At 34.6% G+C, this 57,671-nt stretch carries 60 protein-coding genes (2 of these 60 cut by a window edge); 7 read left to right on the top strand and 53 right to left on the bottom strand.

Annotated elements, in window-relative coordinates; genetic code table 11:
* The 13 genes from AC3IS6_RS01640 to AC3IS6_RS01700 form a co-directional block, all read right to left on the bottom strand.
* Positions 1-1,110, bottom strand: the 5' portion of a protein-coding gene (locus AC3IS6_RS01640) for a nucleotide sugar dehydrogenase (RefSeq protein ID WP_489163092.1). The gene continues 183 nt to the left of window position 1, outside the view; the window shows 1,110 of its 1,293 coding nt (coding positions 1-1,110); it begins with the start codon at positions 1,108-1,110; its stop codon lies off the left edge, out of view.
* Between the two features lie 508 nt (positions 1,111-1,618).
* Entirely contained in the window at positions 1,619-2,692 is a 1,074-nt protein-coding gene (locus AC3IS6_RS01645; protein ID WP_489163094.1) for a Wzz/FepE/Etk N-terminal domain-containing protein, read from the bottom strand.
* 54 nt (positions 2,693-2,746) lie between these two features.
* Positions 2,747-5,251 (bottom strand): SLBB domain-containing protein, encoded by a 2,505-nt coding sequence (locus tag AC3IS6_RS01650; RefSeq protein WP_489163095.1) that lies wholly within the window; start codon positions 5,249-5,251, stop codon positions 2,747-2,749.
* 46 nt (positions 5,252-5,297) lie between these two features.
* Complete coding sequence (gene rfbB, locus AC3IS6_RS01655) at positions 5,298-6,344, bottom strand: dTDP-glucose 4,6-dehydratase (protein ID WP_489163097.1); 1,047 nt, start codon at positions 6,342-6,344, stop codon at positions 5,298-5,300.
* Between the two features lie 12 nt (positions 6,345-6,356).
* Positions 6,357-7,364 carry a mannose-1-phosphate guanylyltransferase gene (locus AC3IS6_RS01660; protein WP_489163098.1) on the bottom strand — a complete coding sequence of 336 codons (1,008 nt, stop codon included), beginning with the start codon at positions 7,362-7,364 and terminating at the stop codon, positions 6,357-6,359.
* A 26-nt stretch (positions 7,365-7,390) separates the two neighbouring features.
* Entirely contained in the window at positions 7,391-8,695 is a 1,305-nt protein-coding gene (locus AC3IS6_RS01665) for a nucleotide sugar dehydrogenase (RefSeq protein WP_489163099.1), read from the bottom strand.
* A 275-nt stretch (positions 8,696-8,970) separates the two neighbouring features.
* Complete coding sequence (locus AC3IS6_RS01670) at positions 8,971-9,435, bottom strand: UpxY family transcription antiterminator (protein WP_489163101.1); 465 nt, start codon at positions 9,433-9,435, stop codon at positions 8,971-8,973.
* An 82-nt stretch (positions 9,436-9,517) separates the two neighbouring features.
* A complete protein-coding gene (locus AC3IS6_RS01675; RefSeq protein ID WP_489163103.1) occupies positions 9,518-10,909 on the bottom strand; it encodes a UDP-glucose 6-dehydrogenase in 1,392 nt (463 codons plus the stop codon).
* 29 nt (positions 10,910-10,938) lie between these two features.
* Complete coding sequence (locus AC3IS6_RS01680; RefSeq protein ID WP_489163105.1) at positions 10,939-11,922, bottom strand: SDR family oxidoreductase; 984 nt, start codon at positions 11,920-11,922, stop codon at positions 10,939-10,941.
* Between the two features lie 10 nt (positions 11,923-11,932).
* Positions 11,933-14,374, bottom strand: a complete 2,442-nt coding sequence (locus tag AC3IS6_RS01685; protein WP_489163106.1) for an exopolysaccharide transport family protein — start codon at positions 14,372-14,374, stop codon at positions 11,933-11,935.
* 15 nt (positions 14,375-14,389) lie between these two features.
* The gene (locus AC3IS6_RS01690; protein WP_489163108.1) at positions 14,390-15,184 is read right to left on the bottom strand and encodes a polysaccharide biosynthesis/export family protein; all 795 of its coding nucleotides are present in this window, start codon (positions 15,182-15,184) and stop codon (positions 14,390-14,392) included.
* 70 nt (positions 15,185-15,254) lie between these two features.
* Complete coding sequence (gene recR, locus AC3IS6_RS01695; protein WP_489163110.1) at positions 15,255-15,875, bottom strand: recombination mediator RecR; 621 nt, start codon at positions 15,873-15,875, stop codon at positions 15,255-15,257.
* Positions 15,876-15,961: 86 nt separating this feature from the next.
* Positions 15,962-16,327 carry a CoA-binding protein gene (locus AC3IS6_RS01700; protein ID WP_489163111.1) on the bottom strand — a complete coding sequence of 122 codons (366 nt, stop codon included), beginning with the start codon at positions 16,325-16,327 and terminating at the stop codon, positions 15,962-15,964.
* A 153-nt stretch (positions 16,328-16,480) separates the two neighbouring features.
* On the opposite strand from AC3IS6_RS01700, the gene AC3IS6_RS01705 reads away from it, so the two are divergent.
* Positions 16,481-17,110, top strand: a complete 630-nt coding sequence (locus tag AC3IS6_RS01705; protein WP_173967247.1) for a MarC family protein — start codon at positions 16,481-16,483, stop codon at positions 17,108-17,110.
* A gap of 77 nt (positions 17,111-17,187) precedes the next feature.
* Here the strand turns inward: AC3IS6_RS01705 and ctlX are convergent, their stop codons facing one another.
* The 40 genes from ctlX to rpsL all read right to left on the bottom strand — a co-directional run bounded on the left by ctlX (position 17,188) and on the right by rpsL (position 43,177).
* A complete protein-coding gene (ctlX, locus tag AC3IS6_RS01710; protein ID WP_489163113.1) occupies positions 17,188-18,123 on the bottom strand; it encodes a citrulline utilization hydrolase CtlX in 936 nt (311 codons plus the stop codon).
* 70 nt (positions 18,124-18,193) lie between these two features.
* The gene (locus AC3IS6_RS01715) at positions 18,194-19,108 is read right to left on the bottom strand and encodes a dimethylarginine dimethylaminohydrolase family protein (protein WP_489163115.1); all 915 of its coding nucleotides are present in this window, start codon (positions 19,106-19,108) and stop codon (positions 18,194-18,196) included.
* Between the two features lie 64 nt (positions 19,109-19,172).
* Positions 19,173-20,450, bottom strand: a complete 1,278-nt coding sequence (locus AC3IS6_RS01720) for a citrate synthase (protein WP_173967244.1) — start codon at positions 20,448-20,450, stop codon at positions 19,173-19,175.
* 155 nt (positions 20,451-20,605) lie between these two features.
* Positions 20,606-21,898 (bottom strand): phosphopyruvate hydratase, encoded by a 1,293-nt coding sequence (eno, locus tag AC3IS6_RS01725; protein WP_173967243.1) that lies wholly within the window; start codon positions 21,896-21,898, stop codon positions 20,606-20,608.
* A gap of 102 nt (positions 21,899-22,000) precedes the next feature.
* Positions 22,001-23,119: a glutamine-hydrolyzing carbamoyl-phosphate synthase small subunit gene (carA, locus tag AC3IS6_RS01730; protein WP_489163118.1), complete on the bottom strand. Its 1,119-nt coding sequence runs from the start codon at positions 23,117-23,119 to the stop codon at positions 22,001-22,003.
* Positions 23,120-23,372: 253 nt separating this feature from the next.
* Positions 23,373-23,861, bottom strand: a complete 489-nt coding sequence (gene rplQ, locus AC3IS6_RS01735; protein WP_017495007.1) for a 50S ribosomal protein L17 — start codon at positions 23,859-23,861, stop codon at positions 23,373-23,375.
* A gap of 36 nt (positions 23,862-23,897) precedes the next feature.
* Entirely contained in the window at positions 23,898-24,890 is a 993-nt protein-coding gene (locus tag AC3IS6_RS01740; protein ID WP_026109818.1) for a DNA-directed RNA polymerase subunit alpha, read from the bottom strand.
* Positions 24,891-24,911: 21 nt separating this feature from the next.
* Positions 24,912-25,517, bottom strand: a complete 606-nt coding sequence (gene rpsD, locus AC3IS6_RS01745) for a 30S ribosomal protein S4 (RefSeq protein WP_026982953.1) — start codon at positions 25,515-25,517, stop codon at positions 24,912-24,914.
* Positions 25,518-25,611: 94 nt separating this feature from the next.
* Positions 25,612-25,995, bottom strand: coding sequence for a 30S ribosomal protein S11 (rpsK, locus tag AC3IS6_RS01750; RefSeq protein WP_007803677.1), 384 nt, complete (start codon positions 25,993-25,995; stop codon positions 25,612-25,614).
* An 8-nt stretch (positions 25,996-26,003) separates the two neighbouring features.
* On the bottom strand, positions 26,004-26,378 hold the full coding sequence (gene rpsM, locus AC3IS6_RS01755; RefSeq protein WP_031456033.1) for a 30S ribosomal protein S13: 375 nt from the start codon (positions 26,376-26,378) through the stop codon (positions 26,004-26,006).
* A 2-nt stretch (positions 26,379-26,380) separates the two neighbouring features.
* On the bottom strand, positions 26,381-26,497 hold the full coding sequence (gene ykgO / locus AC3IS6_RS01760; RefSeq protein ID WP_002987490.1) for a type B 50S ribosomal protein L36: 117 nt from the start codon (positions 26,495-26,497) through the stop codon (positions 26,381-26,383).
* Between the two features lie 12 nt (positions 26,498-26,509).
* A complete protein-coding gene (gene infA, locus AC3IS6_RS01765) occupies positions 26,510-26,725 on the bottom strand; it encodes a translation initiation factor IF-1 (RefSeq protein ID WP_007136545.1) in 216 nt (71 codons plus the stop codon).
* A 7-nt stretch (positions 26,726-26,732) separates the two neighbouring features.
* Positions 26,733-28,079: a preprotein translocase subunit SecY gene (gene secY / locus AC3IS6_RS01770; RefSeq protein ID WP_017495008.1), complete on the bottom strand. Its 1,347-nt coding sequence runs from the start codon at positions 28,077-28,079 to the stop codon at positions 26,733-26,735.
* A 13-nt stretch (positions 28,080-28,092) separates the two neighbouring features.
* Positions 28,093-28,545 carry a 50S ribosomal protein L15 gene (gene rplO / locus AC3IS6_RS01775; RefSeq protein ID WP_017495009.1) on the bottom strand — a complete coding sequence of 151 codons (453 nt, stop codon included), beginning with the start codon at positions 28,543-28,545 and terminating at the stop codon, positions 28,093-28,095.
* An 11-nt stretch (positions 28,546-28,556) separates the two neighbouring features.
* Entirely contained in the window at positions 28,557-28,739 is a 183-nt protein-coding gene (gene rpmD / locus AC3IS6_RS01780; protein ID WP_017495010.1) for a 50S ribosomal protein L30, read from the bottom strand.
* Positions 28,740-28,751: 12 nt separating this feature from the next.
* A complete protein-coding gene (gene rpsE, locus AC3IS6_RS01785) occupies positions 28,752-29,276 on the bottom strand; it encodes a 30S ribosomal protein S5 (RefSeq protein WP_085950926.1) in 525 nt (174 codons plus the stop codon).
* 3 nt (positions 29,277-29,279) lie between these two features.
* Positions 29,280-29,630, bottom strand: a complete 351-nt coding sequence (rplR, locus tag AC3IS6_RS01790) for a 50S ribosomal protein L18 (protein ID WP_072960630.1) — start codon at positions 29,628-29,630, stop codon at positions 29,280-29,282.
* A gap of 11 nt (positions 29,631-29,641) precedes the next feature.
* On the bottom strand, positions 29,642-30,184 hold the full coding sequence (gene rplF, locus AC3IS6_RS01795) for a 50S ribosomal protein L6 (protein ID WP_173967239.1): 543 nt from the start codon (positions 30,182-30,184) through the stop codon (positions 29,642-29,644).
* Between the two features lie 18 nt (positions 30,185-30,202).
* Complete coding sequence (gene rpsH / locus AC3IS6_RS01800) at positions 30,203-30,601, bottom strand: 30S ribosomal protein S8 (protein WP_017495014.1); 399 nt, start codon at positions 30,599-30,601, stop codon at positions 30,203-30,205.
* 104 nt (positions 30,602-30,705) lie between these two features.
* Entirely contained in the window at positions 30,706-30,975 is a 270-nt protein-coding gene (rpsN, locus tag AC3IS6_RS01805; protein ID WP_031456037.1) for a 30S ribosomal protein S14, read from the bottom strand.
* 3 nt (positions 30,976-30,978) lie between these two features.
* Positions 30,979-31,530 carry a 50S ribosomal protein L5 gene (gene rplE, locus AC3IS6_RS01810; protein ID WP_017495015.1) on the bottom strand — a complete coding sequence of 184 codons (552 nt, stop codon included), beginning with the start codon at positions 31,528-31,530 and terminating at the stop codon, positions 30,979-30,981.
* Between the two features lie 2 nt (positions 31,531-31,532).
* Positions 31,533-31,847: a 50S ribosomal protein L24 gene (rplX, locus tag AC3IS6_RS01815; RefSeq protein WP_007803650.1), complete on the bottom strand. Its 315-nt coding sequence runs from the start codon at positions 31,845-31,847 to the stop codon at positions 31,533-31,535.
* An 11-nt stretch (positions 31,848-31,858) separates the two neighbouring features.
* Complete coding sequence (gene rplN, locus AC3IS6_RS01820; protein WP_007803649.1) at positions 31,859-32,227, bottom strand: 50S ribosomal protein L14; 369 nt, start codon at positions 32,225-32,227, stop codon at positions 31,859-31,861.
* Between the two features lie 2 nt (positions 32,228-32,229).
* The gene (gene rpsQ / locus AC3IS6_RS01825; protein WP_007803646.1) at positions 32,230-32,490 is read right to left on the bottom strand and encodes a 30S ribosomal protein S17; all 261 of its coding nucleotides are present in this window, start codon (positions 32,488-32,490) and stop codon (positions 32,230-32,232) included.
* 17 nt (positions 32,491-32,507) lie between these two features.
* Positions 32,508-32,699: a 50S ribosomal protein L29 gene (gene rpmC / locus AC3IS6_RS01830; protein WP_007803639.1), complete on the bottom strand. Its 192-nt coding sequence runs from the start codon at positions 32,697-32,699 to the stop codon at positions 32,508-32,510.
* Positions 32,700-32,712: 13 nt separating this feature from the next.
* Complete coding sequence (rplP, locus tag AC3IS6_RS01835; protein ID WP_007803637.1) at positions 32,713-33,138, bottom strand: 50S ribosomal protein L16; 426 nt, start codon at positions 33,136-33,138, stop codon at positions 32,713-32,715.
* Between the two features lie 19 nt (positions 33,139-33,157).
* Positions 33,158-33,919 carry a 30S ribosomal protein S3 gene (rpsC, locus tag AC3IS6_RS01840; RefSeq protein ID WP_007803635.1) on the bottom strand — a complete coding sequence of 254 codons (762 nt, stop codon included), beginning with the start codon at positions 33,917-33,919 and terminating at the stop codon, positions 33,158-33,160.
* 5 nt (positions 33,920-33,924) lie between these two features.
* Positions 33,925-34,338, bottom strand: a complete 414-nt coding sequence (gene rplV, locus AC3IS6_RS01845; protein ID WP_007803631.1) for a 50S ribosomal protein L22 — start codon at positions 34,336-34,338, stop codon at positions 33,925-33,927.
* Between the two features lie 6 nt (positions 34,339-34,344).
* Positions 34,345-34,623 carry a 30S ribosomal protein S19 gene (gene rpsS, locus AC3IS6_RS01850; protein ID WP_012022488.1) on the bottom strand — a complete coding sequence of 93 codons (279 nt, stop codon included), beginning with the start codon at positions 34,621-34,623 and terminating at the stop codon, positions 34,345-34,347.
* 6 nt (positions 34,624-34,629) lie between these two features.
* A complete protein-coding gene (gene rplB, locus AC3IS6_RS01855) occupies positions 34,630-35,454 on the bottom strand; it encodes a 50S ribosomal protein L2 (RefSeq protein ID WP_173967238.1) in 825 nt (274 codons plus the stop codon).
* Positions 35,455-35,463: 9 nt separating this feature from the next.
* Positions 35,464-35,754 carry a 50S ribosomal protein L23 gene (gene rplW, locus AC3IS6_RS01860; protein WP_017495018.1) on the bottom strand — a complete coding sequence of 97 codons (291 nt, stop codon included), beginning with the start codon at positions 35,752-35,754 and terminating at the stop codon, positions 35,464-35,466.
* Positions 35,755-35,761: 7 nt separating this feature from the next.
* The gene (gene rplD / locus AC3IS6_RS01865) at positions 35,762-36,391 is read right to left on the bottom strand and encodes a 50S ribosomal protein L4 (RefSeq protein WP_065450855.1); all 630 of its coding nucleotides are present in this window, start codon (positions 36,389-36,391) and stop codon (positions 35,762-35,764) included.
* On the bottom strand, positions 36,391-37,008 hold the full coding sequence (rplC, locus tag AC3IS6_RS01870; RefSeq protein WP_007803612.1) for a 50S ribosomal protein L3: 618 nt from the start codon (positions 37,006-37,008) through the stop codon (positions 36,391-36,393). Before rplC ends, rplD begins: the two co-directional genes overlap by 1 nt.
* Positions 37,009-37,456: 448 nt before the next feature.
* Positions 37,457-37,753 carry a hypothetical protein gene (locus AC3IS6_RS01875; RefSeq protein WP_489163128.1) on the bottom strand — a complete coding sequence of 99 codons (297 nt, stop codon included), beginning with the start codon at positions 37,751-37,753 and terminating at the stop codon, positions 37,457-37,459.
* A 124-nt stretch (positions 37,754-37,877) separates the two neighbouring features.
* On the bottom strand, positions 37,878-38,738 hold the full coding sequence (locus AC3IS6_RS01880; RefSeq protein ID WP_489163130.1) for a hypothetical protein: 861 nt from the start codon (positions 38,736-38,738) through the stop codon (positions 37,878-37,880).
* Positions 38,739-38,979: 241 nt separating this feature from the next.
* Positions 38,980-39,393 carry a helix-turn-helix domain-containing protein gene (locus AC3IS6_RS01885; RefSeq protein WP_489163132.1) on the bottom strand — a complete coding sequence of 138 codons (414 nt, stop codon included), beginning with the start codon at positions 39,391-39,393 and terminating at the stop codon, positions 38,980-38,982.
* A 415-nt stretch (positions 39,394-39,808) separates the two neighbouring features.
* The gene (rpsJ, locus tag AC3IS6_RS01890; protein WP_007803605.1) at positions 39,809-40,114 is read right to left on the bottom strand and encodes a 30S ribosomal protein S10; all 306 of its coding nucleotides are present in this window, start codon (positions 40,112-40,114) and stop codon (positions 39,809-39,811) included.
* Between the two features lie 11 nt (positions 40,115-40,125).
* Entirely contained in the window at positions 40,126-42,282 is a 2,157-nt protein-coding gene (fusA, locus tag AC3IS6_RS01895) for an elongation factor G (RefSeq protein WP_489163134.1), read from the bottom strand.
* 10 nt (positions 42,283-42,292) lie between these two features.
* Complete coding sequence (gene rpsG, locus AC3IS6_RS01900) at positions 42,293-42,769, bottom strand: 30S ribosomal protein S7 (RefSeq protein WP_007803600.1); 477 nt, start codon at positions 42,767-42,769, stop codon at positions 42,293-42,295.
* 24 nt (positions 42,770-42,793) lie between these two features.
* Positions 42,794-43,177, bottom strand: a complete 384-nt coding sequence (rpsL, locus tag AC3IS6_RS01905) for a 30S ribosomal protein S12 (protein ID WP_007136570.1) — start codon at positions 43,175-43,177, stop codon at positions 42,794-42,796.
* Between the two features lie 168 nt (positions 43,178-43,345).
* Here rpsL and AC3IS6_RS01910 point away from each other — a divergent pair, with 168 nt between their 5' ends.
* From AC3IS6_RS01910 to AC3IS6_RS01935, 6 genes are all read left to right on the top strand, one after another.
* Entirely contained in the window at positions 43,346-45,061 is a 1,716-nt protein-coding gene (locus AC3IS6_RS01910; RefSeq protein WP_489163137.1) for a BamA/TamA family outer membrane protein, read from the top strand.
* A gap of 275 nt (positions 45,062-45,336) precedes the next feature.
* Entirely contained in the window at positions 45,337-48,552 is a 3,216-nt protein-coding gene (locus AC3IS6_RS01915) for a SusC/RagA family TonB-linked outer membrane protein (RefSeq protein ID WP_489163139.1), read from the top strand.
* A 12-nt stretch (positions 48,553-48,564) separates the two neighbouring features.
* Positions 48,565-50,067: a SusD/RagB family nutrient-binding outer membrane lipoprotein gene (locus AC3IS6_RS01920; protein ID WP_489163141.1), complete on the top strand. Its 1,503-nt coding sequence runs from the start codon at positions 48,565-48,567 to the stop codon at positions 50,065-50,067.
* Positions 50,068-50,381: 314 nt separating this feature from the next.
* Positions 50,382-53,564, top strand: coding sequence for a SusC/RagA family TonB-linked outer membrane protein (locus AC3IS6_RS01925; protein ID WP_489163143.1), 3,183 nt, complete (start codon positions 50,382-50,384; stop codon positions 53,562-53,564).
* Between the two features lie 14 nt (positions 53,565-53,578).
* The gene (locus AC3IS6_RS01930) at positions 53,579-55,012 is read left to right on the top strand and encodes a SusD/RagB family nutrient-binding outer membrane lipoprotein (protein WP_489163145.1); all 1,434 of its coding nucleotides are present in this window, start codon (positions 53,579-53,581) and stop codon (positions 55,010-55,012) included.
* Positions 55,013-55,418: 406 nt separating this feature from the next.
* A protein-coding gene (locus tag AC3IS6_RS01935; protein WP_489163147.1) for a SusC/RagA family TonB-linked outer membrane protein crosses the window boundary here: on the top strand, positions 55,419-57,671 show its 5' portion. Its footprint extends 831 nt past the window's final position; 2,253 of the gene's 3,084 nt are visible here — the first part of the coding sequence; it begins with the start codon at positions 55,419-55,421; its stop codon lies beyond the right edge, outside the window.

The following is a 57,671-nucleotide window of genomic DNA, read 5'->3' on the forward strand; positions in this document are numbered from 1 at the left end:
AACTTCTACTTTATCCGCATGCGGGTCATAAACATCCACTTGCATACCAAACTGAACAAGTTCATTGTAAATATCAATAACTCTAGAATTACGAATATCAGAACAATTTTCTTTAAATGTAATTCCTAAAATAAGAACTCGGGACATACTAATAGTTTGATTTTTAGCAATCAGTAGTTTTACCAACTTATTTGCTACAAATACCCCCATATAATCATTAACACGTCGACCTGACAAAATAACTTGAGGATGATACCCTAAGCTTTCAGCCTTATGTGATAGATAATAAGGATCAACACCTATACAATGTCCGCCAACTAAACCTGGCTTATATTTTAGAAAATTCCATTTGGTTGCTGCTGCATCAATTACATCATTGGTATCAATATCCATTCGATCAAAAATTAATGCCAGTTCATTTACAAATGAAATATTTATATCTCTTTGAGCATTTTCAATGGCTTTTGAAGCTTCAGCAATTTTTATACTCTTTGCTTTGTGAGTTCCTGCAGTAATAATACTGCCATACAACGCATCTACTTTATCTGCAATTTCAGGAGTAGAACCAGAAGTCACCTTCATTATCTTTGTCAAAGTATTTACTTTATCCCCAGGATTGATTCTCTCAGGAGAATATCCGCAAAAAAAATCGTAATTATATTTTAAACCTGAATGCTTTTCTAAAACGGGAACACAATCTTCTTCAGTACAACCGGGATAAACTGTAGACTCGTAAATTACAATATCATCCTTTTTAATAATCTCACCTAACATCTTTGAGGCCATTAACAACGGATTCAAATCCGGAGCTTTATATTTGTTAATAGGTGTTGGTACGGTTACAATAAATATATTACTAGCCTTCAAATCATTCTTTTCAGAAGAAAAAGTAAGTCCAACATTCTCCGATGTCTTTGCCAAATCAACTGCGAAATTTAATTCTTTATTATCAGCTTCATTCGTACGATCCTTACCTGATTTAAGCTCCTCGATTCTAGAACTATCTATATCAAAACCCAGAACTTTAAATTTTTTTCCAAACTCAATTGCAAGTGGTAATCCCACATAACCTAATCCTATTATCGCTATTCTAATCTCTGATGAATTCATTTTAATAAAGTTGTAATTTATTTAATATCAAACTTACTGCGTCAAAACTATATTATTTACTATTTTAATACGATTTCGTACAAATAATCTAAGCTTAAAAACAAAAAACTTATAAGCTTAAAAAAATATTTGCTGTGGGTCACGACTATCTATTAAATTTTCTACTTAAATTTGATTTATTATACTGTAAAAACTTATCCTTTTAAAATGTACAAATTCAATTTTAAAAAAGGAATCATTGTAACCTACAATAAGATAGAAATTAAAAATTTCTATGCACTATCTAGTTTATGAATCTTAGTCCAAAAAAGATTACATTTAGGTAGTACTTTCTTATAATTATTTATTCAATATCTCAATTACCTAAATCAAAAAAAAAGTAAAAGAGAATACTTACTAATATTAATCATTCTCTAGTTAAACATTCTCCCGAATGTTTAAAAAAATCATAATACTATTATCTAAAATCAAAAAGTCTTACAAGTGATTTAATCATACCGCATGCGTATTAGCTATTCAACTCGTTTGACATCTTCTTAAACAACAACCACAAAACAACTAGAAACCCAGCAAGCATCCCTCCAAATACAAATCCTTTTACTTTACCTAGCTTATCATTCTTTAAAGGCAAAATAGGTCTATCTATAATTTGAATTAAAGGGGTCTCTTTTCGCAAAGTAACTTTAGCTAATTCTGATTGTTTAACTAACTCCGTCAGAACGGCGGTATTAGCCTGAACATCAACCTGTTTTCTAACAGATGGTGCTCTACGCACATTAAGTGCTGGGTTCAAATTAAAAGTATTATCATTAGCAATTGCGACGCCAGAAATTGCCCGATTTAACTCCGATCTAACGGAGTCAACTTGGTGCTCTAAAATTTCCATGTTCATTCGGGCTTTTTTGCTTTTAGTAGTAACATAAAACTTTCCAACCTGTTTTGCTAAAGCTTCACAAAAGAACATAGAGAATAATTCACTATCTGAGGCCATATCCATTGTTATAATAGAGATTTTTTTATCTTTTTGAGCAACGGACAAAGAGTTCTTAGATAAATCTTTATAAATCTCCCCCAATATACTATCATGAACACGTGTAAAATATTTACGTTTAGTTTCTGGCAAAAACTGTATACTCTTGAATTTAGGGTTATCGGTCCACTTATCTCTCCAATCCTTATTTTGTATATACATTTCAGCTAAAGATATCACTTTACCATTCACCGTAACCGGTGTTAATAAAGTCTCTTCAACCATAGTACGAGATTTAAATAATTCAGTCAAATTGGCATTGGTAAAAATGCTACCACCACCAGTTCCTAAATCTATACCAAAAGAGCTCGCTAGCCCCAAAGCTCCCCCAAATCCACCTCCAGATTTTTCATCTTCTAATGCAAATGTTAATGTTGCAGTATAAATAGGTTTTCGAACAATTGAGTAAGTTAATCCTAAAACGGCACCAACAATACCTGCTAACATGATAATTCTCCACTTGCTCAACAAATAGATTGAAAATACCTTAATCTTTTGAAAAAGCTCTTTTAAAGAAATTTCATCATTACTTTGCTCTTCATAGTCACTCATAAAACACTAAATGTTTAATTTATATATAAATATGTAAAAAATCTAATTTCTATATTATCTAAATGCTGTAGCAATTAATATTGCCAAACTCGTCAATATACTTCCGATACTTACCCACTCCCCAGTTGTCATTTTTCTTGTTTCTGGTTTTTCCGGAACTACGATTTGAGAATCTGGTTCCACTTTAGGATATGATCTAAAAAATAGAAATGAACCAGTTACAGCGGCTTTACCATTAGGATAAATAATATATGCCTTTTTCTTCCATCCTTTGTTATCAACACCACCAACAGAATTTAAATAATATTTAAATCCTTTTCCGCTTCTATATGGAATTTCAGAAGTTAACAGTACATTTCCTGTTACTTTAACCCCTTCATTATATACAGCTACTTCAATTTCATCTCCAGGAAACAATGTAACATTTGAATAGTGATTTTTATCCTTAACTATTTTCTCCCAGTTCACAGGTATAGTAGCAAATTTTAACTCGTCTCTAAGCTTTTTAGATAATTTAGAACTAAGGGTATCTTTTTGTTTTAAGTTCATACCTTCTTGTTTAGCTTTCATACCTTCTTCCTCAGCAGTCAGTTTTTTATCCAAATTAAGATTAACACTTTCCAGACGTTCAATCTGTTCTTCTTTTATTGGTCTTTTAATTTTCATACCATCCAAGTTAGCAATTGATGTCAATCCTCCTGCTCTCATTACAACATTATAAACAGTTTCTTTTTTATTAGCCAAAACATATTTTCCCGGATATGTAACAGCTCCACTAACCTTTACCATTTCTGGTTTTTCATAAACTGCCATTTTTCGAATATTAATAACATCAAATGGTTTTAACACGAAATTCTTAATTTGTTCATTATTATTAGCGGTAATTTCAAGTTCTACCAATTCAATTCTTTTTGGGTCTGCATCATCAATTACATCAGACTTAACCATCCTTGCAATTTCAACCCTTTTTGATGCTGAACCTGTCAAACCACCAACCTGAACTACTAAATCATTTAAAGTTAGATTTTCAAAATACTCATATTCACCTGGATTTTTAACTTCTCCATCAATTGTTACTTTATACTCTTCTCTAAACTCTAAAATAGAATATACTGTAATAATATCTTCTCTTTTCAATTCTAAATCAGCATTTAAATCACCTGACAAAGCTGCACTTAAATCTACATTTACAATTTCTGTTGTTAAATCTGTTTTTAAGCGAATAATTCTTGCTCTTTTTGTATACGCATCTTCTTTTAGTCCTTCAGCTCTAGTGATAAGATCCGAAATTCTCATTCCTTCATTATACGAATAGTAATCAGGTCTAAAAACTGCCCCTTCAATTTTAATACGATTTTCGAATCTGTTTAGGATTTTCGTCACTTTAAACACGTCTCCTGACTGTGGAATATAAGACCCGTATTCACTTTCATTGATATCATGAACCTTAAACTCTTTACCCGTTTTCTGAAGTACATTTACAGAAGCAGTATAAGCAAATTCATTAAATCCAGATGCAAAAGTTAAAAGATCAGAAAACTTTTCACCTTTTTTCATTTCAAAAATTCCTGGTCTCTTTACCTCGCCTTCAACTATCACTCTTTGAGTATAAGCAGGAATTCTAATGACATCATTATCCTTCAAACTAACATTATCAGACTGGTCCCCTTTTACTAAAAACTTGTAGATATCTACATTTTTATAAACTTTGTTATTTCGGATTAATTCGATATTTCTGTAACTACCATTTTTACCAGGCCCACCCGCCAAATGCAACGCATTATAAACAGAAGCAAGAGATGAAACAGAATAATTACCTGGTTGTTTTCCTCCAACTATAGTTACTTTTATTGTTCTTATATCACTTAGACTAACACTAACTTGTGATTGTCCGGATCTAACTGTACTATAAACTCGCGCAATTGCAGCTTTAATTTTTTGCGAAGCTGCTTCAATGGACATTCCCGCTACCGTAATTTGACCAACATTCTGAATTGTAATTTTCCCTTCAAAATTTACTGGAACAGTATCATCGAATTGCTGAATACCATATACACTAACTTCTAACTTATCACCAGGTCCCAAAACATAATTTATTGGTGTAGCCATTTTCAAATCTGGCTCAAAATTTAAAGTTGGATTGTCAAATAGTTCGGATCCAAAAATTAAAGCGTTTAATGAATCTTTTACTTTATTATTATTAATTTTTTCTTGTTTTCTTCCAAACTCAAAATCTTTATCTTCTATTTTTGTTTTTTTGTCTTTACCTTTATCCTTTAAAACATCTTTAGAATTTTTCTTTTCAAATTCAGTAAGCTTAATTTTTAATTTATTAAACTCAGTCTGACTCATCCCTTTTGATAACGCTATTGACTCCACCTGGTCAATTGTTGCATTATTACTTTTTAACTGTGCACTAATTTTAGCTAAATCATCATCAGACAAGTAGTCTACCTTAACTGAACCTAAATCTTTTGACTTTAAAATATCTTGAGCTTTTGCATTAAAAGATACTAATAAAGCAAAGAATAGAGTAAGAACGTATATTATCTTTTTCATATTTAAATTATAATTTGACCTGTTGTTTTAAGAGGTTATTTCTTGTTTAAGAGTATTGTTTTTGATAGTAATCTTTATAAGAGCCTGAAGTTACATTATGTAACCACTCTTCATTATCTAGGTACCAGTTAATCGTTTTTTCCAGGCCTTCTTCAAAAGTAACAGATGGTGCCCATCCTAATTCTTTATTTATTTTTGAAGCATCAATCGCATAACGCAAATCATGTCCAGGTCTGTCTTTCACATATGTGATCAGTTCTTGCGAAGCTCCTTCATTTCTACCTAATTTCTGATCCATAATTTGGCACAATAACTTTACTAAATCTATGTTCTTCCATTCGTTAAAACCTCCAATATTGTAGGTTTCATGATTTTTTCCTTCATGAAAAACTAAATCTATAGCAATCGCGTGATCTTCAACAAAAAGCCAATCACGTGTATAATTACCATCACCATAAACAGGTAGTGGCTTATTGTTTATGATATTATTTATAAACAGTGGAATTAACTTTTCAGGAAAATGATACGACCCGTAATTATTCGAGCAATTCGTCAAAACGTACGGCAGACCATAAGTTTCCCCGTAGGCTCTTACGAAATGATCAGAACTCGCCTTAGAGGCCGAATATGGCGAATTAGGATCGTATGATGTCGTTTCAGTAAAAAGTCCCTCAGCTCCCAGTGAACCGTAAACTTCATCAGTACTGATATGATAAAACCGTTTATCTTCAAAATTATCTTTCCATTGATTTTTCGCAGCGTTTAACAAATTCATTGTTCCAATCACATTTGTTTTCACAAAAGCTAACGGGTCTTCAATAGAACGATCGACATGTGACTCTGCAGCTAAATGCAAAACACCATCAAAACTATGAATCGAAAAAAACTCATTTATAAAATTTTCATCTACAATATCTCCTTTTATAAATGTATAATTAGACTTATCCTCAATATCTTTAATATTTTCAAGATTCCCAGCATAAGTCAAAGCATCTAAATTAAAGATCTGATATTCCGGATATTTATTCACAAAACGTCTTACTACGTGTGAACCAATAAAACCAGCACCGCCTGTTATAAGAATTTTCTTCATTTTATTTTTCAATTAATTTAATAATTCTGAATTTTGTCTTTCTAACTCACAATACAAATCTTTTACGTTTTGTGAATTTTCTTTTTGCAAAATTAAATTAGCAGTATCCGTATATACAAAAATTGTATTTCTCAATCCTAAGAATGCCGTAAATTTTTCGGTACCAATAACCATGTTTCCATTATCATCTATAAAATGACCTCTTGAAACTAAATAGTCATAAACTGACTCAAATGACCCCAAGTCTGACCATGAAAATGCAGCAGGAACTACCTTTATTTTCTTACTGCGTTCCATCACAGCATAGTCGATACTTATTGATGGGATTTCTAATGATAAATCTAAATCTAAAAAACCTTCTTTACTAGCTTCCCAAACATTCTTAGACTTTTCAAAAACATCGGGTTGATATTGTTGCAGTTCCTCTAATAAAACTCCCGCTTTAAAACAAAACATACCACTATTCCATAAAAAATTACCTCTTGCAATGAAATTTTTAGCTGTTGTCTCATTTGGCTTTTCACGAAATGAGACTACTTCATCACCTTTTGATTCAATATAGCCATACCCTGTTTCAGGCTTTGTTGGAATAATCCCAAAAGTTACTATAAAACCTTCTTTTGCTTTTATAATAGCTTCATTTATAGCCTTATTGTAATCTTCCATCTTTTCAATAATATGATCAGAAGGTGTTACAATTAAAACATCATCGGGATCAGAAGCAAATGCAGCAAAAGCAATTGCAGCGGCAGTATTACGAGGAGTTGCTTCAACAATATTAACATAAGCCTTTCTAGACTTCTTCATCACTATCGCACTTAGGAATTGATTATCAGCATTCCCAATCACCATAACTTTATCAGCTAGATGACTATTACGATCAACGGTCATTTCAAATAAAGACTTCCCTTCAAACATCTCCAAATATTGTTTCGGTTGACTTTTTCGAGATAATGGCCACAACCTACTACCAACTCCACCAGTCAAAATTACATGTATGATCGAATTATTTATTCCCATTTTTTTTAAATAAAAAAACCTTTACACTATAGTGTATTATCCGCTAAAGTACCTAAGACCCCTTTTATATCATATAATAAGCTATTTTCTTTTTTTAATTTTGAAAAATCTAAATTTAAAAATTCATCATGGGCTACTCCAAGTACAACCGCATCAAATCTTTCTTTTGGTACAAAATTAATAGTCTCTAATTGATATTCTTTCTTAACTTCTTCTATACTAGCCAAAGGATCGAATAATACAACATTTATTCCATATTCTTTTAAAGCGCTTATTACATCAACTATCTTCGTATTTCTAACATCGGGACAGTTTTCTTTAAAAGTAATTCCAAGCATCAAAAGACTAGATCCATTAACCGAAATCCCTTTTCTAATCATCAATTTTACTACTTGAGAAGCAACATATTCTCCCATACTGTCATTCAAACGCCGTCCTGCTAAAATTATTTCAGGATGATATCCAAATTCTTGAGCCCTTTGTGCCAAATAATAAGGATCAACACCTATACAATGTCCTCCAACTAATCCTGGTTTAAATGGTAAGAAATTCCATTTTGTCGAAGCGGCAGCCAATACTTCCTGCGTATTAATATTCATTAAATTGAATATTTTAGCCAATTCGTTTACAAAAGCTATATTAATATCTCGCTGAGAATTCTCTATAACTTTAGCTGCTTCCGCAACTTTTATCGAAGATGCTAAATGAGTCCCTGCCGTAATAACAGAATTATATAGCGCATCTACTTTTTTACCAACTTCTGGAGTTGATCCTGAAGTCACTTTGAGAATCTTCTCTACCGTATGTTCTTTATCACCGGGATTTATTCTTTCAGGTGAATACCCAGCAAAAAAATCTTCATTAAATTTTAAACCTGAAATTTTTTCCAAAACTGGAATACAATATTCTTCTGTTACGCCAGGATAAACAGTAGATTCATAAATCACCACATCACCTTTTTTCAAAACTTTACCAACTGTTTCACTCGATTTATACAATGGAGTTAGATCTGGGCGGTTATTTTTATCAACTGGAGTAGGAACTGTTACTACAAAATAATTACAATCTTCTATATCATTAATTGAGGTAGTACAATATAATCCAATCTCTGAGTTAGACGTATCAACCAAAACTCTTTGTAAAGTCTCGTCATCTACTTCCAATGTTGTGTCAGTACCTGATTTTAAAGACGCTACCCTTCTTTCATTTATATCTAAACCAATGACTGCATATTTCGTAGCAAACAGCCTTGCCAAAGGCAAACCAACATAACCCAAGCCAATAACGGCTATTTTTATATCTTCATTCAACTTGTATTCTTTTTTATCCATTTATCTCGTATCAGTTCACGGCTCCGCCGTTCTGAGTCACATTTTTTCTGACACAGATACCCTAAAATCATTTTCGGCAAATATAGCATAATAAGTCAATTTAATCAATACGGTTTCCCGTAATACTTAAAAAATAGACTATTAAAAAAAAAAACTCAATAACCCCCTCTCAATCAGTATGCAAAAAACCACATTACAAAAAAACAGAAGAATAAAATCTTAAACTAAAGATTTTATTCTTCTGTTTTAACTGAAATCGTTAAACTATAACTAAATTATTTGTATTTTATTTTAAGTACACAACCCAAAGATTCTAAAACCAATATATAATGTGTTTTTGAAACCTCCTGAACTATCGCTTCCTGATTACTAAAAACTCCTGCTTCTATTTTTATCCGATCTCCAGCCTGAATTGATGTCACAGATATATCACTTATATTTGGAGCCCTAAGACTTGCTTTTATACTGTTAATTTCTTCATCACGAACAATTGCAGGCTTACTCAGCCAAAACAAATAGCGCAATACTCCCGCTATCTGAAAAACGGAATTACGATCAACATCTTTCAATTGAACAAATACGTATGAATTGAAAAGAGGAACTTCAACTTTCTTCTTTCTATCTGACCATTCTTTCACCTTAGTAACTATGGGGCAATAACATTCAATACCTATCTGACTCAGTCTGTCTGCAACTTTCTTCTCCCATTTAGGTTTTGTATAAACAACATACCAATTCATAATTTTCCCTTATAATGAATAAAATTTCCAACACCCACACCCTCTTCTTTAATATCAAATTTTACTTCAATAGCATTTTCAATTAGGAACCTATCCCATTATAAATAAAACCAATTGACTCCAGCTTTTTTGCGTTTAAGATATTTCTTCCATCAAAAAGAAAAGCCGGCTTGTGCATTGAATCATATATTCTTTGCCAGTCGTAAGTACTAAACTCATCCCATTCTGTTAAAACAGCTATTGCATGAGCATCTTTACAAGCATCATAAGCGTTATCAAATGTTACAACTTTGGCTTTATTTTCTTCCACCGACCTCGTTTCTAAATAATTTAAATCACTCTGCATTTTATTTCCCGAAACTTTAGGATCATAAACCGCTATACTTGCCTGTTCATTAATCAAATCATCTGCCACATAAATCGCCGCAGATTCTCTGGTATCATTTGTATCTTTTTTGAATGCCCAGCCCAAAAAGGTAATCTTTTTATCCGCAACAGTGTTATACAGAGTCTGAACAATTTTATTAGAAAATCTTTTCTTTTGATGATCATTCATTATAATCACCTGCTCCCAATAATCGGCAACTTCGTTCAAACCATACGATTTTGCTATATATACTAAATTGAGAATATCTTTTTGGAAACAAGAACCTCCAAAACCAACTGATGCTTTTAAAAATTTAGATCCTATTCTGCTATCCATTCCAATAGCACGAGCAACCTCATTAACATCAGCACCCGTTTTTTCGCACAATTCAGACATGGCATTTATAGACGAAATACGTTGTGCTAAAAAAGCGTTCGCTGTTAATTTAGACAATTCCGATGACCAGACATTGGTCGTTAAAATTTTATCTTTACTTACCCAATTTGCATAAACATCAACTAAAGCATTTATCGCCACTTCGCCTTCCGGTGTTGTATCACCTCCGATCAGGATTCGGTCAGGATTTAACAAATCAGTAACAGCGGTTCCTTCGGCCAGAAATTCTGGATTTGATAAAATCTGAAACTGTACTCCATTTCCGGTATTATCCAAAATACTTTTTATTGCTTCGGCCGTACGCACTGGCAAAGTCGATTTCTCAACAACAATTTTATTTTGTTTCGCTACTTTTGCGATTTGTCTGGCACACAATTCAATATATTTTAAATCGGCGGCCATACCTTTCCCTTTTCCGTAGGTTTTAGTTGGTGTATTTACAGAAATAAAGATTACCTGAGCCTCATCAATCGCCTTTTCTACTTCTGTTGAAAAGAAAAGATTCCTTCCTCTTGCCTCAGCTACTATTTCCGAAAGTCCCGGTTCGTAAATCGGAATATTATTCGTATCAGGATCGTTCCAGTCTTTAATTCTTTGCTCGTTCAAATCGACAACAGTCACTTGAATATGTGGACATTTTTGAGCAATTACTGCCATTGTTGGACCTCCAACATAACCTGCGCCAATGCAACAAATCTTTGTAATTTTCATTTACTTTACTATTATCTTGATCCTTGTTTTTATTTTAAATTATTCCAATACCAGTTTACAGCCTCTTTTAAACCATCTTGTAAAGAGTATTTTGGATCATACCCTAATACACTCTTCGCTTTGTCGATACTTGCTAATGAATGCGGAATATCTCCTGCTCTGTTGGGTCCGTAAACAACTTCTACATCAGCAATTTTTGAATCAAATTCACTCAAATATTCTTTTAAATATCCTATCAAATCATTCAAAGAATTTCGATCCCCAAAGGCTGTATTATAAACCTTATTAATTGCAGCAGGATTTTGGCTCGTCATTGCCAGTTCGTTCATCTGAATTACATTATCGATATAAGTAAAATCACGAGAATAATTCCCTAAGCCATTAATCACTGGGCTTTCATATTTCATTAGCTGCATGACAAATTTTGGAATTACAGCTGCGTAGGCCCCATTAGGATCCTGTTTTCTTCCAAAAACATTGAAATATCGCAATCCGATAGTTTCTAATCCATACGTCTTACTAAAAATCTCTGCATACAATTCATTTACATATTTTGTGATAGCGTAGGGAGACAGAGGCTTCCCTATAACTTCTTCAACCTTTGGTAATCCTTGAGAATCCCCATACGTTGATGAACTAGCCGCATATATAAATCTTTTAACTTTTGCATCACGGGCAGCTACTAACACATTTAAAAAACCAGAAACATTTACGTCATTTGTCGTAATAGGATCATTGATTGATCTTGAAACTGATCCCAAAGCAGCCTGATGCAAAACATAATCAACTCCTTCAGCTGCCAAAACACAATCGGTTATATTTCGGATATCTCCTTCAATTAATTTAAAATTAGCGTTCGAAATAAGATCCTTTAAATTATGATAATGACCCGTTGAAAAATTATCTAGACAAACTACTTTATGACCAAGTCCTAAAAAATACTCAGACAAATTCGATCCAATAAATCCTGCACCACCAGTAATCAAAATTGTATATTGTTTTGATGTATCCATTTACTTCGAATTATTTTTTATTGAATTTCTTCACAATACTGTCCCAAAAATTTACTTTCACTTCCTCATCATGGTAACCATTTGCATAAGCGCCATAACCATAGCCATAAGCTGCGCCGTATTTCGCTTTATTCTCATAACCATTTAAAACAATACTAGCATTATTCAGCTCGCCTCTTTTAACTCTGGTATTCAGCAAAGTGATCATATCCTTCTTGGTATAATTCTGCCTTACTATGTACAGAGTCACATCTGCAAATTGTGCTAGCTCTAATGCATCCGAAACCAACCCAACCGGAGGTGTATCCAAAATAATATAATCATATTTTTGTTTCAGTTCCAGAATCAATTCCTTCATTGCGTCACTTAAAATAAGTTCCGAAGGATTTGGCGGAATTGGACCTGAGAGTATAACGTCCAAATTTGGAATCTGCGTCTGGTTTGTAATTTCATTTAAACTATTTTGTTTAATGAGATAATTAACAACACCTATTTGATTTTTTAAATTAAATTCATCTGCTAATCTGGGTTTTCTCAAATCCAAACCAAGAATTACAGTTTTCTTTTCACTTAAAGCAAATACTGTAGCAATATTTATTGAACAAAATGTTTTTCCTTCCCCACTTATCGAAGAAGTAATCATTAAAGTTTTTGAACCACTTACCTGTTGCTTTTTATACAAAAACTGCAACGAAGAACGAATAGCCCTAAACGCTTCAGACAAAGCCGATTTTGGTTTGTCAAAAACTGCCAAACTCAATGAATCTTTGTTTATCCCAATAATTCCAATTAATGGTATTTGCGTCAATTTGCTAACATCTTCAGTATTCTGAATCGAGTTGTTTACAAAGAAAATCCCAAAAACAAACAACAACGGAATTAATGTCCCCAAGAACAAGGCCAACACATAATTCACAGAAGTTTTGGGACCAATTAATCCACCTCCAATATCTTTGGCAGGATCAATAAAATGAATGTCCGATAAATTTGATGCTTTTACAATTTCAGCTTCATTTCTTTTCTTCAGAAACTCAGTATAGATATTATCACTTAGATCATATTTTCTTTGAATCTTCAATAACTCTTGTTGTTCTTCCGGAAGTTTTTTTACCGTACTTTCTGCCTGACCTATTTTAGCATTTACCATAGCTAAATCCGTCAATAACGAGCCTTTTGCAGAAGCTATATTCTCTAACAAAACACTTTTTATAGCTTGCATCTGATTGTCAAAATCTTTAAAAATCTTATCGCTTTTTACTGCATAAGCCATTTCTGATCTTTGTGTTGAAAGTGCAATAAGCTTTGAAACACTTACAACAACATTCGGATCTTCAATCCCTGCTACCGTAGGGGCCGGTAATCTTGAATAATCTGTGCTATTATTAAGATACGATTTTAAAGAATTATAATAGGCAATTTTCCTCGTGACCTGATCTTTTTCAACATCAAAATCCATTATTTTATCCGAAACCTTAGCTCCTCCTCCTTCGATTTCATAGATATTTTTATCTTTTCTGAACGATTTCAACTCATTGCCTGTTTGCTTCAATTGCATTTCCATAGCAATAAGAGTACTATCGATAAATCGGATGGTATTTGTCGCAAACTGATTTTTCCCGTCAAGCTGAATTTTGATTAACATTTTTACTGTCGAATTCAAATATTCAACCATTCTGGCTTTATTCGTCCCTTGCATTCCAAGAGTCAGGATTGAACCGCCTTTATCATCAGAATCAACACTTACTCCTCTATAACGTGATACTGTTCCGTCAAAATCATTAAATCGAACGAAATACTCGTTTCCGGTATAAAAACCCGGATTATCATTTATCTGTAAACTCCAATTTAAGAAAGGAAGTTCAACTTGTTCTCCTACTTTGCATCTTCTTGTATATTCTTTGGGCTGAATAGCAGTATTACTATAAGCATTATCGGAGTAAGTAATTAATGATGCCGAATTACCTTCAAACGGAATTCTAATTTCATATTCATTCGGACTCAAAAACTTAATACCAATCAATGTATTAGCAAGCTGTCCTTTTGTTTTGTCAATTTTCACATAAAAAGGAACCGCACCATAAGAGTCAACTAAATTGTATTTTCCCTGAACAAGATAATCGATATAAAACTGTAATTTATCTACAACTAACTCGTTGTGTGATCTAGATTGTATGACCGTTGTTATTCCATTTACCTGATCTGAAACGCCACCCCAATTAAAAACTAAACTTGTATTGGATGTAAAAAAAGGGTTTCTTTCTTCCTTAATTGAAACCATAGTCTGCATTCCGTAAATTTTTTCTTTACGAATGTTTACCTGATACGCGATAGCAAAAGCAACTATCAAACTGATTAAGAACAATTTCCAATAACTGGCTATTTTCAGCAAGAATCCTTTAAAATCAAAATTTGAGTGATTTTCAAAAATGGAAAAATCTTTTATATCTAACATCTTTTGAATTTATTTTTAGTTTTTAAGCAATAAAAACACTGTTGTTGCCAAAGACAAAACCGCAATAATTGTTGTGATAGACTCTATCCCGGTTTTTCCTGTTCCCCAAGATTTTTGTTTGACTGGTTTTACATAAATATAATCGTTAGGCTGCAGATAATAATAAGGCGATTTCATCACGTTTATATCCGTCAGATCTATATCTTGCATTTGCACACCCGTTGGGGATTGACGAATTACAGTTACCGCTTTTCTATTACCTGTAATGGTGATATCTCCTGCGTTTGCAATAGCTTCCATAATATTTACATGCCCCTGAAACAGCGTTTTAGTTCCGGTGCTTCCTACTTCTCCATTTATCGTATATCTAAAACCTGCTAATTTCACCGTAACAAAAATATTAGCTTCACTTTTAAAATATTCTTCCAATAATTTCTTTTCAATTCGAACACGAACCTCGTCAAGAGTGTAGCCAATAACATTAATTTCTCCTAAAACCGGCATTCTGATATTACCATGATCATCAACAGTAAATCCATTGAAATATAAACCAGATTCTGATTTCCCAGCTCCTGAAGAAGCATTATCAGTTGTATTAAAAATCGAAACTAACTTAGGATCAATTGCTTTTATATCAATACTCAAAACATCGTTTACTTGTAATCTGTAAGGCTTAGACTCCACAGCAGCAATATTACTCTGTTCTCCGGAGTTATTTTTATCCTGCAAATAAACCATGTCTTTAACAGGAATACAAGATGTAAATAGTATACTAATTAGTAGCAGGATATAAAAGCCGTTTTTTGTCATTAGTGAAATTTTATCGCAAATATAGTTTTTCCTTTAATCTTCAGAAAATCTAAGCGTTATTTGAGCTTATTTAGTTGTTTTTGAAAGTTTTTTCGAATGGAACCCGATGCAAAATACTTCGTCCAAGCGTAATTTCGTCTGCATACTCCAATTCATCCCCTACCGAAATTCCTCTAGCAATTGTAGAAATTATGATTTCTGATTCAGCAATTTGTTTATAAATATAAAAATTAGTTGTATCTCCTTCCATTGTTGAGCTGAGTGCGAAGATGATCTCTACAACTTTGCCGGCTTTTACTTTTTCAACCAGACTTGAAATATTTAACTGACTGGGACCAACTCCTTCAATTGGAGAAATTTTCCCTCCCAACACATGATAAACTCCCTTATACTGGCCCGTATTTTCAATCGCCATAACGTCACGAATATCCTCAACAACACAAATCGTTTGATGATTACGTGATACATTGGCACAAATTTCGCAGACTTTTGTATCTGAAATATTATGGCAATTTTCACAGAATTTAATATTCTCACGCATATTTAATAGTGCCTGCGACAAAAAGCCAGTTTGTTCTCTAGGTTGTTTCAACAAATGCAATACTAATCGCAATGCCGTACGCTTACCTATTCCAGGTAACTGAGACATTTCGCTAACTGCTTTTTCTATTAATTTTGATGAAAATTCCATGACGACAAAAGTAATACATTAATACTTCTTTTCAGATCCTATTAAAATTGAGTTTTCTATCTTTTTAAAGGTCAAAAACAAAAAGATTAATATTGATTTGTAGCCAATAAAACCAAAGTACAGGCTACTTCCCTCTTAATATTATTCAATTCTAACAATTGATAAAATTCCGGATTTTCTGTACCGGGATTAAAAACAACTCTTTTGGGCTGTGCTTCTATAATGTAATTGTAATAGTCACGCTGACGGGCAGGATTCAAATACAAAGTTACAGTATCAATATTTTTCACAGGGATTGTTTTCGTATGTATCTTCACACCGGCAACTTCACCTGTATTCTGACCAATTGCCAAAACAGTATGTCCTTTTTCAACTAACATATTTATAGCTCTGAAAGCGTAGCGTTCCGGTTTTGTAGTAGCACCAAGAACAAGGGTTTTCTTATTTTTCATTATTTTTAAATATACTGCAAAAGTAATCAAAAAGAATGAGCTTATTTCTAGGTTATCGATTTAGAATTAACTGTAATAAAAAACAATATCCGTGTACGATTTTATCCTGAAGTTTCAAAAAATGTCTATTTTTACGGCACTAACCTAAACACTATGGATTTATTCATTTATTTATTTGCAGCTCTCTTTTCTGTCTTGAACCCGATCGGAACGGTCCCCATTTTTGTGGGTTTAACACAACATGATTCTCAAAAAGAACGTTCACGGATTTCTCTTTGGACCGCGATAAATGTTGGAATCATTTTACTGGTTTCTTATTTTATCGGTCAGTATGTTTTAACTTTTTTCGGAATTAGTATTGATGCTTTACGAATTGCAGGCGGAATTGTAATTGTAAATTCTGGTTTTTCTTTACTTTCAGGAAAATTCAATAAAAAACGAGGAATCAATAAAAAAATTGAAACTGATGCACAACAAAGAAACGACATCGCTTTAACGCCGCTGGCAATACCAATGCTTGCCGGCCCGGGATCGATGTCTTTATTAATTGCCTTTTATCAGGAACATCACGGAATAAATGAAATTATAATTTCATGCTCAGCTATCTTGGCAATTGCATTTACTATTTTCGCTATCCTTAAAAGCGCCCATTATTTAGCCAGAATACTTGGTGCTTCAGGAATTGTAGCCATATCACGAATTGTTGGTTTTATCGTAATTTCAATTGGAATTCAATACATCGTTAGTTCTATCATCAATATCGTTAAAGGAAATCTGATGTAAGACCTACTTTACAACATCTAACAGAAAGGGGATAAAACAATGTTTTATCCCCTTTTTATATATTTAAAAGTTTTATTCTAACTTCTCGGCAAAAACACTTCAGCCATCATACATCTGGCACTTCCACCTCCGCAAGCCTCAATAGTATCTAAACTCGAACTTAAAATTTCAGCATGATTTTCTAACTGTGCAATTTGTTTTGGAGTCAGGCTCTGATGTGCAGATGCGCTCATCACAATATACTTCTTGTCATCTGCCCCTCGAACTTCAAGCATGTTACCCGCAAAATTATTGACTTGTGCCTCTGTAATCAGGATAACTTCCTTTTTGTCTGCTTTTAGATTTTCAAGAACCATTTTACGTTCTTTTTTGTCATCAATACAATCTGCACAGATAACAGCAAAAGTTTCACCCAAACACATCATTACATTCGTATGATAAATCAATTTACGTTCTCCATCAACAGTTTGAAAAGCTTCAAAAATAACAGGGGCATAATCAAAATCTTCACAGAATTCAATAAACAGCTCTTCGTCAGCACGAGGAGACAAAGCACAATATGCTTTTCCATTTGCACGATCTAACAGTAAACTTCCGGTTCCCTCTAAGAAAAAACCATCTTCTTCTGCCGATGTATAATCGACTATATTAGCAATTTCGAAGCCTTTCTCTTCAAGTGTATCCAGAATATCTTCACGACGTTCCTGACGACGATTTTCTGCAAACATTGGATACAAAGCTACATCTCCATTTTCATGAAATGAAATCCAGTTATTTGGAAAAATACTGTCTGGGGTATCTGTTTCCATCGTATCCTCAACAACAGTAACATCTACTCCAACTGCTCTAAGCTTCTCAACAAAGTCATCAAATTCCTGCTGTGCTTTTGCGTTTACTGTACTCGGCAAAAGTCCGTCCAATACCTTTTGGTAATAATTGTTCACTGCCGTTTGCTCATTCATTCTGAAAGCAACTGGCCGAATCATTACAATTGCATTTGTAGTTTGTTTCATTTTATATCTTTTTTTATTTCAAGTTTCAGATTTCATGTTAATTAAACATGCAACCTGAAACTCGAAACTCTTAATCTCTTATTAATGGCAAAGTCGAACATCTCAACAATCCTTCTTGTTTTGCAATTTCTGCGTATGGAATTTCTTCCACAATAAAACCATTAGAACGTAACCAATTGTTCAAACGGGTAAAATTTTTCTCAGAAACCACTACATTTTCATCAATCGAAAATACATTTGAGAACATATTGTACATCTCATTCCTTTCAATATGAAATAAATTTTCCATTCCGAAAAGGTTCACCAAATACAAATAATCAGCTTCTTCACGAAAACCCCTCTTATAAATAATCCCTTTATCTTTTCCAACAGGCTGAAAACAACAATCCAAATGCAAAGCATTGTCACGAGCTTCCAATTTAGATTTCACTAAATCGAACTCTTTGACAATTTTATTAGGAAACAATTCTTTTATAAAATCTACACCATGCATATTCGTTCTTGCTGTAATGTAATCTTTATAATCACTCCCTTTATATGTTCCAATAAAAACATGATCGTTCCACAACATAACATCTCCTCCTTCAATATGAACTTCCTCTGGCGGACGAACCACTTTTAAAGGATCCATCTGATCTATTATATACTGAATCGCATCCAACTCACGTTCTCTGTCCGGTAGGATATTTGATTTTACAAAAGTATCATCAATCACAAAACCAATATCCCTCGCAAAAATTTGATTGTAATTTTCAATCATTTCAGGACGATACACTTTTACATCATATTTTTGAAAAACAGCATTAAAAGCATCCATTTCGGCAACCATATCTTTTTCGACAGGATAAGTCCCTGCTTTAATATGTTCCAACGATTTAGGATCATAAGCTTCCTCTAAAGTTGGAGTTGGCCCATTATGAACTGCAGAACCCAAAACTACTGCTCGCAGCCTTGACGTTTCGTTCTTTATATTTAATTGCAACATAACTATATTGTATTTTGAGCAAAGATAAAAAAAGCTTCACAGTTAAGTGAAGCTTTAATTTTTTTTATTTGTTTGACTTAAACTCTCTCAACGGGTGTCCAGTGTAAATTTGTCTTGGTCGGCCAATTGGCTCCTTGTTCTCACGCATTTCTTTCCATTGCGCGATCCAGCCTGGTAATCTTCCGATAGCAAACATTACAGTAAACATATCTGTTGGGATCCCTAATGCTCTGTAGATAATTCCAGAATAGAAGTCAACATTTGGATATAAATTTCTTGATTTGAAGTACTCATCTTCAAGAGCTGCTGCCTCTAATTTTTTAGCAATTTCCAAAATCGGATCTTCAACACCTAAAGTATCCATTACTTCTTTAGCTGCTTTTTTGATGATTTTTGCTCTCGGATCGAAGCTTTTGTAAACTCTATGACCAAATCCCATTAAACGGAAAGGATCGTTTTTATCTTTTGCTTTTGCTAAGAATTTTTCAGTATCTCCACCATCTTTGTTGATTTCTTCCAACATTTCAAGTACTGCCTGATTTGCACCTCCGTGTAGAGGCCCCCAAAGCGCAGAAACTCCTGCAGAAATAGAAGCAAATAAACCAGCGTGAGATGAACCTACCATTCTTACTGTAGACGTAGAACAATTTTGTTCGTGATCTGCATGAAGAATAAACAATTTATCTAATGCATCAATTACGATAGGACTAGCAGAGTAAGGCCCTGTAGGCAATTTAAACATTAATTGCATGAAATTTTCAACGTAACCAGTTGTATTATCATAATAATTCAACGGATACCCCATAGTCTTTCTATAAGTCCATGTTGCGATTACAAGAAACTTACCCATTGTTTTACAAATGGCTTCGTACATTTCTTTCTCGTTTTCAACATTTACCGCTTTTGGATTAAATGCCGTTAAAGCACTAGTCAAAGCAGATAAAACTCCCATTGGGTGGGCTGTTTTTGGAAAACCATCAATGATATTTTTCATTTCTTCGTTTACCAAAGTATGTTTTTTGATACCATTTTCAAATTGCTCTAATTCCTTAGCTGTTGGCAATTCTCCAAAAATTAAAAGATAAGACACTTCTAAGAAGCTTGCTTTTTCAGCAACATCTTCAATTGAATATCCTCTGTAACGCAAAATACCTAATTCTCCATCTAAGAAAGTAATTTCACTCTTACAAGAACCCGAATTCTTATATCCAGGGTCTAAGGTAATAATACCTGTTAAATCACGTAATTTGTTAATATCGATAGCTGATTCATTTTCACTCCCCGTGATTACCGGAAGTTCAATTTTTTGACCATCTACTTCTAATGTAGCTATTTTTGACATAATATATCGGAAATAAATCTTTAAAATAATAATTTATCAAATCTAAGGAATTTAAGACTAATTAAAAAAAGAATCCTGCTATGAATTTGTTAAAACTCCAAAAAAAAACCATCCGCCGCGGCAGATGGTTTAAATTTAATATATAACTCTTACAATTATTTAATCTTAAAAGCATTTAGACCAGGGAAATAAGCTGTACTTCCTAACTCTTCTTCGATTCTTAATAATTGATTGTATTTTGCCATACGATCAGAACGGGAAGCAGAACCTGTTTTAATTTGCCCACAGTTTAAAGCAACTGCTAAGTCAGCAATTGTATTATCTTCTGTTTCTCCTGAACGGTGCGACATTACTGAAGTATATCCGGCATTTTTAGCCATATTTACAGCTGCAATCGTTTCAGTTAAAGTACCAATTTGGTTTACTTTTACTAAAATTGAATTTGCGATACCTTTTTCAATTCCTGTAGATAAACGAGCAACATTAGTTACAAACAAATCGTCACCTACCAATTGCACTTTATCCCCAATTTTATCTGTTAGATATTTCCATCCATCCCAGTCATCTTCATACATACCATCTTCGATAGAGATAATTGGATATTTAGCAGCCAATTCAGCTAAGTAATCAGCCTGCTCTTCAGAAGTTCTGATTTTTCCAGTCTCACCTTCAAATTTAGTGTAATCGTATTTTCCGTTTACGTAAAATTCAGAAGCAGCACAGTCAAGAGCAATCATAATTTCGTCACCGAAAGAATATCCAGCTTTTTCAACTGCCAACTTAATCGTATCTAAAGCATCTTCAGTACCACCGGCTAAATTTGGTGCAAAACCACCTTCGTCACCTACAGCCGTACTTAAACCTCTATCATGTAATACTTTTTTCAAGCTATGGAATATTTCAGTTCCCATTTGCATAGCATGTGTAAAAGAAGTTGCTTTCACAGGGAAAATCATAAATTCCTGAAATGCGATAGGCGCATCAGAATGAGAACCTCCATTGATGATATTCATCATTGGCACAGGTAATGTATTAGCAGAAACCCCACCTACATATCTGTATAATGGCAATCCTAATTCATTAGCAGCAGCTTTGGCAGCAGCCAAAGAAACTCCTAAAATAGCATTAGCACCTAATTTAGATTTGTTAGGAGTACCATCTAAATCAATCATTAACTGGTCGATCGTGTTTTGTTCGAAAACAGAAGTACCCACTAACTCTTCAGCAATAACAGTATTTACATTGTTCACTGCATTCAAAACTCCTTTTCCAAGATAAGCTTTACCTCCGTCACGTAATTCAACAGCTTCATGCTCTCCCGTTGATGCCCCAGATGGAACTGCAGCTCTACCTAAAACGCCATTTTCAGTTACAACATCAACTTCAATAGTAGGATTACCTCTGGAATCAAGAATTTGTCTTGCGTGAACTTTAATTATAATACTCATTATTTTTATTTTTTTATTAATAAATTATATTTTTTTTTCGAAATTATAAAAATATTTAATAGTAAAAACGTATTCTAACTAATAAACATCTTTATTTATTAACTACATCGTTTTAGCAGTAACTTCTTTTATATTCTCGACAAACTGATCAAACAAATACGACGAATCGTGAGGGCCCGGACTTGCTTCCGGATGGTATTGTACTGAAAAACAATTCTTACTCTTCATGCGCATACCCGCAACTGTTTGATCATTTAAATGCAAATGCGTAATTTCCAACTCCGGGTGATTGTCCAACTGCTCTTTTTTTACAGCAAAACCATGATTTTGTGAAGTTATCTCACCTTTACCCGTAATCAAATTTTTAACTGGGTGATTAATTCCACGATGACCGTTAAACATCTTATATGTCTGAACTCCATTCGCCAAAGCAATTATTTGATGTCCTAAGCAAATTCCAAACAAAGGCTTATCATTAGCTAAAATTTCTTTTGCCACTTCAATAGCTCCAAAAAGCGGATCCGGATCTCCAGGTCCGTTTGATAAAAAGTAGCCATCCGGATTAAACTCAGCTAAATCTTTATAAGTTGAGTTGTATGGAAACACCTTAATGTAACAATCTCTCTTCGCCAGATTTCTCAGGATATTTTTCTTAATTCCTAGATCTAAGGCAGATATTTTATAAGTAGCATTTTCATCTCCAAAAAAATAAGATTCAGTAGTTGAAACTTTTGATGCCAACTCTAAACCTTCCATATTCGGCACATTAGCCAACTCCTTTTTTAATTCTTCAATCGAAGTACCATCTGTACAAATAACGGCATTCATTGCCCCATTGTCACGAATATAACTTACAAGAGCTCTTGTATCAACATCAGAAATACAAATTAAGTTTTGCTTTATAAAATAATCTTCCAAGCTACCTGACGCATCTTCTCTGGAATAATTAAAGCTAAAATTTTTACAAACCAAACCGGCTATTTTGATGCTCTCTGATTCAACTTCAGAATCATTAACACCATAATTTCCAATATGAGTATTAGTAGCAACCATTATCTGGCCAAAATAAGAAGGATCTGTAAAAATCTCTTGATATCCAGTCATTCCTGTATTAAAACAAACTTCACCAAAAGTCTTACCGCTAATTCCGATAGATTTTCCGTGAAAAATAGTCCCATCACTTAGTAATAAAATGGCGCTTTGTCGTGTCGTGTATTTCATTCTTTAATTTGTATTGTTTTTTTTTAATTGTTTCATGAAATTCCTTTTAGGATTTTCATTTGTAATTAGATATTTTGCAAATTTACTTCTTTAAAAGAGTGCTTCCAAAATTTTTTAAAAATTTCATCTCTAAAAATAAAACCCATATACTGAAATAAGTTAAATCTTGGTTTCACTAAAAAAAAATCAAAAAAAAAAGGATAAACTAAAAATTAGTTTATCCTTGATTTCTATAGAATCATTACTTTCATAATTATTCAGAAGCTTCAGTAGTCGTTTCTGATTCAGCAGCAGGAGCTTCAGGAGTACCTTCAGCTTTTTTAGCTTTACCACCACGACGGCTTTTTGCTTTTTTAACTTCTTTTTTACCACCATTGTAAAGTTCATTGAAATCTACAAGTTCGATCATTGCCATATCAGCATTATCTCCCAAACGATTTCCAACTTTAATGATACGAGTGTATCCACCTGGACGGTCTCCAACTTTAGCAGCTACGTCTCTGAACAAGTCAGTTACCGCATATTTACTACGTAAGTAAGCAAAAACAATACGACGGTTGTGAGTCGTATCTTCTTTTGATTTTGTGATTAAAGGCTCAACAAATTGTTTAAGCGCTTTAGCTTTAGCAACAGTAGTGTTAATACGTTTGTGCTCAATAAGAGAACAAGCCATATTAGCCAACATAGCTTTTCTATGTCCAGTCTGTCTGCTTAAGTGATTGAATTTTTTTCCGTGTCTCATTGCTATTTTAAATTTAATCCGCCGTGGCGGATTGAATTATTCTTTATCTAATTTGTATTTAGCTAAATCCATTCCGAAAGTTAAATTCTTAACCGCAACAAGTTCATCAAGTTCAGTTAAAGATTTTTTACCAAAATTACGGAATTTCATTAGATCATTTTTATTGAACGATACTAAATCACCAAGTGTATCAACTTCAGCCGCTTTCAAGCAATTTAATGCTCTCACAGATAAATCCATATCAACAAGCTTAGTTTTAAGCAATTGTCTCATATGCAATGACTCTTCATCATACGATTCTGTTTGTGCAATTTCGTCAGCCTCGAGTGTAATTCTTTCGTCAGAAAATAACATGAAGTGGTGAATTAAAACTTTAGCAGCTTCAGTAAGGGCATCTTTTGGATTAATAGATCCATCAGTTTTAATTTCAAAAACTAATTTTTCGTAATCTGTTTTTTGCTCTACACGGAAGTTTTCAATTGCATATTTTACATTTTTTACCGGAGTAAAAATAGAGTCTGTAAAAATGGTACCAATTGCAGCGTTCTGTTTTTTGTTCTCCTCAGCAGGAACATATCCTCTACCTTTTTCGATTGTTAAATCGAAGTTCAATTTGATTTTAGAATCTAAGTTACAGATAACAAGGTCTGGGTTCAGAACTTGAAAACCTGAAATAAATTTTTGAAAATCACCTGCTGTTAATTGATCTTTACCAGAAACAGAAATTGTAACTGCTTCATTATCGATATCTTCGATTTGACGTTTGAAACGTACTTGTTTTAGATTAAGGATAATTTCGGTAACATCTTCAACAACACCTGAAATAGTAGAAAACTCATGATCTACACCTTCGATACGAACAGATGTAATTGCATAACCTTCTAATGCTGAAAGCAAAACTCTTCTAAGTGCATTACCAACTGTCAATCCATAACCAGGTTCCAAAGGTCTAAATTCGAATTTACCTTCAAAATCGGTTGAATCGATCATGATAACTTTATCGGGCTTTTGAAAATTAAATATTGCCATAAATTTCGACTAAGTCAATTATTATTTGTTGTACAACTCTACGATTAATTGTTCTTTAATGTTTTCTGGAATTTGAAGTCTCGCAGGTACAGAAACGAAAGTTCCTTCTTTAAGATCATTGTTCCAAGTAATCCATTCATAAACATGACTTGAATTTGATAAAGAACGTTCGATAGCTTCTAAAGATTTAGATTTTTCACGAACTGCAACTTTATCACCAGGTTTAAGGTGGTAAGAAGCGATATTTACAACTTCACCATTTACAGTAACGTGTCTGTGAGAAACTAATTGTCTAGCACCTCTTCTAGAAGGAGCAATACCCATTCTAAAAACAACGTTATCTAATCTTGCTTCACATAATTGTAAAAGAACTTCACCAGTAACACCTTTAGTAGCTGATGCTTTTTTGAATAAATTTCTGAATTGTTTTTCTAAAATTCCGTAAGAATATTTAGCTTTTTGCTTTTCCATTAACTGAACAGCATATTCAGATTTTTTACCTCTTTTTTTAGCCATCCCGTGTTGTCCAGGTGGGTAATTTCTTTTTTCGAAAGATTTATCATCTCCGAAGATTGCCTCGCCAAATTTACGAGCAATTCTAGTTTTAGGACCAGTATATCTTGCCATTTCTAAAAAATTAATTTAAGGTAGAGATTATGAATTCAGGTCAAATCCTTCGATAATCTATGCTCTACCTTGTTTATACTATGAATAAATAAAATTAAACTCTACGTCTTTTTGGAGGACGACATCCGTTGTGAGGCATTGGAGTAACATCGATAATCTCTGTAACTTCAATTCCACCGTTATGAATAGAACGAATAGCAGACTCACGTCCGTTTCCTGGTCCTTTAACATAAACTTTTACTTTTTTAAGTCCTGCCTCAAGAGCTACTTTACTACAATCTTCTGCTGCCATTTGAGCTGCATACGGAGTGTTCTTTTTAGAACCTCTGAAACCCATTTTACCAGCTGAAGACCAAGAAATAACTTCACCTTTCTTATTAGTCAAAGAAATGATAATGTTGTTGAAAGTGGCAGAAATATGAGCTTCACCCGTTGATTCAACGATAACTTTACGTTTTTTTGCAGTTGCTTTAGCCATATTACTTATTATTTAGTTGCTTTTTTCTTGTTAGCAACAGTTTTTCTTTTACCTTTTCTTGTTCTAGAGTTATTTTTAGTTCTTTGCCCTCTTAACGGAAGACCAGATCTATGACGGATACCTCTGTAACAACCAATATCCATTAAACGTTTGATGTTCAAAGAAACTTCAGAACGTAATTCTCCTTCAATTTTGTAAAATCCAACAGCATCACGAATTGCTCCGATCTCGTCATCATTCCAATCTTGAACTTTTTTATCTTGGCTAACTTGAGCTTTTTCTAAAATCTCAATAGCTCTACTTCTTCCTAATCCAAAGATATAGGTAAGTGCTATAACACCTCTTTTATTTTTTGGGATATCTACCCCTGCTATTCTTGCCATAATTATCCTTGTCTTTGTTTAAATCTAGGATTCTTTTTGTTTATTACGTACAATCTCCCTTTTCTACGCACGATAATGCACTCGGCACTTCTCTTTTTTACTGATGCTCTAACTTTCATAGTGAATATCCTTTAATATCGATAAGTAATTCTTGCTTTTGACAAATCATAAGGACTCATTTCCAGTTTCACTTTATCACCAGGTAATAACTTGATGTAATGCATACGCATTTTACCAGAAATATGAGCAATTACGATATGTCCATTTTCTAACTCTACACGGAACATCGCATTTGATAATGCTTCGATGATTGATCCGTCTTGTTCTATTGCTGATTGTTTTGCCATAAATATATTAAGCTACCGCTTTTCTATTTTTACCAGTCTTCATTAAACCATCATAATGCTTGTTTAACAAGTATGAATTGATTTGTTGAATAGTATCTATTGCAACTCCAACCATAATTATTAATGAGGTACCTCCAAAAAACATTGCCCAAGATTGTTGTACATCCATAATACTTACAACAATAGCTGGGAACACAGCAATCAAAGCAAGGAATAAAGATCCTGGGAAAGTTATTAAAGACATCACTTTATCAAGGAAGTCTGAAGTTTCAGCTCCTGGACGAACTCCAGGAATAAAACCACCACTTCTTTTTAAATCATCGGCCATTTTGTTAGTAGGAACAGTGATTGCAGTATAAAAGAATGTAAATACAATAATTAAAGTTGCAAATACAAAGTTGTACCAAAATCCGAACATATTACTAAACGCACCAACAATAGATTGTGATGTGTCTGATTTAGACAATCCAGCTACAGCTGCAGGAATAAACATAATTGCCTGAGCAAAGATGATTGGCATAACTCCAGAAGCATTAAGCTTAAGAGGAATCCATTGTCTATTACCACCAGCTAAATCCTGCTCGTAATCTCCAGTTGTTGTACGACGAGCGTACTGAACCGGAATTCTGCGTACTGCCATTGTAAGCAACACACAAGAAATGATTACTAATAACCACACAATAATCTCAATAACTAACAACATTGGACCTCCATTGTTATTGGTAACTCTGGTCGTAAATTCTTGTATAAAAGCTTGCGGTAAGCGCGCTAAAATACCAACCATAATCAATAATGAAATTCCATTTCCAATACCTTTATCTGTAATTTTTTCTCCAAGCCACATAGCAAAAATTGTACCTGTAACTAAGATGATAACTGATGAGAACAAAAATTCAGGTGAATTAAAGCCCAGTAAGAATGCACTACCAGGCAATGTTCTATACAAATTATAGATATAAGTTGGACCTTGAACCAGTGTAATAGCTATAGTCAACCAACGAGTGATTTGATTAATCTTTTTTCTACCACTCTCTCCATCGTTCTGAAGTTTTTGTAAATAAGGAATCGCAATTCCCATCAACTGAACAACAATAGATGCAGAAATATAAGGCATAATACCTAAAGCAAAAACTGAAGCTTTAGAGAAAGCACCTCCTGTAAACATGTCCAGGATAGATCCTAAACCATTTTTAGTTTGTCCCGCTAAACCTGTTAATTGAGTTGCGTCAATTCCAGGAAGCGTAACATGTGCACCAAAACGATATACTAAAAGCAATCCTAAAGTAATTAAGATTCTATTTTTCAGTTCTTCGATTTTCCAAACATTACTTATTGATTCAATAAATTTCTTCATCTTAATAGATAAGTTATATAGTTACAGCTTCTCCACCAGCAGCTTCGATAGCAGCTTTTGCAGTAGCGGTAAATTTGTGGGCAGTTACTTTTAATTTTGCTTTCAATTCTCCTCTACCTAAAATCTTAACGATTTCATTTTTGGTAGCTAGACGATTTGCTACGAAATCTGTCATAGAAACAGAATCAGTAATCACACCATTGTCTACTAATAATTGAAGCGTATCTAAATTAACACCTTCGTATTCTTTACGATTGATGTTTGTGAAACCAAACTTAGGCACACGTCTTTGAAGTGGCATTTGCCCTCCTTCAAAACCAATCTTTTTAGAATAACCAGAACGAGATTTTGCTCCTTTGTGACCTCTTGCAGAAGTACCACCTTTTCCAGAACCTTCTCCTCTACCTAATCTTTTATTTTGATTGTGTGTTGACCCTTCAGCTGGTTGTAAGTTACTTAAATTCATAACAGTATTTGTTATTTAGCTTCTTCTACAGAAACTAAGTGTTTAACTTTGTTTATCATCCCAAGGATTGCAGGATTTGAATCATGCTCTACAACTTGTCCCATTTTACGTAGACCTAAAGCTTCCAAACCTCTTTTTTGAGAAAGAGGGCAGTTGATTTTGCTTCTTACTTGTTTTACTAATAATTTAGCCATAATTTCCTTGAATTAACCTTTAAAAACTTTTTCTAAAGAAACACCTCTTTGTTTTGCAACAGTATGAGCGCTTCTCATTTGTAATAAAGCATCAAAAGTTGCTTTTACCACGTTATGAGGATTTGATGATCCTTGAGATTTAGATAATACATCGTGAATACCTACTGATTCAAGAACTGAACGAACAGCTCCACCAGCAATAACTCCTGTACCATGAGACGCAGGAATTAAGAATACACGTGCACCACCAAATTTACCTTTTTGTTCGTGAGGAACAGATTGTCCGTTCAAAGGAATTTTTACTAAATTTTTCTTTGCATCTTCTACTGCTTTCGCAATTGCTTCAGAAACGTCTTTAGATTTTCCTAATCCATGACCAACTACTCCGTTTTCATCACCTACAACTACAATAGCAGAAAAACCGAAAGCTCTACCACCTTTTGTAACCTTAGTAACACGATTAACACTTACCAGACGATCTTTAAGTTCAAGACCACTTGGTTTTACCAATTCTACATTTTTGTATTTAGACATAATATATTAGAATTTAAGTCCAGCCGCTCTTGCGCCTTCTGCTAATGATTTAATACGACCGTGGTATAAATATCCACCTCTGTCAAAAGTGATGGTATCAATCCCGGCTTTTAACGCTTTCTCTGCAACTAGTTTTCCAACAGCAGCAGCTACTTCAACGTTAGTACCTTTTCCTATTTCTTTTTCTCTTGAAGATGCAGCTAATAAAGTAACTCCGTTTACGTCATCAATAAGTTGAGCGTAAATTTCTTTGTTGCTTCTAAATACAGATAGTCTTGGGTTAGTAGCAGTACCACTAATCGATTTTCTAATTCTGAATCTAATTCTCTGTCTTCTATCAGATTTTGTTAATGACATAATCTTATTTTTTAAGCTGATTTACCTGCTTTTCTTCTTAATACTTCACCCACAAATTTAACACCTTTTCCTTTGTATGGCTCAGGCTTACGGAAACCTCTGATTTTCGCAGCTACCTGACCTAAAAGTTGTTTATCAAACGATGTTAATTTTACGATAGGGTTCTTTCCTTTTTCAGATATTGTTTCTAAAGCTACTTCTGGAGCAATTTCTAAAACAATATTGTGAGAATATCCAAGAGCTAAATCTAACTTTTGACCTTGGTTTGAAGCTCTATAACCAACTCCAACTAATTCAAGTTCTTTTGTAAAACCTTCAGATACACCAATAATCATGTTATTGATTAATGATCTGTACAATCCGTGTTTTGCTCTTTGGTCTTTATGATCAGACGATCTTTCAACTTGTACTTGATCGCCTTCAACTGTTACAGTTACGTCCGAAAACTCCTGAGTTAGTTGACCTTTTTTTCCTTTTACTGTAATAATACCGTCTTTAACTTCTACAGTTACGTCAGCAGGGACTACAATTGGGCTTTTACCTATTCTTGACATCTTATTTAGTCTTTAAAATTAGTATACGTAACAAATTACTTCACCACCTACATTTAATTGTTTCGCTTGTTTTCCAGTCATAAGACCTTTTGAAGTTGAAACAATTGCAATTCCTAATCCGTTAAGGATTCTTGGTAATTTGGCAGCACCTGCGTATTTACGTAAACCAGGTTTACTAATTCTTTGGATATCTTTAATTACAGGCTCTTTAGTATCTTTATCATACTTCAAAGCAATTTTGATTGAACCCTGAACAGAGTTGTCTTCAAATTTGTAACTTAAGATATAACCTTGATCAAATAAGATCTTAGTTATTTCTTTTTTTAGATTAGAAGCTGGAATTTCAACAACTTTGTGGTTTGCAGCCACAGCGTTACGAACTCTAGTCAAATAATCTGCAATAGGATCTGTATACATATGTATTTGATTGCGATTACGGTTTTCGGGAGACACTCGTCTCCCGAACCTTTAATCAATTAAAATTATTTTTTGGTTTGCAAAAGTACTAACTTTTTGCGAGATTACCAAGATGCCTTTTTAACTCCAGGAATTAACCCATTATTAGCCATCTCACGGAAAGTTACACGTGAAATACCAAATTGACGGATATAACCTCTTGGTCTACCTGTTAATTTACAACGATTGTGCAAACGAACTGGTGAAGCATTTTTAGGTAATTTTTGTAGGCCTTCATAATCTCCAGCTTCTAATAAAGCTTTTCTTTTTTCAGCGTACTTAGCTACCGTTTTCTCTCTTTTCACCTCACGGGCTTTCATTGATTCTTTAGCCATGTCTTAATTCTTTTTAAAAGGTAATCCTAATTCAGCCAATAATGACTTTGCTTCCTTGTCTGTTTTTGCAGTAGTAACAAATGTAATATCCATTCCTGAAATTTTGTTTACTTTGTCAATATCAATTTCCGGGAAAATGATTTGCTCTAAAACTCCAAGATTGTAGTTACCTCTTCCGTCGAAACCAGTAGCTTTGATACCACTAAAATCTCTAACGCGTGGTAAAGCAGAAGTAATAAGTCTATCTAAAAACTCATACATTCTCTCTCCACGTAAAGTAACTTTTGCTCCAATAGGCATCCCTTTTCTCAATTTGAAAGACGCAACATCTTTCTTTGAAATTGTAGATACTGCTTTTTGTCCAGTGATCTTTGTTAACTCATCAACTGCATAGTCAATAAGTTTTTTATCAGATACAGCTGCACCAACTCCACGGCTCAAAACGATTTTTTCAAGTTTAGGAACTTGCATTACGTTTGTATATCCGAATTCTTCTTTAAGAGCAGAGATTACTCTACTCTTATATTCTTCTTTTAGTCTAGGTGTATATGCCATTACTATAGTACTTGATTAGATTTTTTTGAAAATCTTACTTTCTTATCTCCTTCTACTCTAATACCAACTCTAGTTGTTTCCTTAGTTTTAGGATCAATTAGTGAAATGTTAGATATTTGTATAGAAGCTTCTTTCTTAACGATACCACCTTGAGGGTTTTTAGCACTTGGTTTTGTATGTTTCGAAACCATGTTTACACCTTCAACTATCGCTTTATTTTTCTCACGGTAAACACGTAAAACTTTACCTTCAGCACCTTTATGGTCTCCAGCAATAACTCTTACGATATCTCCTGATTTTATTTTTAGCTTTATCATCTTAAAACGAATTAAAGCACTTCTGGTGCTAATGATACAATTTTCATGAATTGTTTTTCACGAAGTTCTCTTGCTACCGGACCAAAAACACGTGTTCCTCTCATTTCCCCTGCAGCGTTCAAAAGAACACATGCATTATCATCGAAACGGATATAAGAACCATCAGCTCTTCTCACTTCTTTTTTGGTACGTACAACAACTGCAGTTGAAACAGCTCCTTTTTTAACGTTACCGTTAGGAGTTGCATCTTTAATAGATACTACAATCTTGTCACCAACAGAGGCATACCTTCTTTTGGTACCTCCTAAAACACGGATAGTTAAAACTTCTTTTGCTCCCGTGTTATCTGCTACTTTTAGTCTTGATTCCTGTTGTACCATAATTATTTAGCTCTTTCTAAGATTTCAACTAATCTCCAACATTTTGTTTTACTTAAAGGACGCGTTTCGCTAATTCTTACAGTATCTCCAATGTTACAGTCGTTTGTTTCGTCGTGTGCAACGTATTTCTTTGTTTTCAACACGAACTTACCGTATAATGGGTGTTTTACTTTTCTTACTTCAGCAATAACAATAGACTTATCCATTTTATTTGAAGTAACAACACCTATTCTTTCTTTTCTTAAATTTCTTTTTTCTTCCATCTTTCAGCAGAATACAATTATTGTAACTCTCTTTTAGTTAACTCTGTAGCCAATCTTGCAACTGTTCTTCTTACACTTCTAATTTGAAGTGGGTTCTCAATTGGAGAAATAGCGTGAGCCATTTTTAGGTCAGCATATATTTTCTTAGTTTGACTAAGTTTTTCTTGCAACTCCGCTGCAGAAAGATCTTTTATTTCTGATTGTTTCATAATATAAATTTAATTATGCTTCGAAATCTCTAGCAACGACGAATTTAGTTTTTACTGGAAGCTTTTGAGCTGCAAGACGTAAAGCCTCTTTTGCAACTGATAAAGGAACTCCTCCAACTTCAAACATAATTCTTCCGGGTTTAACAACGGCAGCCCAATATTCAACGGCACCTTTACCTTTACCCATACGTACCTCAAGAGGCTTCTTAGTAATTGGTTTGTCTGGAAATATTTTGATCCATAATTGTCCTTCTCTCTTCATGAAACGAGTTGCAGCAATACGCGCAGCTTCGATTTGACGAGACGTTAAGAACATTCCATCTTCATGTACAGATTTAATACCAAACATTCCATTAGAAAGTTCATGCCCTCTTTGAGAGTTACCTTTCATTTTACCTTTCTGTACCTTACGGTATTTTGTTCTTTTAGGCTGTAACATTTTTCTTTAGTTTAAAAATTTACTTTCTTTTACGAGCGTCTGGTTTACCACCTTTATTAAAAGGTTTTCTGTCTCCTCTTGGAGAATCTCCACCTTTACCACCACCAGTTCCAGATTGTTTTTTATCCATTCCTGCAAGTGGGGAAAGATCTCTCTTTCCATAAACCTCACCTTTCATGATCCATACTTTGATACCCATTCTACCGTAAGTAGTGTGAGCTTCAGCCAAAGCATAGTCAATATCAGCTCTGAAAGTTGATAGAGGAATTCTACCTTCTTTGAAACCTTCTGAACGCGCCATCTCAGCTCCATTCAAACGACCAGAAATCAAAACTTTGATACCTTCAGCGTTCATACGCATAGAAGCAGCAATAGCCATTTTGATTGCACGTCTGTAAGAAATACGGCTTTCGATTTGACGAGCGATGCTTGTCGCCACAAGATAAGCATCTAACTCAGGTCTTTTAATTTCAAAGATGTTAATTTGAACCTCTTTGTCAGTAACTTTCTTAAGCTCCTCTTTCAACTTGTCTACCTCTTGTCCACCTTTTCCGATAATGATACCAGGTCTAGCAGTAGTGATAGTAACGGTTACAAGTTTCAAAGTTCTCTCGATGATTACTTTAGATACACTAGCTTTTGATAAACGAGCGTGGATATACTTTCTGATTTTGTGATCTTCGGCAAGTTTATCACCGTAATCATTTCCACCATACCAGTTTGAGTCCCACCCTCTGATGATACCAAGTCTATTTCCAATTGGATTTGTCTTTTGTCCCATGCTGCTTAAGAATTGCTTTGTGTGTTATTGATAGCTCCAAGCACGATTGTTACGTGATTAGAACGTTTTCTTATTCTGTGTGCACGACCTTGTGGAGCTGGACGAAGTCTTTTCAACATCATTCCACCATCTACTCTGATCTCTTTAACAAATAATCCAGCCTCTTCTAAATTACCTTCACTATTTTTTTGCTCCCAGTTGTTGATTGCAGATAATAATAGTTTTTCTAGTTTTCTTGAAGCTTCTTTAGAACTGAATCTTAAGATGTTAAGTGCTCTTTCTACCTTCTGACCTCTTACCAAGTCCGCTACTAAGCGCATTTTTCTAGGTGAAGTAGGGCAGTTATTCAATTTTGCGAAAGCAATAGACTTATTAGCCTCTTTTCTCGCATCTGCTGTTTCTCTTTTACGAACTCCCATTGCTTCTTATTTTTTACCTTTATTTTTTGCTCCAGCATGACCTCTAAAAGATCTAGTTGGTGAAAACTCTCCTAATTTGTGACCTACCATGTTTTCTGTTACGTAAACTGGTACAAATTGACGACCGTTATGAACTGCGATAGTTTGTCCAACGAAATCTGGAGTAATCATAGAAGCTCTAGACCAAGTCTTCACTACACTATTTTTACCACTTTCTACGTTTTCCTGAACTTTCTTGTCTAACTTATAATGAACGAAAGGTCCTTTTTTTAATGAACGTGCCATATCTTATTATTTCTTTCTACGTTCTACGATATACTTGTTACTCGGGTTTTTCTTAGAACGAGTTCTATAACCTTTTGCTGGTATTCCATTTCTTGAACGTGGATGTCCACCAGAAGAACGTCCTTCTCCACCACCCATTGGGTGATCAACAGGGTTCATTGCAACAGGTCTTGTTCTAGGTCTTCTTCCTAACCATCTTGTTCTACCAGCTTTTCCTGATACAACTAATTGGTGGTCTGAATTAGAAACAGCTCCAATTGTAGCCGAACAAGTTAACAAGATCAATCTTGTTTCACCAGATGGCATTTTAATTGTAGCATATTTTCCATCTCTTGCCATTAATTGAGCAAATGTTCCAGCTGAACGAGCGATTACCGCACCTTGACCTGGACGCAACTCAATACAAGAGATTACAGTTCCTAAAGGAATTCTGCTTAAAGGCAATGTATTACCAATTTCAGGTTGAGATTCTGGACCAGAAACTAATTTCTGACCAACTTTCAATCCGTTTTGAGCAATAATATAAGTTTTCTCACCATCAGCATAAGCTAATAAAGCGATAAATGCAGTACGATTTGGATCGTATTCGATTGATTTCACTGTAGCCGGAATTCCGTCTTTAGTTCTTTTGAAATCAATAATACGATATCTCTGCTTGTGACCACCACCCGTATAACGCATGGTCATCTTTCCTTGACTATTTCTACCTCCAGAGTTTTTTATCGGCGCTATCAAAGAGCGTTCCGGCTTATCAGTTGTAATGGCGTCATAACCATTCACAACTCTAAATCGCTGACCTGGGGTAATAGGTTTTAATTTTCTTACTGACATTTTTCTATCTTAGATATTGTTGTAAAAATCAATTGTTTCTCCTTCTTGTACTTGTACAATTGCTTTTTTAATTGCATTTGTCTTTCCACTGATTAAACCACTTTTAGTGTATTTTGTAGTTCTATCCGGTCTTACGTTCATCGTGTTAACTGAAACGATAGTTACTCCATAAGCAGCTTCAACAGCTTTCTTAATTTGAACTTTGTTTGCTTTTTTGTCAACAACGAATCCGAAGCGGTTTAAAACTTCACTTTCTTTGGTTACTTTTTCCGTTACTATAGGTCTAATTATGATACTCATATTCCTATTATTTACTTAAATTTTCTTCAATTAACTCCAAAGAACCTTCTAAAAGCACTAAATTGTTAGTGTTTAAAATAGCGTAAGTGCTTAATTCTGAGCTAGTTACGACATTAGAAGCCTTTAAATTGCGTGACGACAAATATACATTTTTATTCGACTCTCCCAACACAAATAAAGATTTTTTATTCTCTAACCCTAAAGCTTTCAAAACGTTAATGAAATTTTTAGTGTTTGGCGCTTCAAAATTAAAGTCCTCAAGAACGATGATATTCGACTCTTTTGCTTTGATTGAGAAAGCTGATTTTCTTGCCAATCTTTTCAAGCTTTTATTCAATTTAAATGAATAACTTCTTGGTCTTGGTCCGAAAATTGTTCCACCACCTTTAAACAATGGATTTTTGATACTTCCCGCACGAGCAGTACCAGTTCCTTTTTGTTTTTTAATCTTACGCGTACTTCCAGTCACTTCAGCTCTTTCTTTAGCTTTGTGAGTTCCTTGTCTTTGATTAGCAAGATATTGCTTAACATCAAGGTATACAGCGTGATTGTTTGGTTCAATTGCGAATACTGAATCAGAAAGTTGAACTTTTCTTCCAGTATCTTTTCCGTTGAAATCTAATACTTTTACTTCCATTACTTCTGAATGATTACATAAGAGTTTTTATGTCCAGGAACACATCCTTTAATAACAAGTAGATTCTTTTCAGCTACTACTTTTAAAACTCTAAGGTTTTGAACTTTTACATTGTCTCCTCCCATTCTTCCAGCCATACGCATTCCTTTGAATACTCTAGATGGATAAGAAGATGCTCCTACAGAACCTGGCGCTCTTAAACGGTTGTGTTGACCGTGAGTTGCTTGTCCAACACCACCAAATCCGTGACGTTTAACAACCCCTTGAAAACCTTTACCTTTAGACACACCTTGTACATCTACAAATTCTCCTTCAGCAAAAATAGAAACATCAATAAGATCTCCTAATTTTTGTTCAGTTGCAAAATCTTGAAATTCAACGACTTTTTTCTTAGCAACAGTTCCAGCTTTTTTAAAGTGACCTAAAGCCGCTTTAGTGGAATGTTTCTCGTTTTTGTCATCGAAACCAAGTTGCAACGCTTCGTACCCGTCAACACCTTTGGTTCTGACTTGGGTAACAACACACGGCCCAGCCTCGATTACTGTACAAGGAATGTTTTTCCCGTTTTCGTCGAAAATACTAGTCATGCCGATTTTTTTACCAATTAACCCAGACATAAATATTAATTATTAATTACTAAAATTCCCTTCAATTTGAAAATAACAGAAATTTCCAAACAGGGAGTGCAAAAGTAGACATTAAAATTGAATATACCAAACGGTTATAAAAATTAAATCGCTCATTATCAAAATTCAAGCATCAAAGCATCCACTAACAAGATTTTATTAATTCAAAAAACACTACACAATGATCCCAACCTACAAAAACATTTTTATTAACAATTACTTAAACTAATTATTGAAAATCATGGGCAATAGCCTAAATAAAAGACATTTCAACAAAAAACATTCACAGAAATTAAAAAATATTACAAAAGACAAACAACAAAAACCTCAAACAAAAAGCGAGACACCACTGTCTCGCTTTTCTATTTAAAAGAACAATAAATAAAATAAACTTCGCTACAATTCTTATTACTAATAAAAACCTTACCCAACAACAACACTATTCGAGTTGATATTTCATCAGTACTTTTTTCACATATCGCTTTTCTTTCAACTTAACCAAATCATCATCCAAAATACTTTCGAAACACACTTTATTAAAAAGACTAGGAGCTTTATACAAAAAATAATTATCGCCATCTTTCAAAGCAAAACGGAAGGTTTTTTTCTTCAATACAAAAAACAAAAACATATCCGAAGGCACTTTAACCACAATCGAATCATTCGAACACTCAAATAATATTCCATTATCAAACCCTGGCTTTAACTTAACCCCGTTAATTTGCAATGAATTCATTCCCATTGACCATTTATCACCGTTCAAGACAATAACTTTCCTAACCTTCCCAGTCGTTTGAGCATTTACACAAAACGAAAATAGAACATAGAAAAGCAAAAATACCTTTCCCCCTAACAAACCGCTAGTCATAGTTCAGAGTAAATGAAGTAAAATAATTTCCTGTATCACAATCATTCCATGCCGTATTGCAGAAACCAGTCCCACAAACCTTAATACAGCGATTATGAACAGCCGAAACTACACCTGAAGCAAATCCGGAAGCAGCACCAATGACCGTAGCCACCATATTCAAACCTTTCACGGAAGCCACAACAGCCCCTACCGCAGTAGTCACAACAACTGAAACCACAATGTTTATTATTTTCTTTAAGGAAATTTTCAATTTCCCCGCCTGAGTTCCCAAAACTAACTTTTCGGCATAATTTACTATACTCTCCAAAGTAGAATATTGCAAATCAACATAAACATACAATTGCTCTTTCTGAGCAATACTTAATCGCTCATCAGCAAAAACCTCATTTCTTACTCTCAATAACCCCTCTTTAACCCTCTCCACAATCACATCATCATCAACCACCTTTTCACTACTTGAACCTTCCAACGGATACAAGGCTGTGATTTTTGAAATAAATCCTTTCTGAACGTCCGTAAACCCAACTTTCAACAATTCCTTATCCAAGTCAACCGCCTGATACCCCTCCTGCCCTTCTCCAGCGATATTTTTTCTAGCCGAAGCTCTTACCTTCTCTAAAGCCTTTTTAAACCCCTTAAAACCTTCACGATCCAAATAATCCCCCAGCTGATCCTCGAGCCCTACTGTACTACTCACCTCAAGATTATCAATTGCAACAGCAATTAACTTAAACTCTTTCGCATTAGGAGTATTTGCGACGGTCCCCGCAGTAACTTCCACATCATTCTTTTCTTCTGAGCAACCTGCCATCAAAAAAGCCACACTTAAAAATAAAAACAATTTCTTCATCTTACATTTATCTTACAATTAAAAACTAATTAACAAGTGTAAACTTAAAAAATAAAAAACTAATTCACAATAAAAATGTAGCTTATTTATTACACAAAATCTCCTCGTTTGCAAAAAAAACTAAACCAATCCTAATGAACGTAAAAAAATCATTCCCTACCATATAATTAATCACAAAAAAAAAAGGCCACTTCGTTACCCGAAGTGGCCTTTTTAAAAGTAACTTGTTTTATTCAAAACACTATTTCTCTTTTAACAATTTTTCTAAATATTCGTTTTTATCTTTTTCAGCCTGCACCAATCGCTCGTACAACTCAACCACTTTATCAAGCGGATTAAATGTGCATTGATGATTATAATCATCTATACTACCATTAATGACCCCTTGATTATTAGTGACAACCTCATTAAACGTATTAAAATAGTTAATCATATTCTCTTCTGAAAAATTTTTAATTGCCTCTACTGTCACCCCAAGAGCTTTTGCTATTTCTGCGAGTTTCTCTTCTTCTATTGTTTCACTATTCTCTATACTAGAAACGCTCTGCTGGCTCATACCTAAGGCCATTGCCAGCGCCTCTTGCTTCATATCACGAAGTTCACGAATACGGCTAATCTTACGCCCTATGTGATTTGGTTTTATTAGTGTGCTCATAATTCAAAGATAATAATTAAGTTCTATAATAAGTATTAGGTAAAAAACTATTTAGTACCGTATAAAACAATACCATTTTCATAAATATTCCTCATTACGCAAAATAAATATTTTCTTACACTTAAACAAATCAAAAACAACTTACCTACAGAAGAAATGAGATTAAATCAAAGAACCACAAAACATCAATAACATTACTACTAAAAAGCTACCTCCATAAATCCCCCCACTTACACTAACACATCATCACCCTACGGTTAAAGCCGTAAACAAAATTATCTATCACCAGTTACAACTACCGACAAATAACTAATAAATAAAAAACCGACCCACCACTTTCAAAAAACACTCACCAGAAAGCATAAAAAAAAGCGAGACAGTAATGTCTCGCTTTTCTATATAAAATATAATCTAATTATACTTTGATCTCTACTTCAACTCCACTTGGCAATTCAAGTTTCATTAATGCATCGATAGTTTTAGATGAAGATGAATAAATATCAATCAATCTCTTGTATGACATTACTTCAAATTGCTCTCTCGCTTTTTTGTTAACGTGCGGAGAACGTAATACAGTGAAAAGTTTTTTGTGAGTTGGCAACGGAATTGGACCTGTTACAACTGCTCCAGTAGTTTTTACTGTTTTTACGATCTTTTCAGCAGATTTATCTACCAACATGTGATCGTAAGATTTTAGTTTTATTCTGATTTTTTGACTCATTTTCTTAAGAATTAAGCGTTACCTTTTGCTTTTTTAATTACAGCTTCTGAAATATTAGAAGGTGTTTCTGCATAGTGAGAAAACTCCATTGTTGAAGTTGCTCTACCAGAAGACAATGTTCTTAATGTTGTTACATAACCAAACATTTCTGATAAAGGCACATCAGCTTTAATAGTTTTAGCACCGTTTCTGTCACCCATGTCATTTACCTGACCTCTACGACGGTTGATATCACCAACGATATCTCCCATGTTTTCTTCAGGAGTAATAACTTCCATTTTCATGATTGGCTCCAAAATAATCGCACCAGCAGCTTTAGCTACTTCTCTATACCCCATTCTAGCAGCTAACTCAAAAGAAAGTGCATCTGAATCGACAGGGTGGAAAGATCCGTCCGTCAAAGTTACTTTTAAACTATCTACTTGATAACCTGCCAATGGACCAGTTTTCATAGCTTCACGGAAACCTTTTTCTACAGAAGGGATATATTCCTTAGGAACGTTACCTCCTTTTACTGCATTAATAAACTGTAATCCTACAGGAACTTTACCATCAACTTCGTCAGCTGGCTCAAGTGTAAATACGATATCACCGAATTTACCACGACCTCCTGATTGTTTCTTGTAAGTCTCTCTGTGCGTTGCAGTTCTTGTAAACGCTTCTTTGTATTCAACTTGAGGCTCACCTTGGTTTACTTCAACTTTAAATTCACGTTTCATACGATCTACTAAGATATCTAAGTGAAGCTCACCCATCCCAGAAATAATAGTTTGCCCTGAAGCCTCATCTGTTCTAACTGTAAACGTTGGATCTTCTTCAGCTAATTTAGCCAAAGCCATACCCATTTTATCAACGTCAGCTTTAGTTTTAGGTTCAATTGCAATACCAATTACCGGTGCAGGGAATTTCATAGACTCAAGAATAATTGGGTGTTTTTCATCACACAATGTATCTCCAGTTTTGATATCTTTAAATCCAACAGCAGCTCCAATATCTCCAGCCTCAATATATTCGATTGGATTTTGTTTGTTAGCGTGCATTTGGTAAATACGAGAAATTCTTTCTTTACTTCCTGAACGAGTGTTCAAAACATAAGAACCAGCATCTAAACGTCCAGAATAAGCACGGAAGAAAGCTAAACGACCTACGAATGGGTCAGTAGCAATTTTAAATGCCAAAGCAGCGAACGGCTCTTTTACGTCCGGACGACGTAAGATTTTAGTTTGATCTTCTTCTAATAATTCAGCATCATCAGGGTGAATTCCTTCGATACCTTCCTTATCCATTGGAGAAGGTAAATATTTACAAACTGCATCTAACATGAATTGAACTCCTTTGTTTTTGAAAGAAGAACCAGCGATCATCGGGATGATAGCCATATCCATAGTAGCAGCTCTTAAAGCATTGTTGATTTCTTCCTCTGTGATAGAGTTTTCATCTTCCATGAATTTCTCTAAAAGGTTTTCATCGTAATCAGCAACCGCTTCAATAAGAATAGATCTGTATTCTTTAACCTCTGCAACCATATCAGCAGGAATTTCAACGATATCAAAAGTTGCCCCTTGAGTCGCATCATGCCAAATGATAGCTTGGTTTTTTACTAAATCTACAACACCTTTGAAATCATTTTCTTCACCAATTGGCAAAGTGATCGCAACAGCATTTGATTTCAACATATCACGAACCTGTTGACAAACTCCTAAGAAGTTAGATCCTTGACGGTCCATTTTGTTAACAAATCCCATACGTGGAACTCTGTACTGATCAGCAAGTCTCCAGTTAGTTTCTGACTGAGGCTCAACACCATCAACAGCACTAAATAAGAAAACTAATCCATCAAGTACACGTAAAGAACGGTTTACCTCTACAGTAAAGTCAACGTGTCCAGGAGTATCAATAATATTAAAGTGGTATGGCAATGATTCAGGCAAAAGTTTTCCTTGCTCAGTTGGAAAATTCCACTCACAAGTTGTTGCAGCTGAAGTAATTGTAATACCTCTTTCTTGCTCTTGAGCCATCCAGTCCATTGTTGCAGCACCATCGTGTACTTCACCAATTTTATGTGACTTTCCAGTATAAAAAAGGATACGCTCAGTTGTTGTTGTTTTACCAGCATCAATGTGAGCAGCAATTCCGATATTTCTTGTATATTTTAAATCTCTAGCCATTTCTTACGAATTAAAATCTAAAGTGAGAGAAAGCTTTGTTAGCTTCTGCCATCTTGTGAGTATCCATTCTTTTCTTAACCGCAGCACCTTCTTCTTTAGCCGCAGCTAAACATTCTGACGCTAAACGTTGTGCCATAGATTTTTCATTTCTTCTTCTAGAATAAAGTATTAACCACTTCATTGCCATAGAAATTTTTCTGTCTGGTCTAATTTGCATTGGAATTTGGAATGTAGCTCCACCAACTCTACGACTACGTACTTCTACGTGAGGCATAACGTTTGTTAACGCATCTTTCCAAATTTCTAATGAAGATTTTTCTGAATCTTGCTTTTTAGACTCAATGATGTCAATTGCATCATAAAATACTTTGAAAGCTGTAGATTTCTTACCGTCCCACATTAAGTTGTTCACAAAACGTGTTACCAATTGATCATTAAACCTCGGATCTGGTAAAAGTGGTCTTTTCTTTGCCGCTCTTTTTCTCATGTCTTTTTCTTAAAAGTTTTTAAATTACTTTTTTGCTTCTTTTGGGCGTTTAGCACCGTACTTAGATCTTCTTTGCGTTCTTCCTGCAACTCCTGACGTGTCAAGCGCTCCACGAACGATATGATATCTAACACCTGGTAAATCTTTTACCCTTCCACCTCTAACTAATACTATCGAGTGCTCTTGTAAATTGTGTCCTTCTCCAGGGATGTAAGCATTCACCTCATTACCATTTGTCAAACGTACACGCGCAACTTTACGCATTGCAGAGTTTGGTTTTTTTGGTGTAGTAGTGTAAACACGCGTACAAACCCCTCTTCTTTGAGGACAAGAATCTAAAGCAACCGATTTACTCTTCTTAGTTATCTGAGTTCTTCCTGTTCTTACTAATTGTTGAATTGTTGGCATAATTAATACTAAAAATTTATTATGTATATTAAATTCCCGCTTTTTACGGGGTTGCAAATGTATAAAATATTTTTCACTATACAAACGTTAATCCATTAATTTTCAATAACATTATTTAAGCTTATGATTTTACAAACAAACAATAGATATTTGCAATACTTTTAATAAATGAAACAATTGCCTTTGAAACCGCTTTTATACCTCCTATTTTTCATTGCCAGCATTTCTTCACATGCTCAAGACCTTCATTTACAAATTAAAGGAACAAATCAAACCGAAACTCAAATTATTGATTCGTTAAACTATTCAAGAAACCATCCTAATTTAAAATCAATTTTTGAAGAAGTTAAAAACACCTCAGAAAAACTATCCAAAAATGGATATTTGGACCACAATATAATCGAGACAAAAAAAATAAACGACAGCACTTTCATCTCCATAATTGACTTAAAAAGCAAGACAAAAGAAGTCCATATATATATAGGAGCAAATCACAGTTTTTTTTATGATGTAAAAATCAAGAACGATACTTTAATTATTCCTTACAGAGAACTGGAAAACTATTTAAACCAAAAAACATTAGACGCCGAAAAAGCAGGTTTCGCTCTTAATAAAATAAAACTTGAAAACATCCAAAAAAAGAATTCCATAATTTACGCAACGTTAAATTTTAAATCCGAAAAAAAACGCACTGTAAATTCCATTATTCTAACCCAAACAGATGATTCAAAACGAAATTATTTCCCAAAAGGACACTTAAAACAACTCAACAAAAAATACCTAAACAAAACATTCAACCAAGAAACCATAAAACAACTACACAATGACATCAATGCATTTGATTTTATAACCCAAACTAAATACCCTGAAATATTATTCACAAACGACTCTACAAAAGTATACACCTATGTTGAAAAAAGAAAAGCAAACACTTTTGACGGATACATTGGTTTTTCTAATGACGAAAACAAAAAAACAACCTTAAACGGATACTTGGATCTATCACTATTAAACACACTCCGTGCCGGCGAACAATTCTCCCTGTATTGGAAAAGCGATGGAAATCAACAAAAAACCTTTAACACAAAGATTGAAATTCCGTATATATTTCAATCTTCACTAGGCATAAAAGCGCAGCTAAATATTTTCAAACAAGACAGTACTTTTCAAAACACCAAAACCGCAATCGACTTAGGCTATTTCTTAAACTACAATTCACGACTATACCTAGGCTACCAATCTACAGAATCCAGTGACATTCAAAACACAAACAACACCACAATTAGCGACTACAAAAACTCATATATCACCTCTACTCTCGAGTATAAAAAAATAGACTATCTCAACACGTTACTCCCCAAGAAAGCTTCCCTAAGCCTCATAATCGGATACGGAAAAAGAGACACCAACAACAGTCCCCAAACCGTAGAATCAAGCAAACAATTCTATACCAACCTTAATTTGTCTTACAATTTTGAGCTTAACAAAAAGAATTTCATCTTTTTGAATCCTCAAATTTTTTATTTAAAAAGCCAAAATTATATCACCAACGAACTATATCGATTTGGAGGAACAAACTCCATAAGAGGTTTCGCAGAAAACAGCCATCAGGGCAATTTCGTCTCTATGTTGCTCACCGAATACAGGCACAAAGTATCCAACAATTTATACATCAATTCCATTATAGACTTTGCAATCTATCAAGATTTAACAAACAGTCAAAATCTTAATAAATTACAAAAATTATCAGGAGTCGGAATCGGCACAACAATCCAGACAACGAGCGGACTGCTCCGAATTAATCTCAGCAATGGCGGGGAAAATCTTCAGGGAATTAAATTATTTAACACAATTGTTAGCATATGCTACAATGTTAAATTTTAGCCTTGTGAGAAAATTCATCAATCAAAGATCTATTTTATTAACAAATTATTAAGAACTTATAATTTCTGAAAAATATCAAGCAATAAGCGGGATTACAAGGATTATTCATACTAATTACAAGAACAAACATCCAGTAAATTCAATTATTTAACACAATAGTTATTATATGTTATAATGTTAAATTTTAACCTTGTGAGAAAATTCATTAACTCAACACTAGGATTATTAACAAATTATTAAGAATATTGTAAGACTAATTCAAAATAATTGAAAAAATGAAACCAAAGTTCAATGGATTTTTAGTGCTACTATTAGTACTATTCGCGCAACTAACCTTTGCGCAGGAAAGAGCCGTTTCGGGGACCGTTACCGATGATGCAGGTATGCCATTACCAGGCGTAAGTGTACAAATCAAGGGAACGAAAACCGGCACACAGACTGATTTTGATGGTAAATATTCCATCAAAGCAACCACAAGTCAAATTTTAGTATTTAGCTACATCGGCATGAAGACTCAAGAAATTGCCGCGAGCTCATCACAAGTAAACACCAAGTTATCTGGAGATGCCCAACAACTAGAAGGCGTTGTGGTAACTACAGCGATGGGTATTAAAAGAGAAAAAAAATCTCTTGGATATGCCTCTCAACAAATTTCCGGAAAAGACGTTAATGGCGGAGCCGGAAACGCTAACGTTGCCAATCTCTTATCTGGTAAAGCTGCAGGGGTAGAAGTTCAGAGAAACAATAACTTTGGAGGTTCTACAAACGTTGTAATCAGAGGAAACAAATCACTTACAGGAAATAATCAGGCTCTTTGGGTTATTGACGGGGTGCCAATTGACAACTCAAACTCAAACGTTTCTTCTCAGCAAATTGGTAACGGTGGTTATGATTACGGTAACAACGCTTCAGACATCAATCAAGAAGACATTGAAAGCATTAACATCCTTAAAGGAGCTGCCGCAACAGCACTATACGGATCCAGAGCTGCAAATGGAGTTGTAATGGTAACAACAAAAAAAGGAAAATCAAATGACAACAAAATAGGATTTTCTTTTTCAAGTGGATTCACAAATGGAAGCATTGACAAATCAACTTTCCCCAAATATCAAGACAGATACGGATCTGGATACGGCTTTGGATCATCGTTTTTAGGAACCGGTACACCAGACACAGTAGACACATCTAATGACGCTTCTGACGGGGACGCTTTCAACAATCAACCCGTGTATCAATGGGATGCTTTTACACCGTTTTCACCAAACTACGGAAAAGCCACTCCATGGGCAGCTGCAAAAAATGGCCCTATAACTTTTTTTAACAATGCTCACACTTTCGTTAACAGTATTGCACTTGAAAAATCAACAGAAAGATCAAGCTTATCTTTAAGCTATGTTAATACCAATCAAACTGGTATTCTTCCAAACAGTGAATTGAAAAAAAATCAGATAAGCGCAAGATTTAGTCAAAAAGTTACAGACAAACTTACCGCTAACGCCTACGCAGCAGTTACCCTACAAAGTACCGTTGGTAGAAACTCAACCGGCTACAACGACAATATCCTGGGTAATTTCAGACAATGGTGGCAAACCAACACCGACGTACAAGCTCAAAAAGATGTTTACTTTGCATCAGGCGGTCAAAACGTAACATGGAACTGGAAAGACCCAACGGAGCCTTCAGGTTTAGTACCGGCCTATTGGGACAACCCGTACTTCACCCGTTATCAAAATTACTCTTCTGACGACAGAACCCGTTTATTTAGCTACGCTTCTCTAAATTATGATATTGCCCCATGGCTAAGTGCATTAGGAAGAGTTTCTATTGATACTTATAAACAACTTCAAGAAGAAAGAAGAGCTGTAGGATCAATAGCTTCAGGATTTGGTCTTTCTCCGGTTAACGAATCATCAGGCTACCAAAGAAACGACATTAATTTTCAAGAAATTAATTACGATTTCATGCTGAATTTCAACAAAAAAATCGGCGAAAACATTAGCCTAAATGGAGTTATCGGAACAAACATAAGACGCAACAAAAGAGATAATGTACTTTCTTCAACAGTTGGAGGATTAGTAGTTCCCGGAATTTACGCTTTGTCAAATTCACGCTTAGATCTTCCGTTCCCAAGAGAAGCAAAAGTATCTTCAGGGGTTAATGGTATCTACGCTCAGGCCTCTGTTGGTTATTTAGACACTTATTTTGTAGATGCTTCTATCAGAAGAGACGTTTCATCTACATTACCAGACAACAACAACTCTTATGTATATCCTGCAATTTCGGGATCATTCCTTTTCTCAAACGTAGTAAAGGCAGACTGGTTAAATCTAGGAAAATTCAGAATCAATTATGCCGAAGTTGGAAATGACGCAGACGCACTTCAACTAAACAACACCTACACAAGAGTTTCCAATTTCCAAGGACAACCTCTTTACACAAACTCATTATTACTTCCATTCCGTAGTATTAACAAAAATCCAGATCTTAAGCCTGAGAGAACAAAATCATTCGAAGTTGGTTTAGAAACAAGCTTATTAAACAGACGTTTAGGTTTTGACATCACTTACTACAAAACAAACTCAGTTGATCAGATTGTTGCAGCTGCAGTTTCTTCAGGTTCCGGTTACACAAACGGGCTAGTAAATGGTGGAAATATAGAAAACAAAGGATTTGAAATTCAATTAAACGGAACTCCAATCAAAACAAAAGATTTCAGCTGGGAAATTATTGTAAACTGGTCCAACAACAGAAGTAGAGTTATTTCATTACCAAATGGACTTGACAATCTTCAACTTGGAACATTTCAAGGTGGTGTCACTGTTAATGCTGCACCAGGAGAAGCCTATGGCACACTTAAAGGAACTGACTTCGTTTACACAAACGGGCAACCTACCATAGATCAAGCTACAGGAAAATACATGATTACCACAAGTTCAAATAACGTAATCGGAAATATTACTCCGGACTGGATCGGTGGTGTTAGAAACAAATTCACTTACAAAAATTTAACTTTTGGTTTTTTAATTGACACTCAAAAAGGAGGAGATATTTACTCACTGGATATGTATTACGGTCTTGCATCTGGACTTTACAGAGAAACTGCTGTAGGAGATATCAGAGAAAATGGTCTCCTAAATGAAGGAGTTGCTCCTAACGGAACTCCAAATACAGTAAAAACAAAAGGCGGATCGATCGCAAACAGCCTGGGATATCAAGCTGCTCCAAACAAAGCCTTCATCTACGATGCCTCTTTTGTTAAATTAAGAGAAGTATCTATCACTTACAACTTCCCTAAAAGCATGTTCGAAAATACATTCTTAAGCTCAGCATCAGCAAGCTTAGTTGGTTCGAACTTATGGATAATCAGTAAAAATCTACCATACGCGGACCCAGAAAGCGGATTGTCTTCAGGAAATAGCTCTAGAGGTTATTCAGTTGGATCACTTCCAACAACCAGAGATATTGGTTTTAACTTAACGTTCAAATTTTAATACAGAAATAAAATGAAAAAATTAATATATGCTTTAGGAATCATGCTACTCACAGTTTCTTGTGACGATAGCAGCCTAACAGACTTAAATATAGACGTAAAAAATCCTTCTGTAGTACCCGCAAGCACTTTATTCACAAATGCAGAGAAAAGTCTAACAGAACAACTTATCAATACCAACGTAAACAGAAACATATTTAGATTAGTCAATCAGCAATGGACTGAAACTACCTATTTGGACGAATCTAATTACAATTGGGTGACTCGTAAAATTTCGGACAATCACTGGGACAGACTTTATGCAGGAGCACTTGCTGATCTAACTCAGGCAAAAGGTTTTTTAGCAAAAGAAGTAATCTCGCCTACAGACCCGGAGTTCGCAAAAAAAACAATAACCAACAAAAATCAATTGATCTTAATTGACATTTTAATGGTATATACGTATCAAATTTTAGTAGATACTTATGGAGATGTTCCATATTCGGAATCACTATTAGGAGCTGGCGATTACCTACCTAAATATGATAAAGCAGTAGACATCTACAAAGATTTAATCGTACGTCTAAACAAAGACATCGCGGACCTAGACACTTCAAAACCTGCATTTGGAAGCGCTGAAGTTATTTACAAAGACAATCTGAATGCCTGGATCAAATTTGCAAATAGCATAAAACTAAAACTAGGTATAAACCTAAAAGCATCAGGTCTTGAATCAGCAATTGCCGACGCAACAATTATATCTGGTGCAGCAGGAGGCTTCAAATCAAATGCAGATAATGCAAAATTACCGTATATGTTAAACCTCCCAAATACCAACCCACTATATGTAGATATGGTATTCTCAGGCAGAAACGATTTTGTAGTTGCGAAACCATTTGTAGATGCATTAGTTACATTAAACGACCCAAGAAAAACACCTTATTTCAAACCAACTTATAAAGATACCAATGCTGCAGATGAGCTAATAACTGTAACAGGTTATAGAGGAGGAATAGTTGGAGTAAAAAATTCACAGTCAAAATACACTCATGCAAGCGACAAAATCAAAGCACCAGATTTCAGCGGTACTTTATTAGACTATGCAGAAGTAGAATTTTTGTTAGCAGAAGCTTTAGGGAGAGGTGTTGCAGTTGGAGGCACTATTACATCACATTACAACGCAGCAATTCTAGCCTCTATGGAAGACTGGGGTGTTTCATCAACAGATGCCAATGCCTACCTTGCTCAACCAGCTGTTGCTTATGCTACAGCTACGGGAACCTGGCAACAAAAAATAGGAGAGCAAGCATGGTATGCTTTGTTTAACAGAGGCTTTGAAGGCTGGACATCAACAAGACGATTAAACTTCCCTGCCCTCACACCACCAGCATCTGCGGATGCGGCAGCCGGAGGACAAATACCATCCAGAATGGCCTACCCTATTAGAGAACAAACGCTAAACGCAACAAACTACGATGCTGCAGCAACTTCAATCGGAGGGGACAAACTAACTACCAAGATTTTTTGGGATAAATAAGAAATACCATAAAATAACATAATTTAACACAAAACCACCCTGAAAATGGGTGGTTTTTTTGTTGAAAACGTATAAAAAACCAAAATCTACCACCCATCTCATAAATTTTAACATTTAATTCAGCAGGTCTAAACTGAACTATTAAACGTATTTTAAGTTAAAAACAAACAATTCCATATTTTTGAGTGCATTTTAACGATAAAAAAATAACTCCTATCAGTAAAAGTGTCGTTTTACTGAAAAAAAAACTTTTTTGATTAGGTATATTAACTAATTATTAAGATTTTTGTCGGACTAATTCAAAATATTTAAAAATGAAACTAAAGTTCAATGGATTCTTAGTGCTTTTACTAGTACTAGTTGCGCAACTTACTTTCGCGCAAGAAAGAGCTGTTTCTGGAACAGTTTCTGACAATACAGGAATACCTTTACCGGGTGTTAGTGTATTAGTTAAAGGAACAAAGACAGCAACGCAAACAGATTTTGATGGAAAATACTCTATCAAAGCAGCACCAAATCAAGTATTAGTATTTAGCTACATTGGGATGAAAGCCCAAGAAATTTCAGCTAGCGCTACTACTGTTAATGCAAAACTAAAAGACGATTCAGTAGAACTGGAAAGTGTAGTAGTTACTGCATTAGGTGTTAAGAAAAGTGCTCGTGCACTTGGTTACGCTACACAAGAGGTAAAAGCAGCGGACATCACAAGAGGAAACAACAACAGTCTTTCTGGTGCTTTACAAGGTAAATTAGCTGGTGTGCAAATTACTCCATCGAGTGGTGCCCCGGGAGCTTCTTCTCAGATCGTAATTCGTGGTGCCCGTTCTTTCACAGGAAACAACACTCCATTATATGTTATTGATGGTATGCCAGTAGCATCTCAAGCAGATTTCTCTACAGGAAATGGTGTTACAGGAGCTGACGTTGCAAACAGAGCGGTGGATATTGATCCAAACGAAATTGAATCGATAAACATCCTAAAAGGACAAGCTGCATCTGCATTATATGGATTAAGAGCTTCTAATGGTGTAATTTTAATTACTACAAAAAGCGGAAAAAACTTAGCTCAAAGCGGAAAGCCAGTTATTACTTTTAACACTTCTACAAGTTTTGAAACAATTTCAAAGAAACCGCAAACTCAAAATGAGTATGCACAAGGTTCTTACGGAATCTTTGATCCAACTTCTTCAATGAACTGGGGACCAAAAATCTCAGACTTACCAAACAATCCTATCTACGGAGGAAATGTTGCAAATGCAAATAACGGAGGAGTACTAAGACCTGGTAAATATTTTGTACCTCAAAGAGTTAAAGCTGGTTTAGACCCATGGGTTACCCCACAAGCAAATAACAATATTGATGACTTTTTCAATACTGGATTCACAATTAACAATTCCTTAAATATTGCACAATCAACTGAAAAAACTAATTACTCTTTCGGTATAGGGAATTCAAAACAAGATGGTATCGTTCCTGAAACAGGCATGAACAGATATACTGCAAAAGCTGTAGTAGACACAAAATTAAGCAATGAGTGGAAAACTGGTTTCTCTGTAAACTATGTACAAACTAAAATTGACAAAAGTTCAGCTGCGAATGATGCTGCTATAGCTGGTGTATTTGCTGCTCCAAGAAGTTACGATTTAAAAGGAAATGGCTATGCTGCTCCATTAGATCCATACGATCAAATTTATTTCAGACCAACTACTTTCAACAACCCTTACTGGGCTGCTAAAAATAACGAATTTAGTGAAAAATCAAATCGTTTCTACGGAAATGGATATGTACAATACTCTCCTGTTATTAGCGAAAGCGGAAAACAGAAATTAACCGTTAAGTACCAGGCTGGTGTTGACTCATGGACAACTAACTACAGAGATATCTTTGAATTTGGAAACAAACAGGATTTATCAGGAAAAAGCAGTAGTGCACACCTTTATGGTACAACAAATGATGTAATTAACTCATTGTTCACCATCAACTACAATTTAAATATCACTGATGACTTTAATGTAAATGTTTTGGTTGGAAATGAATACAATCATCAAAACACTAAAGAATATGATGATCTTGGAACTGCTTTCAACATTGGCGGATGGCCTACAATTGCCAACGCAAGAACAGTAACATCAGAAGAATACCGTAGACAAACACGTACTGTAGGTTTCTTCAGCAATGTTGAGTTTTCATACAAAAACATGCTTTTCTTAGGCGGTACAATCCGTAAGGACATTGTATCTAACATGCCAAAAGGAAGTAGAGACTTTATATACCCATCTGCCTCTTTAGGTTTTGTGGTAACAGAATTAGAAGGATTAAAAGGAAAATCTTTTCTTTCTTATGCTAAACTTAGAGGATCGATTGCTCAAGTTGGACAAGCAGGTAATTACGTAGGTAATTATTACACTACTCCTTCTTACAGAGGCGGATTCTGGTCTGGATCTCCAGTAAACTATCCATTATCAGGAGGTACTAGTTCATTTATTCCTAACAATTTATTATACGATCCAAATTTAAAACCACAAAATACAAAGTCGTATGAAGTTGGTGTTGACTTGAAGTTTTTCAATAACAGAGTTGGAATTGACTATACTTACTCTGAACAAAATTCAACAGATCAGATCTTCGACGTTCCATTAGCAGGTTCTACAGGAGCAGCTTTATACAAGACAAATGGTGGAAAAATGCTTAACAAAGTACACGAATTAACTTTAAGCGTTAATCCTATACGTACTGCAGATTTCAACTGGACATTCAATTTAAACTACTCTCAAATCGACGCTACAGTTCTAGCATTAAAAGATGGTGTAGACAATATCTTTTTAGGTGGGTTTTCAACTCCACAACTTAGAGCTAGTGTTGGAGATCGTTTCCCTGTAATTTATGGTACAAGCTTTGCAAGAGATGACAAAAACAACATCATAGTAGACGAAGATGGTCTTCCTAAAGCTGGTGCCTTAAAAGCATTAGGAGAAGTTGCACCTAAATTTACTTTAGGAGGTTCTACACAATTTACCTACAAAAGAGTTTCATTAGGAGCTGTTGTGGATTGGAAAAATGGTGGAAAAATGTATAGCGGATCAAACAACTTAATGGCTTACTATGGTGTAGATGCCAGAACAGCAGACAGAACTTCACAGTTTGTATACCCAGGCGTTAAAGAAGACGGAACTCCAAATGATATTGTTATTGGAGGCTCAAACGCTGTTCAACAAGATTTACAGGCTGCTTTAAATGGAATTGCTGAAAATTCTGTTTTTGACGCAAGTTTCGTAAAATTAAGAGAGGTTACTTTAGGGTACCAATTCCCTAAATTATTAAACAACACTGTAGACCTTAGAGCTTCTGTTTTCGCAAGAAACATCTTATTATGGTCTAAAATGCCAAACCTTGATCCAGAAGCTACACAAGGAAACAACAACTTTTCTGGTGGATTCGAACAATGGTCAATGCCACAAACTAAGAGCATTGGTTTTGGATTGAACTTTACATTTTAATTAAAAAAAATCAAATGAAAAATATAAAAATAACAATAACAGCTTTAATGGCTTTATTCTTATTCCAATCTTGTTCTGAAGACAAGATGGATGAAATAAATAAGAATGTAAATAATCCTGCGGATATCGTTAGCCGACTAATCATTACAGATGTAATGATAAACTCTGCTTTCTCTGTAACCGGTTCTGACGCCTCATTTTATGCAGGAATATATTCTGAATTAAATGCAGGAAGCCATAACCAAATGTATAATGCACAAACTAGACGTAATGATCCAGCGTTAGCATCAACATACAGTAATGGTTGGGACAATAGCTACGAACAATTGCGAACATTAGGAATAATTATTGAAAAATGTTCTACAGGTAAAGAAAAAGGAAACTTCCAAACATTAGGTATCGCTCAGATATTAACAGCTTATAACTTAGCTGTTCTTACAGATCTTTTTGGGGACATTCCTTACACAGAAGCTGGAAAACCAGGTGTAATCTACCAACCAAAAGTAGACAAACAGGAGGCTATTTATGCTGACATCTTCAAAAGATTAAATGAAGGTATTGCCAACCTAAACAAAACATCAACTTATCCTTCATTAGGAACTCAGGATGTTATTTATAAGGGAAATTCAGCACAATGGATAAAAGCAGCCAATGGCTTATTAGCTAGATACACTATGAGACTATCTCTTAGAAAAGCTGATTACCAAGGCGTAATTAATTACGTAAATGCTTCTTTTTCTAATGTTGACGACGAACTAAAACTTGTAAACAGCAGTGTTCCTAATCCTTTTGCCAGATTCCAATTAGACAGAGCTGCAATAAGTGTAGCAAAAAGTTTCTATCAAACTATGGTAGCTAATGGAGCAAGCGATGCCCGTACTGATGCATTTTTCACTAAAAAAGCTGGCATCGTTGTACCTTTTGACAATTCAAAAGCAGATGTAGAAGGACAACGTTTATACTCTATCTCGGCTCTTATGAGTGAACTAAACCCTATTTACTTGCTAAGCTACCACGAATTATTATTCTTAAAAGCTGAGGCGCAAGCCAGATTAGGTTTACCTGAGGCGCAAACTACTATGAATGCTGCAATCAAAGCAGCTTACGGCAAAAAACAAGCAGTTACTTTTTCAGCTAGTCAGGCAGATACATATATTGCTTCTATACCAACCTTAACTGGTAACGCATTATTGAAAAAAATAATGGTAGAAAAACATATTTCTTTCTACGAAAACGAAGGTATTGAATCTTATAACGATATCAGACGTCTACAAGCAATGGGCAATGGAGACCTTATTCCTATGGTAAACCCAAAACCTGAATTGTTCCCACAAAGATTCGCTTACGGTCAATCTGATGTTAGTACAAATGCAAATATCAAAGAACTATTTGGAGACGGTTCTTATGTATACAAAGAAAAAGTTTGGTGGGCTGGAGGTACTAGATAATAGTATACTCTAATTTCAAAACAACTCCTAAAAAGGGCATTCATCATATGATGAGTGCCCTTTTTTTTTATCTACAACTTTCCTAAATCTTAAAATTTAACAAAACCTAAAGAGGCTATCTCCGAAAAAAAGAGAGTACCACTTTTTTTTGCTTCAAAAATCACTGAAGAAAAAAACACCATACATCACAGTTTTTAAAATTTAATATTGCTCAAAACCCCAGCAAACACAGCCATTGTCACATTTTAAACAAAAAACAAACAACACCAAATTAACAAATGTATTTTAACACTAAAAAAACACATCTCGTAACAAAAGAAGAATATGGGTAAAAAAAAAGCTTTTTATATTAGGTAGATTAACAAATAATTAAGATTTTTACCAAACTAATTCAAAACACATAAAAATGAAACTAAAGTTCAATGGATTCTTAGTACTTCTATTAGTACTAGTTGCGCAACTTACTTTTGCGCAAGAAAGAGCTGTTTCTGGAACAGTTTCTGACAATACAGGAATGCCTTTACCGGGCGTTAGTGTACTAGTTAAAGGAACAAAAACAGGAACACAAACAGACTTTGATGGTAAATTTTCTATCAAAGCCTCATCAAATCAAGTTTTGGTATTTAGCTACATCGGGATGAAATCTCAAGAAGTAGCTGCATCTTCAACTTCTATTAACATAAAGTTAGCCGATAATTCGGTAGAACTTGAAAGTGTTGTAGTAACAGCATTAGGTATTAAAAAATCTGACAAAGCTATTGGTTACGCCACAACAAAGGTATCTGGGAATGACCTTAATAAAGGAAACAATCAAAACCTTGTAAATGGTCTTAGTGGAAAAGTTTCCGGTCTGCAAGTAACTGCTTCAGGAGGTGCTCCTGGCCAAGCAAGTAGATTGGTAATCAGAGGAGGAAATAAATCAATAACAGGAAACAATGAACCTCTTTATGTTATTGACGGAATTCCAATGAGTAATGCCAACGACGGTAACGACAATACTGTAGTAGGATTTAATAGCCCTAACAGAGCCGCTGACATTAACCCAAATGACATTGCAAGCGTAACAGTGCTTAAAGGTGCTGCCGGAGCTGTATTGTATGGAAATCGTGGTTCGAATGGTGTTATCTTAATTACCACAAAAACAGGTTCTGATAAAGCAGGAAAACCTGTAATTGAATTCACCAGTTCTGTAGGAATAGATGATGCTCTTGTTTTACCTGATTTTCAAACTGAATATGCACAGGGATCAAACGGCGTAGCTTATCAAGAAGGTACTTCCAGATCATTTGGCCCAAGAATTACAGGACAAACTGTATCAAGCCCTGGAGCAGGTGCAGCTCAAGGATTAGGAGCACAACAAATTCAATTAAAAGTATTTGACCCGAGAAAGCAATTCCTTCAAACAGGAATAACTTATAACAATAATATTTCTCTTTCGAATTCTACTGATGCTTACGATATGTTTGTATCTATCGGACAATCAAAACAAACTTCTATTGTTCCTAATCAAGGATATCAAAAATTCAATGGTCGTTTTAACAGTAACTACAAATTCAGCAGTAGATTTACAGCTGGTGTTAACTTAAGCTACAATGCTTCTGAAGGAGACCTTGCTTATGCGGGACAAGACGGATCTAATCCATTTTTCGCATTATTCCACGCTCCTGTTACATGGGATTTAAAAGGCTACGGATATGAAAGACCGAACGGAACCCAAATTAATTTCCGTGGAGGAGCTTTTGACAACCCATACTGGACCGTTAACAAAAATTCAGCCCGTACTGATAGCCAAAGATATATTACAGGTTTAAACTTGGCCTTTGATGTAGCTAAAGGCTTCAAGTTAGCTTATCGTCTTGGTAATGACTATTTATCTGACCAAAGAACTCTTTTCAAAGACATCAACACTGGAGGTAATCCACTAGGATACCTAAGTTACGACAATGTTACTCGTCAGGAAACCAACTCTACATTGACTGCTACTTTCAATAAAGATATTACTGACAAATTTAAAGCTACTTTAACAGCCGGACAAGATTACAATAATAGAACTGTTCAAAATTCAATAATTACCGGAACTGAACTAATTCTTCCAGGAATTATCAATACAAACAACATCAAGACATTCTCTCCTGGATATATTTACAACTCAAGAAGAACATTATTTGGAGTATTTGGAGACTTATCTCTTAGCTATGACAATTATCTTTTCTTAAACGTAGTTGCAAGAAATGAATGGAGTTCAACATTACCAAAAGATAACAGAAGCTTCTTCTATCCTGGAGTAAGTGCTTCTGTAATTTTCACGGATGCGTTTAAAATCGAATCAGACGTACTTACTTATGGTAAATTACGTGTAGGTGCCTCGAAAACAGGTAGAGACGCTGATGTTTATCTAACACAACCTGCTTACAGAAAAGCAATCTTTGGAGATGGTTTTACAACAGGAGTAGAATTTCCATTTAACAACCTGGCAGGATACACAATCCAAAATACAATTAGTAATGCTAACTTAACTCCTGAGTTCACTACAGAATATGAAGTGGGTGTTGAATTAAAATTATTCAAAGACAGAATAGGTTTAGACGCATCATACTTCAGAAACGTGAATACTGATGGTATTATTCCGTTAGATATTTCTCCAGCAACAGGTGCAACT

This window comes from Flavobacterium sp. KH_035 (assembly GCF_057839565.1).

Excerpts from the sequence above, each read along its gene's own strand:
- AC3IS6_RS01645 (WP_489163094.1), bottom strand. The coding sequence starts at position 2,692 with ATGAGTGACTATGAAGAGCAAAGTAATGATGAAATTTCTTTAAAAGAG.
- AC3IS6_RS01650 (WP_489163095.1), bottom strand. The coding sequence starts at position 5,251 with ATGAAAAAGATAATATACGTTCTTACTCTATTCTTTGCTTTATTAGTA.
- rfbB (WP_489163097.1), bottom strand. The coding sequence starts at position 6,344 with ATGAAGAAAATTCTTATAACAGGCGGTGCTGGTTTTATTGGTTCACAC.
- AC3IS6_RS01660 (WP_489163098.1), bottom strand. The coding sequence starts at position 7,364 with ATGGGAATAAATAATTCGATCATACATGTAATTTTGACTGGTGGAGTT.
- AC3IS6_RS01665 (WP_489163099.1), bottom strand. The coding sequence starts at position 8,695 with ATGGATAAAAAAGAATACAAGTTGAATGAAGATATAAAAATAGCCGTT.
- AC3IS6_RS01670 (WP_489163101.1), bottom strand. The coding sequence starts at position 9,435 with ATGAATTGGTATGTTGTTTATACAAAACCTAAATGGGAGAAGAAAGTT.
- AC3IS6_RS01675 (WP_489163103.1), bottom strand. The coding sequence starts at position 10,909 with ATGAAAATTACAAAGATTTGTTGCATTGGCGCAGGTTATGTTGGAGGT.
- AC3IS6_RS01680 (WP_489163105.1), bottom strand. The coding sequence starts at position 11,922 with ATGGATACATCAAAACAATATACAATTTTGATTACTGGTGGTGCAGGA.
- AC3IS6_RS01685 (WP_489163106.1), bottom strand. The coding sequence starts at position 14,374 with ATGTTAGATATAAAAGATTTTTCCATTTTTGAAAATCACTCAAATTTT.
- AC3IS6_RS01690 (WP_489163108.1), bottom strand. The coding sequence starts at position 15,184 with ATGACAAAAAACGGCTTTTATATCCTGCTACTAATTAGTATACTATTT.
- recR (WP_489163110.1), bottom strand. The coding sequence starts at position 15,875 with ATGGAATTTTCATCAAAATTAATAGAAAAAGCAGTTAGCGAAATGTCT.
- AC3IS6_RS01700 (WP_489163111.1), bottom strand. The coding sequence starts at position 16,327 with ATGAAAAATAAGAAAACCCTTGTTCTTGGTGCTACTACAAAACCGGAA.
- AC3IS6_RS01705 (WP_173967247.1), top strand. The coding sequence starts at position 16,481 with ATGGATTTATTCATTTATTTATTTGCAGCTCTCTTTTCTGTCTTGAAC.
- ctlX (WP_489163113.1), bottom strand. The coding sequence starts at position 18,123 with ATGAAACAAACTACAAATGCAATTGTAATGATTCGGCCAGTTGCTTTC.
- AC3IS6_RS01715 (WP_489163115.1), bottom strand. The coding sequence starts at position 19,108 with ATGTTGCAATTAAATATAAAGAACGAAACGTCAAGGCTGCGAGCAGTA.
- AC3IS6_RS01720 (WP_173967244.1), bottom strand. The coding sequence starts at position 20,450 with ATGTCAAAAATAGCTACATTAGAAGTAGATGGTCAAAAAATTGAACTT.
- eno (WP_173967243.1), bottom strand. The coding sequence starts at position 21,898 with ATGAGTATTATAATTAAAGTTCACGCAAGACAAATTCTTGATTCCAGA.
- carA (WP_489163118.1), bottom strand. The coding sequence starts at position 23,119 with ATGAAATACACGACACGACAAAGCGCCATTTTATTACTAAGTGATGGG.
- rplQ (WP_017495007.1), bottom strand. The coding sequence starts at position 23,861 with ATGAGACACGGAAAAAAATTCAATCACTTAAGCAGACAGACTGGACAT.
- AC3IS6_RS01740 (WP_026109818.1), bottom strand. The coding sequence starts at position 24,890 with ATGGCAATATTTAATTTTCAAAAGCCCGATAAAGTTATCATGATCGAT.
- rpsD (WP_026982953.1), bottom strand. The coding sequence starts at position 25,517 with ATGGCAAGATATACTGGTCCTAAAACTAGAATTGCTCGTAAATTTGGC.
- rpsK (WP_007803677.1), bottom strand. The coding sequence starts at position 25,995 with ATGGCTAAAGCAACTGCAAAAAAACGTAAAGTTATCGTTGAATCAACG.
- rpsM (WP_031456033.1), bottom strand. The coding sequence starts at position 26,378 with ATGGCAAGAATAGCAGGGGTAGATATCCCAAAAAATAAAAGAGGTGTT.
- ykgO (WP_002987490.1), bottom strand. The coding sequence starts at position 26,497 with ATGAAAGTTAGAGCATCAGTAAAAAAGAGAAGTGCCGAGTGCATTATC.
- infA (WP_007136545.1), bottom strand. The coding sequence starts at position 26,725 with ATGGCAAAACAATCAGCAATAGAACAAGACGGATCAATCATCGAAGCA.
- secY (WP_017495008.1), bottom strand. The coding sequence starts at position 28,079 with ATGAAGAAATTTATTGAATCAATAAGTAATGTTTGGAAAATCGAAGAA.
- rplO (WP_017495009.1), bottom strand. The coding sequence starts at position 28,545 with ATGAATTTAAGTAACTTACAACCAGCTGAAGGGTCAACACACAATCAA.
- rpmD (WP_017495010.1), bottom strand. The coding sequence starts at position 28,739 with ATGGCTAAATTATTAGTAAAACAAGTAAGAAGCAAAATCAACTGCCCT.
- rplR (WP_072960630.1), bottom strand. The coding sequence starts at position 29,630 with ATGTCATTAACAAAATCTGATAGAAGACAGAGAATTAGATTCAGAATT.
- rplF (WP_173967239.1), bottom strand. The coding sequence starts at position 30,184 with ATGTCAAGAATAGGTAAAAGCCCAATTGTAGTCCCTGCTGACGTAACT.
- rpsH (WP_017495014.1), bottom strand. The coding sequence starts at position 30,601 with ATGTATACAGATCCTATTGCAGATTATTTGACTAGAGTTCGTAACGCT.
- rpsN (WP_031456037.1), bottom strand. The coding sequence starts at position 30,975 with ATGGCTAAAGAATCAATGAAAGCCCGTGAGGTGAAAAGAGAGAAAACG.
- rplE (WP_017495015.1), bottom strand. The coding sequence starts at position 31,530 with ATGGCATATACACCTAGACTAAAAGAAGAATATAAGAGTAGAGTAATC.
- rplX (WP_007803650.1), bottom strand. The coding sequence starts at position 31,847 with ATGATAAAGCTAAAAATAAAATCAGGAGATATCGTAAGAGTTATTGCT.
- rplN (WP_007803649.1), bottom strand. The coding sequence starts at position 32,227 with ATGGTACAACAGGAATCAAGACTAAAAGTAGCAGATAACACGGGAGCA.
- rpsQ (WP_007803646.1), bottom strand. The coding sequence starts at position 32,490 with ATGGAAGAAAAAAGAAATTTAAGAAAAGAAAGAATAGGTGTTGTTACT.
- rpmC (WP_007803639.1), bottom strand. The coding sequence starts at position 32,699 with ATGAAACAATCAGAAATAAAAGATCTTTCTGCAGCGGAGTTGCAAGAA.
- rplP (WP_007803637.1), bottom strand. The coding sequence starts at position 33,138 with ATGTTACAGCCTAAAAGAACAAAATACCGTAAGGTACAGAAAGGTAAA.
- rpsC (WP_007803635.1), bottom strand. The coding sequence starts at position 33,919 with ATGGGACAAAAGACAAATCCAATTGGAAATAGACTTGGTATCATCAGA.
- rplV (WP_007803631.1), bottom strand. The coding sequence starts at position 34,338 with ATGGGAGTTCGTAAAAGAGAAACAGCAGATGCGAGAAAAGAGGCTAAT.
- rpsS (WP_012022488.1), bottom strand. The coding sequence starts at position 34,623 with ATGGCACGTTCATTAAAAAAAGGACCTTTCGTTCATTATAAGTTAGAC.
- rplB (WP_173967238.1), bottom strand. The coding sequence starts at position 35,454 with ATGTCAGTAAGAAAATTAAAACCTATTACCCCAGGTCAGCGATTTAGA.
- rplW (WP_017495018.1), bottom strand. The coding sequence starts at position 35,754 with ATGAGTATCATAATTAGACCTATAGTAACGGAAAAAGTAACCAAAGAA.
- rplD (WP_065450855.1), bottom strand. The coding sequence starts at position 36,391 with ATGGAAGTAAAAGTATTAGATTTCAACGGAAAAGATACTGGAAGAAAA.
- rplC (WP_007803612.1), bottom strand. The coding sequence starts at position 37,008 with ATGTCTGGGTTAATTGGTAAAAAAATCGGCATGACTAGTATTTTCGAC.
- AC3IS6_RS01875 (WP_489163128.1), bottom strand. The coding sequence starts at position 37,753 with ATGAATTCATTGCAAATTAACGGGGTTAAGTTAAAGCCAGGGTTTGAT.
- AC3IS6_RS01880 (WP_489163130.1), bottom strand. The coding sequence starts at position 38,738 with ATGAAGAAATTGTTTTTATTTTTAAGTGTGGCTTTTTTGATGGCAGGT.
- AC3IS6_RS01885 (WP_489163132.1), bottom strand. The coding sequence starts at position 39,393 with ATGAGCACACTAATAAAACCAAATCACATAGGGCGTAAGATTAGCCGT.
- rpsJ (WP_007803605.1), bottom strand. The coding sequence starts at position 40,114 with ATGAGTCAAAAAATCAGAATAAAACTAAAATCTTACGATCACATGTTG.
- fusA (WP_489163134.1), bottom strand. The coding sequence starts at position 42,282 with ATGGCTAGAGATTTAAAATATACAAGAAATATCGGAATTGCTGCTCAC.
- rpsG (WP_007803600.1), bottom strand. The coding sequence starts at position 42,769 with ATGAGAAAAAGAGCGGCAAAGAAAAGACCACTTTTACCAGATCCGAGG.
- rpsL (WP_007136570.1), bottom strand. The coding sequence starts at position 43,177 with ATGCCAACAATTCAACAATTAGTAAGAACAGGAAGAACTCAGATAACT.
- AC3IS6_RS01910 (WP_489163137.1), top strand. The coding sequence starts at position 43,346 with ATGAAACAATTGCCTTTGAAACCGCTTTTATACCTCCTATTTTTCATT.
- AC3IS6_RS01915 (WP_489163139.1), top strand. The coding sequence starts at position 45,337 with ATGAAACCAAAGTTCAATGGATTTTTAGTGCTACTATTAGTACTATTC.
- AC3IS6_RS01920 (WP_489163141.1), top strand. The coding sequence starts at position 48,565 with ATGAAAAAATTAATATATGCTTTAGGAATCATGCTACTCACAGTTTCT.
- AC3IS6_RS01925 (WP_489163143.1), top strand. The coding sequence starts at position 50,382 with ATGAAACTAAAGTTCAATGGATTCTTAGTGCTTTTACTAGTACTAGTT.
- AC3IS6_RS01930 (WP_489163145.1), top strand. The coding sequence starts at position 53,579 with ATGAAAAATATAAAAATAACAATAACAGCTTTAATGGCTTTATTCTTA.